Consider the following 55,632-nt stretch of genomic DNA (forward strand, 5'->3'; position numbering starts at 1 on the left):
CGATCCGCGGTTGATGCCGTCGACCGCCTGTTTGAAGAAGATGTCATACTCACGCTCTTCGGAACCGCTGAGCCGTGCGAGCCAGACCGTGAACAGTGCCAGGACGAGCAGCAGGATCAGCACGACGGCCCCCACCAGCACATGGTTCGAACGTGTTTCCATCAGCTTGTCGCCTTTGCAGCGCGATCCGCGCTATCGACTGCCGCGCGACCGCGCGGTCCATTGAAATATTCCTGGATCCACTTGTGATCGGTGGCCAGCAATTCGTCGATCGTGCCGATCGCGATCACCTTCTTGTCGGCCAATACCGCCACCCGATCACAGATCGCATAGAGCGTATCGAGGTCGTGGGTAATCAGGAAGACCGTCAGGCCCAGCGTCTTTTGCAGCGACCGGGTCAGTTCATCGAACGCCGCCGCGCCGATAGGATCGAGCCCGGCGGTCGGCTCGTCGAGGAACAGCAATTCCGGGTCCATCGCCAGCGCGCGGGCAAGCCCGGCGCGCTTCTTCATGCCGCCGGACAGCTCGGCCGGATATTTGGGTCCGGCTTCGGGGCCAAGACCCGTCATCACCACCTTGTACGCCGCAATCTCGTCGATCAGCGCCGGGCTAAGCTCGGGATAGAATTCGCGAAGTGGAACCTGAATGTTTTCCGCAACGGTCAGCGTCGAGAATAGCGCACCGCCCTGAAAGAGCACGCCCCACCGCTTGCGGACGTCGATCGATTCGGTTTCATCCTCATCGACTTCGCTGCCGAATACAGAGATTTCGCCTTCATCGGGGGTCTGAAGCCCGATGATCGATCGCATCAGCACCGATTTGCCGGTGCCCGATCCGCCCACCACGCCCAGGATTTCGCCGCGACGCACGTCGAGGTCGAGCCCCTCATGAATGACCTGCTCGCCGAAGCTGTTTTTGAGTCCGCGGACGCGGATGATCGATTCCTCGCGGCTCATATCCAGCCGATCCGTTCGAAGAACACCGCGAAGAACGCGTCGAGGACGATGACGAGGAAGATCGCCTGCACCACTGCCGACGTCGTGCGCAGGCCGACCTGTTCGGCGTCCGATTCGACCTGCATCCCCTGATAACAGCCCGACATCGCGATGATCGCACCGAACACCGGCGCCTTGATCAGCCCGACATAAAGGTCGGTGATGGGCACGACTTCCTGAATGCGCTGAATGAAGGTGACGGGCGGAATGCCAAGCGCCGCCCAGCAATATAGGCCACCGCCGATGATCGAAATCATCGATGCGTAGAAACCCAGCAGCGGCATCAGCAACACCGCGGCGAAGAAGCGCGGCAGCACCAGCGCCTCCATCGGCGACACGCCGATGGTGCGCATCGCGTCGATTTCCTCGGTCAGCTTCATCGTGCCAAGCTGGGCAGCAAAGGCGCTGCCCGAACGTCCGGCGACCATGATCGCGGTCATCAACAGTCCCAGTTCGCGCAGCGTCAGCCGCCCGATCAGGTTGATCGTGAAGACTTCCGCACCGAACTGGCGCAGCTGCACTGCACCCTGCTGGGCGATGACGATGCCGATCAGGAAACTCATCAGCCCGATGATGCCGAGCGCGGACACGCCGACCACCTCGAACCGGTGGACGGTGGCATTGAAGCGGAACCGGCTGGGGTGCCGGATGACGTTGCCGAGCGCGATGGTGGTCGCGCCCATGAATCCGATCAGGCCAAGCGTCGATCGGCCCGCGATCGACACCGCCTCGCCGACTTCGCCCAGCACGCGGGTGAAGGACGATCCGTGCTTGATCGGCTTCGCGATCGGCTCGTCGGCGCCCTTGACCTTGGCCATCAGCCGCTGCCCGTCGTCGCTCAGCCCGTCGATCGGCGTATCGTTGCGCGTGGCCAGCCGGTGGACGACCCAAGCACCCACGGTATCGATCCGATTGACGCCCGCCATGTCGATGCGATCGATTTGCCCGGCGTCGCGGTCGAGCCGGTCAGGCAGGTCGCCCATCCGTGCCAGCGACAGGTCGCCGTTCAGGCGTAACGTCCTGCCGCCATCCTTTTCGTCGATCTGAAAGTCGGCTGCGGCGCTCATCGGGCGCATCCTTGGTCGATTTTGGCTGAAACGGCAAGGTTTTCAGCGCATAGGCAAAAGCCATGCAAGCACGACCGCATCGCATCGCCATTTACGACATGGACAAGACGATTACGCGCGCGCCGACCTGGACGCCGTTTCTGGTCCACGCCGCGCGAAACCGTGCGCCGTGGCGGCTGGCGCTGATGCCGATCGCGGGGCTGTATGGCCTCGGCTATGCCACCAAATTGATCGACCGGGCGCGGCTCAAACAGCTGACCCAACAGCTGATGGTCGGGCGCTTTACCTCGCGCGCCGACATGCGCGCGCTGGCCGACAGCTTTGCCGAGCGGACCTGTGCGACCGGATTGTTCGAGGATGCCCGCGCACGAATCGCGCAGGACCACGCCCAAGGGTTTCGGCTGGTGCTCGCGACCGCATCGTTCGGCTATTACGTCGAATCGATCGCCGAGCAGCTGGGGTTCGACGGGGTGATCGCCACCCGTTCGCGGTTCCATGACGACGACCGCATCACCGCCCTGATCGACGGCGAGAATTGCTATGGGCCGGGCAAATTGCGGATGGTCGAGGCGTGGTTCGCCGATCAGGGGATTGATCGCGCCGATGCGGAGGTACGCTTCTATTCGGATCATGTGTCCGATGCGCCGGCGATGGAATGGGCCGACGAGGCATTCGCGACCAACCCCCATCCGCCGCTGCGAAAGCTGGCAAAGGCCAAGGGATGGACCGTGCTCGACTGGGGCAAGTGAGGGTCGACTTGCCCACATTTCCAATCCGTCACCCCGGACTTGTTCCGGGGTCCACTAAGCCGCTTACGCAACGTTTGGTGATTAAGCGTGGTCATTCGCCGCCCGGTGGAGCCCGGAACAAGTCCGGGGTGACGGCTATCTTCTCGGAAAACGCTCAAAGCATCACGTCGACGGTGTGGATGAACAGGCCGACCAGCCCGCCGACCAACGTCCCGTTGATGCGGATATATTGCAGGTCGCGGCCCACCGCATTTTCCAGCCGCCCGGTGATGGTGCGCGCGTCCCAGCCGCGGATCGTGTCCGAGACCAGCTTCACGATCGAATCGCCATAGTCCGCGGCTGCGCCCACCGCCGCGCGGCGCGCGAAGCGGTTGATCGTGGCAGCCAGCGCCTCGTCCTTTTCGAGCGTGGTGCCCAGCTGGCGCAGAGCCTCTCCGAACTTACCCGCCATCGCCGCCTCCGGGTCGCGCGCCATGCGCAGCATCGAGGCGCGGCCCTGTTCCCATAGTCCGCCGATCCAGCGCTGAAAGGCGGGGTTATCGAGCAGCTCCTCCTTGACCCGGTCGGCCTTGGCCTGCGTTTCGACATCGAATTGCAGGTCGAAAGCGAGTTTCTGAAGCGCGTCCTCGGCCTTCAGGCGCAGCGGGTGGCCGGGATCGGAAGCCATGTCGGCGACCAATTTGGTCAGCCCGTCGATGATCCCGTTCGCCAGTCGCTCGTCGAGGCCAGTCCAGCGCATCAGCGTGTTGGCGCGGCGTTCCACCATATCGCGGATCAGGTGTTCGTTGGCGTCGAGCGTCCGCGCCATCCAGCGGATCGCAGCGTCGAGCAACGGCAGATGCCGGTTCTCCGCCAGCGCGGCCGCGATCGACTGACCCAATATCGGCCCGATATTGGTGGCGCGCAGCCGACTGGCGATGGCGCCCTTCACCATCCCGCCCAACCGCTCCTGATCGAGCGATTCGAGCAGGTCCGCGGCCATGCGCGATGCGCCGTGGCGTAACCTTCCGCCGCCTTCGGGGGGATGCGCGAGCCAGCGCCCGGCGGCGCTTGCGACGTCGAGCCGACGCATCCGCCGCGCGACGACTGCAGGTACCAGGAAATAATCACGCAGGAAGCGCGCGAGCGAATCGGCGATGCGATCCTTGTTGCGCGGCACGATCGCGGTATGCGGGATGGGGAGGCCGAGCGGATGGCGGAACAAGGCGGTGACCGCGAACCAGTCGGCGATGCCGCCGATCATCGCGGCTTCCGCGAACGACTGGACGAAGCCCCAGACCGGATCGCGGTCGATCAATGCGCGCGAGACGAAGAACACCACCGCCATCGCGACGAGCAATAACGTCGCGATGGCGCGCATCCGGCGCAATTCGGGCGGTGGCAACTCTCCGGGGGGAGCGATGCGGGCGAACAGGTTCATCGCCGTAACAATCCCCGAAACCGGGGAAGGTTCACTTCCAGGCGTGGGCACCACTCGTTCGCATGTGCCCTTGGCGCCAGCATATCATCGATAGCCGGACACGATTCCCGAACGAAGAAAAGCACTTCGTTCGTCAACCGCCGTTATCGTGCCGAACAGCCCAAGCCGCCAACGAAGGTGTCCCAGATCCATTCCGCAGCCGAACAGGTCTGTGCCTGAGGCGTGGGTAATGATGCCGTTGCAAAGACTGTTACCGCCACAGCCGCCATGATGATTTTCAAGATACCCTCCCACAATATTGGTCGGCAGCATGTTAAACCCGGTGCTGTCGACAAGAAATTTGCAGAAAGTGAAGATCAGCGCAACCGCCGCCACCGCGGATTGCCCGTGTGAGCTTTTCCACCCGAACAAATTGTCCGGCTTTAGCGATCCCATAGATTTGGGACTGAACGAGGCAAGCGACCGATCGGACGTCACCACTCACTCGGCAGGTTTCGGATGATCGCCCTGACCATAGCCCAGTGCGCCACCCGGTTTGTGGTCGATCGCGGGGCCGATCACTTCGGACCCGTCATCGCCGGGTTTGTAGGTCAGCAATCGACGTGCCAGCCGCGGTCCGACCCAGCGCTCCACCCCGACCGCCAGGCTGAAGGTGGCGGGCACGATCAACAGCGTCAGCAAGGTTGAAAGCAGCAGTCCGCCGATCACCACGACCCCCATCGGCGATCGCCATGAGGAATCGCCGCCAAGCGAGATCGCGGTGGGCACCATGCCCGCGGTCATCGCGATGGTGGTCATCACGATCGGCTGGGCGCGCTTGTGCCCTGCGTCCATGATCGCGGTGAACTTATCGACGCCCTTGTCCATTTCCTCCAGCGCGAAGTCGATCAGCAGGATCGAATTCTTGGCGACGATGCCGAGCAGCATCAGCAGCCCGATATAAACGGGCAGAGAGATTTCCTTGCCAGTGATGAGCAGCGCGAGCAGCCCGCCAAGCGGTGCGAGCAGCAACGAGCCCATGTTGACGAACGGTGGCATGATGCGTTTGTAGAGGAGAACCAGCACGGCAAACACGAGCATGATCCCTGAAATGACCGCGACGACGAAGTTCGTGATCATCTCGGCCTGCCATTTGGCGGGACCGACATCCAGTTCCGTAACGCCGATCGGCAGGTCGGCCATCGTCGGCAATGCCTTGATCTGCTTCATCGCTTCGCCCGAGACATAGGGCTTGCCCGTCTTGGGATCGACACCCAGATCGGCACCGATCACCAATCGGCGCATCTGGTTGATGCGATCGATCTGGGTCGGTCCAGCGCCGAAATCGATTTCCGCGACGACCGACAGCGGCACCGCCCCCCCCGACTGAGTGGGAACGGGCAGGTTCTGGATCGTCGAAAGCTGGGTGCGCGAATCCTCCGATAGCGCGACGCGGATGGGCACCTGGCGGTCCGACAGCGAGAACCGCGCGCTGTTCTGATCGATATCACCCAAGGTTGCGATGCGGATCGCACTGGAAAGTGCTTGCGTCGTCACACCCAGATTGGCGGCGAGATCGAGCCTTGGGCGGATGACGATTTCCGGACGCTGCAGATCACCGGAAATGCGCGGCGCGACGATCGTCCCCAGTCCCTGCATTTCCGTCATGATCTTTTGTGCGGTTTCGTTCAGCAGCGCAGGGTCGTCACCGCCCAGCGTGATGCTGAGGTCGCGGCCCGAGGATCCCCAGCCGAACTGCGAGCGGAACGACACGCGAGCATCCGGAATAGCGGCCAATTGTTGCGCCAGGCCGCGTTCGAAATCGACGCTGGTGAATTCGCGTTCGTCGGCCAGCATCGCCGTAACCCGCCCATTGCCGACGAAACTGCGTGCATAGGTATCGGTCACGCCAGGTTGCTGGGCGAGAATACCGTTGACCTGCTGGACCACGCGATCGGTCTGTTCCAGCGTCGAGCCCGGGACCATCTCGATATTGGCGGTGACATTGTCGCGGTCCTGCGCAGGCTGGAACGCCTGGGGCAGCATCATGAACACGATCCCGGTCGCGACCAGCGCAGTGGCCCCCGCGACGATCGCCGACCAGCGGTGACGCAGCGTCCAGCGCAGGATTTTCATATACTGGTCCATGATCCAGCCTTCGCCGTGGCTGGCATGGCCTTTTGCTTTCAGGAAATAGGCCGCCAACAATGGTGTGATCAGTCGCGCCACGGCAAGCGAGATCAGCACGGCAGCAACCACCGTCAGACCGAAATTCTTGAAATATTGACCCGAAATGCCGGGCATCAGGCCAACGGGCAGAAACACCGCGACGATCGCCATCGTCGTTGCCAACACCGCCAAACCGATTTCGTCGGCAGCGTCGATCGATGCCTGATAGGCGGATTTGCCCATCCGCATATGACGAACGATGTTCTCGATTTCGACGATCGCGTCATCGACCAGCACGCCCGCCACCAGGCTGAGTGCAAGCAGCGTCATCTGGTTGAGCGTAAAGCCCATCATGTCCATGAACCAGAAGGCGGGGATGGCCGACAGCGGGATCGCAAGGGCGGAAATGATCGTCGCGCGCCAGTCGCGCAGAAACAGAAACACCACTAGGATTGCCAGCGCCGCGCCTTCCAGCAGTGCCGCGATCGCGCTGTTATATTGTTCCTCGGCATATTGGACGTTGTTGAACAGCAGTTCGAATTGAACGTCCGGGTTGCGCGTCGCCAAGGCCTCCAACTTCTCCTGCGCGCCGTAGAAAACCTCGACGTCGGAGGCACCCTTTGCGCGCTTGATGTCGAATGCCAGTACCTGACGGCCGTTATATTCGGCCGACGAGCGCTGTTCGGCATACAGGTCGCGGACCCGTCCGAGGTCGGCCAACCGAACGGTGCGTCCGCCGCCGATCGAAATCTGCGACTGGCTGAGCGCATAGGCGTCTTCGGCATTGCCCAGCACGCGGACCGATTGTTCGGAACCCGCGATTTCCGCGCGTCCGCCGGCGGCGTTGACGTTCGTCTGGCGGAGCTGCTGGTTCACCTGGCTTGCGGTGATGCCGTAGGATTGCAGACGTGCGGGGTCGAGGATGACGCGGATTTCGCGACTGACCCCGCCGATGCGCTCGACCGTCGACATGCCCGATACCGCGAGCAGTTCCTTGGCCACGGTGTTGTCGACATACCAGCTCAGCTCTTCCATCGTCATGTCGGTGGCGATGGCAGTGAAACTGGCGAGATCGCTGTCGGTGGTGTTCGCGCGATAGACCTGCGGCTCAAGGATGCCGTCGGGCAACTGGCTGCGAATCTGGTTGACGGCTTCGCGCACGTCGGTGACGGCGCGGTCGATCGGCGTGCCGATGTCGAGCTGTACGACAGTGGTCGAGCTGCCTTCGGTGACGGTCGAGCTAAGCTGATCGATTCCCTGGAGCGAGCGCAGCGACGCTTCGACCCGTTGGGTGACCTGGGTTTCGAGTTCGGTCGGCGCGGCACCGGGCTGGCTGATGACGACGATCGCGATCGGAAATTCGATATCCGGCTCGTTATTCACTTCCATCTGCATGAAGCTGACGATCCCGGCGATCGTCAGCGCCAGGAACAGCACGAGCGGCGCGACAGGATTGCGGATCGCCCAGGCCGACATGTTGCGGAAGTTCATGGTTGCCGTCCTTACTGTTTCGGCTGATCGGCAGGTTGCGCCGCTGCCGCCTGCCCCTGTGCCGCTTCGCGACGCGGGATCACCTTTTGGCCCGGCGTCAGGAACGCACCTGCCGAGCGTACGACGCGTTCGGTGCCGTCCAGCCCTTGTACGATCTGTACGCCCGCATCGGTGACCTGGCCGATCGTGACCGCACGGCGGACCGTTTCGTTCTGCGCGTTCAGGATATAGACGAAGCTGCCCTCATTGTCGCTGAGCACGGCCGAATCCGGCAGCACCGGCGCGGAACTGGCACCCGAGATGATGCGTGCGCTGGCAAACCCGCCGGGGCGAAGTGCCGGCGAATAGCTGAGCGCGATGCGGGCGATGCCCTGGCGCGTCGCCGGGTCGATGACCGGGGAGACCTGCCACACCTGGCCGGTGAATGCCTCGGTGCTGCCGACGGGGGTGACTTCGGCCTGTACCCCGGCGCTAACGCGGGCAAGGTCGCCTTCCGAGAGCTGCGCGCGCATTTCCAGCTGGCCGCCCTGGGCGATGCGGAACAGCACGCCGCTGCCCGACGACACGATCTGGCCGGGCTCGACGGTGCGCGTCAGCACCAGTCCGGCAGCGGGCGCGCGGATGTCGAGCCGGTTGTTGCGCGCACGGGTTTCGGCAAGCTGTGCCTCGGCGGCGCGAACGCGGGCGACCGCGCCGTCGCGCGTCGCGGTGCGGCGCTCGATATCGGCAGTCGAGACGAAACCGCGCGACACCAATTGCTTGGCGCGATCGAGTTCGGACTGAGCGAGATCGGCATCGGCGCGCGCGACGCGGACCTGCGCCGCCAGCGTTTCGGCGGTTTGCGACTGGACCGATCGATCGACGACGGCAAGCACCTGTCCGGCACCGACCCAGCTACCGGGTTCGACCAGGACACGCGTGACAAGGCCACCTTCGCCCGCCACGCCGACGGGCATTTCGCGGCGTGCGGCAAGCGATCCGGTGCCGGTGATGACGCTGCCCGTAACCTGACGACCGGGAACCACCACCGTGACGGTGGGCATCGCGCCCGATTTGCCCGCCGGAGCGGCACCTGCATCCGGTGCTGCGGCTTCGTCACCACCCATGAAGAAGAACGCCGCGAGCAGGATCGCGACGATCGCGACGATGCCGCCGACGATCCACGCTTTTCGATTCGAGCGACGCTCGGTTCCGTCTTCCAGCATCACCGTCGTTCGGCCGTCGGCCATGCTCCGCCCCTCGATATCCATCTGTCCCAACCCTTCGCTCGGCACCTTGCACCGACCGTTTCTATCCTGTGTGTTATAGGAATAGATCACCGCCGACAAGCGGTCCTTTTATCGATCGCGCAAATGCCGTTTTTCAGGGGGTTAGGCAAGTGTTTCGATAGCGTTCCAAATACCGGCTTGCCATGGCCGAAGCGACGCGCGACCCTTGGCACGCGATCCTGTGATCAGGCGCGACGATTTTGAGGGAGAGGACGATGCCCGACGGTATAATTGGCTGGCTTTTGATCGGACTGGTGGCAGGCGCGCTGGGCAAGTTCATCATGCCCGGCAAGGATCCCGGCGGATGTTTCGTGACGATCCTGATCGGGATCGCGGGCGCATTGCTCGCCGGATTCGTCGCGCAATCGGCGGGGGTCGGACTCGACGGCTTTTGGCGCAGCTATGGCGCGGCGACGCTGGGGGCGATCGTGCTGTTGGCGTTGTACCGTCTGATCATCGCGCGGCGGGTTAGATAGGTTTTGATCGCCACGGCGATGAGGCAGCATCGGCATTCTCCCGCCTCGTCTGTTTGGCGCGCTCCCGCACGCGGGCGGCACCAGCCCTCTCCCCCACCCACCACCCAATCAGCATCATGTCTTGGGTGGTGGGTGGGGGAGAGGGCCTGTGCCGCCGCCCATCGCCGAGAGGCGGTCGTACAAGACTCGATCGAATTTACGTTCAGCGAACGTTGTCTGCGTCTTGGTTATTCGCACCCTTGCGGCGCGCATCTGCGGCCGTGGAAAACGATAGAACAGGAATTCCCATGCGTTCGATCCTATTGGCGGCAACCGCCGCGATGCTTATCCCGCTTTCCGCGGCTGCCCAGCAGCAGGCGGTGCCCGCAGCGCCGGTGCTGCTCGACGCGACCTTGCTCGACGTCATGGCGGAGGGACGCTCGACCCGCGTGCCCGATCTGGCGACGATTCGCGCAGGCGTGGTGACGCAAGGGACGACCGCGCAGGCGGCATTGTCGGAAAATGCGGCCCGCATGGACCGCGTCATCGCCGCGCTGAAGCGCGCGGGCGTCGCCGATCGCGACCTTCAGACCGCGACGATCCAGCTCAATCCGCAATATCGTTATGGAGAGAATGTGCCGCCGACGATCACCGGCTATCAGGCGACCAACACCGTGTCGGTGCGTTTTCGCGATGTCGCGAAGTCGGGCGCGATCCTGGACGCGCTGGTGCGCGAGGGCGCGAACCAGATCGACGGGCCGAACTTGGGCGTGGAGGCGATGGACGCGGCGATGGACGAAGCGCGCACCGACGCGATCCGCCGCGCGCGGGCTCGTGCAGAACTTTATGCCAAGGCGGCGGGGTTGCGGGTCGAGCGTATTCTCGTGATCGCCGAAGGCGCGACCGCGCTGCCACCGCAGCCGATGCCCCAGATGATGATGCGCGCCGAAATGGCGAAAGACAGCCAGGTGTTGCCGGGCGAGCAAGAGATCAACGCAACCGTGACGGTGCGGTTTTTGCTTCGTTAAGGCGAGGCAGTTTCAGGGTGTCATTGCGAGCGTAGCGAAGCAATACAGAGCGACCCGCGCCGACCTGAATTGCTTCGCGGCGCTCGCAATGACGAAATTTGCCGAAGTCCCTGCGATCGGCAGCAGCGGGACACGAAAAAGGGCCGCTCCCTTCACAGGGGCGGCCCTTTCTTTGCGTCCAGTCGGGCGGCGCGTTTAGCGCACCGAACCGCGACGGATCAGGTTGACGATGGCGAGCAGGATGACTGCACCGACCAGCGAGGTCAGGAACGTCGTCACGGTGATCGCGTCGTTGATGCCGCCGCCGAAGATCAGGCCAGCGATGAACGCGCCGACAATGCCGACGACGATGTTGAGCAGGATGCCCTGCTGCGCATCAGTCCGCATGATCAGGCTGGCGAGCCAGCCGCATACGCCACCGACGACGAGCCAAACGATAATTCCGATCATATTCAGTCCCTCCGTTATCCCCCGGTTACGTCGGGGTACTGAGGCAAAGACTCGTGAAAGGAAGTAAGGTTCCGGGAGCGTTCTGATTCCGGTCGTGCGTTAACCGCTTAATATTTCTGCTGTCGTTCGTAGAGCGACTTGTAATGCTGGATGCGGGTGACGCGCAGGCCGGGCATGCCCGACCGGTCGATCGCGCGCTGCCAGCCGGCGAATTCCTCGACCGTCAGGCCGTATCGCTCGCATACTTCGTCCACGCTGAGCAGTCCGCCGTTGACCGCGGCCACCACCTCGGCCTTGCGGCGTACGACCCACCGCGTCGTCTCGGGCGGGGGCAATGTGTCCAGGGTCAGCGGCTCTCCGAGCGGACCGATGACCTTGGCGGGACGGATTTTCTGGTTTTCGATCATTACAACCCTCGGGTCGGGCGGGGGCGCCCGGCTACTGACTCGAACGACGAATAACGCGATGGTTTGAACATCGCCTGAAATGGCGGGGTAAACGCGGCGTTCATGCGTCTTTCCCGGTCGTTACCGCGCGCGACGCGGCGGTATTGAACGCGCCGTCGCGCGGGGCGAGCAACGCGCGTGCGATGGCGGTCTGCGTCATCCCGGCCTGGACTCGCGCGGTCGGCGACGCCGCCTGGCACGCGGCGATCCCGACCAGCAACACCGCCAGATCGGGTTCGATCGGGGTGACGCAGGCGTTGCGATCAAAGGTGAAACTCAAATCCAAGCGGGATACTCGACTCTTATGTTTGGCCTTGTCTGGAAAAGCCGGTTGTAGGGACGAGTGCTAAAGGGCTGGTAAATGTCGCTTCATTTCGTCGCATGGTTGCCAATTTCGCCGCGCCTTTGCGTCTTTTGGCCGCGCGCACTATCTAGCCCGTCATGATTCCCGCCGATTTCCAGTTGAGCGCGCCGACGGGCGCAAAGCGTATCGTCGTCGCCATGTCGGGCGGAGTCGATTCGTCGGTCGTCGCAGCACTTGCCGCCAGATCGGGGGCGGAGACGATCGGGGTGACGCTGCAACTCTACGACCATGGCGAGGCGGTGGGGCGCGCGGGGAGCTGCTGCGCGGGACGCGATATTCGCGATGCGCGCGCGGTGTGCGACCGGCTGGGCATCGCGCATTATGTCTTCGATCACGAATCAAGCTTTCGCGAGCAGGTGATCGACGATTTCGCCGACGAGTATCTGGCCGGTCGCACGCCGATCCCGTGCGTTAAATGCAATATGGGTCCAAAATTTACCGACCTGTTCAAACTCGCGCGCGACTTGGGTGCCGATTGCCTGGCGACCGGCCATTATGTGCAGCGCGTCGAGGGTGTGGAGGGCGCGGAGCTTCACCGCGCGATCGATCCGGCACGCGACCAGAGCTATTTCCTGTTCGCGACCACGCAGGATCAGCTCGATTATCTGCGGTTCCCGCTGGGGGGCATGGAAAAGAAGCTGGTGCGTGAACTGGCGGCCGAACTGGGACTGGGAGTCGCGGGCAAGCCCGACAGCCAGGACATCTGCTTCGTCCCCGACGGCGATTACGCGCGGCTAGTGACCAAGCTGCGCCCCGATGCGGTGCATGTCGGCGACATCGTCGATACCGCGGGTCGCAAGCTGGGCGAACATGGCGGGATCATCCATTTCACCGTCGGCCAACGCCGCGGGCTGGAGATTGGCGGCAGCCCCGAGCCGCTCTATGTCGTGCGGCTGGATGCCGAGCGACAGCAGGTCGTGGTGGGTCCACGCCGCGCGCTGGCGGTGGCCGCCGCGCAGCTGACCGACATCAATTGGCTGGGCGGCGATTTTGACGGACCTTTGACGGCCAAGGTGCGATCGATGGCCAAACCAGTGCCCGCGCGGATGGAGAGCGGTCGGCTGGTATTCGATGCCCCCGAGTATGGCGTCGCGCCGGGACAGGCGGCGGTGCTCTATGCGGGCGAGCGGGTGCTGGGCGGCGGCTGGATCGCGGAGACGGAAAGCGCGGTGCTGGAAGCGGCCGCGTAGACTACGCCGTCACCCCGGCCGAAGTGCCGGGGTCCACCAGGCGGCTTCGTTGAGCGTTCAAACTGAACGATAAGCGTTCGGCACAGTGGACCCCGGCACTCCGGCCGGGGTGACGGGTGGTTTGGTGATCTCCTAAAGGGTGAACCGTCCCTCGATCACGGTCACGCAGCGTCCGCGCAGCACCACCCGGTCGCCCAGCAGTTCGCAATCGATGTGCCCGCCGCGCTTGCTCGCCTGAAACGCGGTGAAGCGGGCACGACCAAGGCGTTCGGCCCAGAACGGGGTAAGGACGCTGTGCGCCGAGCCGGTAACCGGGTCTTCGTCGATCCCGGCGGCGGGTGCAAAGACGCGGCTGACGATGTCGGTGTCGTCACCCGCTGCGGTGACGATGTTGAGCGTGTTGCCGAGTGCTGCCAGTGCGCGGAAATCGGGGGTCAGGGTGCGGACGGCATCGGCGCTGTCGAGCATGGTAAGGTCGTAGCCGTTCGGATGGTGGAATGTTTCGCCGCCTTCGACCCCCAGCGCTGCCCTCAACCCCGGCAATGCACTTGGTGGCGGCGAATAGGCGGGGAGCGCCATCGCATAACCCGCCCCGTCGCGTTCGACCGACAGCAGCCCGGCCTTGCGGGTGCGGAACGTCACGCCGTCGCGTGGCGGCTCGCGCGTCAGGACGAAATGGCCGCTCGCCAGTGTCGCATGGCCGCACAAGGCGACTTCGGTAGCGGGGGTGAACCAGCGCAGCTCGTAGTCCGCCGCGCCGCTATTGTCGGCAACCAGAAATGCGGTTTCGCTGAGGTTGTTCTCCTCGGCGATGGTCTGAAGCACTGCATCGTCGAGCCAGGCGTCGAGCGGCATCACCGCTGCCGGATTGCCGGCGAATGGTCGGTCGGCGAAGGCGTCGATCTGGGCAAAGGGTATGTGGGTCATGGGGATGCCTTCGTAGTTCGGGCACCACCTAACCGTTTGTTTCGAGCGTAGTCGAGAAACGTGATCTCGGCGTTGCGGTCGCGTTTCTCGACTTCGCTCGAAACAAGCGGTGGTTGGGAGGGTATTCCGATGTCAGCCACAATCACGACGTTCGCGCCCGCAGCTTGGCCAGTTCGTCCGCCTCGACCAGCGGGTTGTCGGGCTCGTCGATCCGTCCTTCGGGATCAATATGGATGAACACCTCGCAATCGGGAAAGGCATCGGCGAAGCTCGCTTCGATGCGCTCGACCACTTCGTGCGCCTCGGCGACGGTCAGGTGCGCGTCCATCCACATGTGGAACTGGACGAAATCCTTGTTGCCGCTGGTGCGGGTGCGCAGGTCATGGAGGTGGCGGATCTCGGGATGGCGGGCCGCGACTTCGACGAAGCGCAGGCGCTTTTCCTCGGGCCATTCCTTGTCCATCAACTGATTGATTGCTTCTTCGGCGGCGCGCCACGCGCCGAACAACAGCCACAGGCCGATGGCGATGCCGAACAGAGGATCGGCAACGCTAAGCCCCAGATACTGGTCGAGAATCAGCGCGGCGATCACCGCGGAATTGAGCAGCAGGTCGCTTTGATAATGCACCCGGTCGGCCCCGATCGCGACCGACCGGGTCTGGGCGATGATGTGCTTTTGATAGGAGGTCAGCGCCAGCGTCACGATGATCGCGAAGACCGACACGCCGATGCCGATCGCGCCTTCGCTCGGCTGCGCGCCGTCGGAGAAGCGCGACACCGCCTGACCGAAGATGAAAAAGGCCGACACCGCGATCAGCGCGACCTGAAACAACGCCGCCAGTGCCTCCGCCTTGCCGTGGCCGAAGCGGTGGTCGTGGTCGGCGGGCTGCGCCGCCAGATGCACTGCGAACAAGGTGACCAGAGAGGCGACCAGATCGAGCAGGCTGTCGGCCAGGCTGGCGAGTACCGCAACCGATCCGGTAGTCCATGCCGCCCAGGATTTGACGAGGCCGAGCGTGACCGCACAGGCGACGCTGGCGATCGCGGCGCGTTTGGCGAGCGGGATCATCGCCGAACGCTCATGGGTAGAGCAAAATCTCGTCCCAGCCATCGCCCGCGCGCACGAACAGGCGGCGCTCATGGAGGCGGTGGGCGCGGTCCTGCCAGAATTCGATTTTCGCCGGGATCACGCGGTAGCCGCCCCAATGCGGCGGGCGGGGAACGTCGCCGCCGTCGAATCGCGTCTTCATCGCCTCGAATCGCGCTTCGAACGTCTCTCGCGCATCGAGCGGGCGCGACTGGTCCGATGCCCATGCGCCGAGCTGCGAATCGCGGCTGCGGCTGGCGAAATAGGCGTCGGATTCGGCATTGCTGACGGGCTCGACCCGGCCTTCGATGCGAATCTGGCGGCGGATCGATTTCCAGTGGAACAGCAGCGCCGCGACCGGATTTGCCGCCAGCGCGTCCGCCTTTCGGCTTTCGCGGTTGGTGTAGAAAACGAAGCCACGCTCGTCATGCCCTTTGAGCAGCACCATGCGCACCGCGGGCTGCCCATCGGCATCGACGGTTGCCAGCGCCACGGCATTGGGATCGTTTGGCTCGCCCGCCTGAGCCTGGGCATACCAATCGTCGAACAGGGGCAGGATCGTTTCGCGCATGGGAAGGGCGATACGCCGCGCACCTTTTGCTGTCGAGCCGATCAAGCGTGTTGCGCCGCCGCATCCTTTGTGGTTGCGTCAGCGCGATGTCCGGCCCCGTGCTTCCCGCCCCGTCCGCCGACCTGTTCGACGCGTGCGTGATCGCCGATCGCTGGATCGACGATTATTGCAGCCAGACGATTGCGTCCGACATGCTGTGCGGTGCCAGCGGCGATGCACGTGAGGCATGGCGCGTGGCGTTCGAGGAAGCGGCCAGCGTCTCGGGTGAGGCGATCGGGCTGGTGACCGAACGCGCACAGCGACAGGCCGAGGATATCGGCACCGGCTTTCGTATCCCCGGCGAAAGCGACGAGCGCCCCTGGCCACTGTCGCCGATCCCGCTGCTGATCGACGGGCACGAATGGGCAGGGATCGAACGCGGAATCGCCCAGCGTGCCGAGCTGATGGAATGCGTGATCGCCGACATTTACGGCCCCGGCCGATTGGTTGCGGGCGGTCAGATTCCGGCAGCGTTGGTCGCGGGCAGCCCGTTCTTCATGCGCCCGATGGTGGGGATGGAGCCGCCGGGGGGCAAGCATCTGCATTTCTTCGCCGCCGATCTGTGTCGCGGCCCGGAAGGGGGCTGGCGCGTGCTGGCCGATCATCTGCGCGCGCCGACGGGGGCGGGCTATGCGCTGGAAAACCGGTTGGCGATGGCGCGGACATTGGGCGGATTGCAGGCGCGGTTGAATATCGAGCGGCATGCGCCGTTTTTCGCGCGGATGCGCGATGGCCTCGCGGCGGCGTGCAGGCGTGCCGAACCGCGCATCGGACTGCTGACACCGGGACGGTTCAACCCCAGCTATGCCGAACAGGCGCATCTGGCGCGCTATCTAGGGTTCCTGCTTGTCGAGGGCGCGGACCTCGCGGTGCGCGACGATCAGGTCTATGTCCGCACGATCGCGGGCATGAAGCGCATCGACGGGTTGTGGCGTCGGCTCGATCCCCGCCTGCTCGATCCGCTGGCGTTCGATTCGCATTCCCAGATCGGGGTCGCGGGGCTGGTCGATGCGATGGCGGCGGGTAATGTGGTGGTGTCGAACGCGCCGGGCGTGGGCGTGATGGAATCGCCCGCCTTCGCCGCGTTCCTGCCGTCGCTGGCGCTCAGGCTGACGGGCGAAGCCTTACGCATTCCCAATATCGCGACCTGGTGGTGCGGCCAGCCGCGCGAATGCGACGAAGTACGCAGCGAGCTGACCAACATGTTGATCGCGCCCGCATTCGGGCAATCGGTGCTGGGACTTGCGGGCGGCCCCACGCTGGGATCGGAACTGGATGCGGACGCGCGCGCGCGGCTGCTCGCCGATCTCGACCGCCGGCCACAGGATTATGTCGGGCAGGAAGTGGTGCGGCTGTCGACCATGCCGGTGGCAACCGGAAACGGTATCGAGGCACGGCCCTTTACGCTCCGCGTGTTCGCGGCGCGCGATGCGAACGGCAAATGGGTGGTGCTGCCCGGCGGTTTCGCGCGCATCGGCGAGCATCCCGATCCGCGCGCGGCGGTGATGGGCGAAGGCACTTTCTCTGCCGATGTATGCATTCACGGGGCCGATCCGGTCGACGCGGTATCGCTGTTGCCGCCGGTCGATTCGGTGCAGTTGCGGCGCAATCCGGGAACGCTGCCCAGCCGCGCGGCGGACAATCTGTTCTGGCTGGGGCGCTATCTGGAGCGCGGGCAGGCGCTGTTGGGGGCGATCCGCGTTCTGCTGGGCCACTCGATCAGCGCGGATACCGGCGCGGCGCTGCCGGAGGCGACATTGCGCGGGTTGGTCGATCTGATCGCCGCCAAGGGTGCGGCCCCCGCGCCTGCAACGATGCGGCGTGCCGAACTGACCGGGTTCGCCCGTCATGCGCTGGAGCATGAATCGGGCTGGCAAAGCGTCCGGTCGATCAACCGCAGCGCGCAGGACATCGGCGCAGGATCGCGCGACCGGTTGTCGGCGGATGTGATTCGGCTGCTGGACGCACCGTTTCCGGTCAAGGGCAGCTTGCTCGAACGCGCAGGCACGCTCCAGCGACGCTATGCCGCGCTCGCCGGGCTGTCGGCCGAACATATGGCGCGCACCGATGCGTGGCGCTTCCAGGACATGGGGCGACGGATCGAACGCGGCCTGTCAATCGTCCGCGCGGTCAGCGCCTTTGCGGGAACCGATGCTACCGCGGACGACCTGTCCACTTTGCTCGATCTGGGCGACAGCCAGATCAGCTATCGTCAGCGTTACCTGACCGGCATCGCGCGTGTGCCCGTCATCGATCTGGTGCTGCTCGATCCTGGTAATCCGCGCAGCCTGGCCTATCAGGTCGAACGGATCGTTACGCATCTGACGGCGCTTCCGGTCCTGTCCGATGATGGACTGGCCGAGCCGCAACAGGCGCAGGCGACGCAACTCGCGGCGCTTGTGACGACGGCGACAGCGGCAAACGTGGACCCGATGCTGCTGATCGATTTCGAGCGTCGATTAGGACAATTGTCCGAAAGCATCGCGCGACGGTATTTCCTGCAAGGCGCCGAACCCTTGCGCGCAGGTGGGCTGACGCTGGCATGATGCATTATCAGGTCCGGCATGTGACGCGGTTCGATTATGCCAATCGCGTGGCGTTCGCGCGGTGCAATCTGCGGCTGAAGCCGATCGACTGGCCGGGACAGGTGTTGCTCGATTACGACCTGATCGTCGAGCCCGACAGTCACACCGCGCCAGCGCGCGCCGAGGCAGGATTGGCGCATGTCGTGCGGCTGGTGGTGGACAAACCGGTGAGGCAATTGACCATCGAAAGCATCGCGCGCGTCGATGTCGATCGTCCGGTGCCGATGCCGTCGGCGGACGATCCGACGCTCGCCGACATCGCCGCCTGGGCACGGGCGAGCCGCGACATCTCTCCCTCTGGCCCGGCCAGCTATCTGTTTCCGTCGCCGCGCATTCCGCTCGACCCCGCGATCGCCGACTATTGCGCCGCCGATCTGGACCCCGGGCGTGGCGCTCTGGAAGCGGGAATCGCGCTGGCGCGGCGCATCCAGTCGGATTTCGACTTCGATACGACCGCGACTTTGGTCGATACCCCGCCGATCGAAGCGTTTTCGAAACGCGGCGGCGTGTGCCAGGATTTCGCGCAGATCATGATTTCGGGGCTGCGCGCGGCAGGGCTGCCGGCGGCCTATGCATCGGGCTATATCCGTACGCTGCCGCCCGAAGGCCAGCCGCGGCTGGTGGGGGCGGATGCGACCCATGCCTGGGTGCTGCTGTGGTGCGGGCCGAATCTGGGATGGGTCGGGCTCGATCCCACCAACGGCATCTGGATGGCGGGCGACCATATCGTCATGGCGGTCGGCCGCGATTATGGCGACATCGCGCCGATCGATGGGGTGGTGCTGGGATCGGGCGTGCAGGCGATGAAGGTGTCGGTGGACGTGGAGCCGCTGGATGCGACCACGGTTTCCGAGCCTCCCCACGCAGTTCGTTTCGAGCGAAGTCGAGCAACGTAAGCGAGGTGCTCGTGAGCGTTTCTCGACTTCGCTCGAAACGAACGGGATAAGGTAGTGTTCTGGCCCTTGCGCGTTGCGGCTGTTACGCCGATCTAACACACTAGCAAATCGCCAAATCGAACAGGGAATTCATGGCCGATCCGTATTCAACCTTGGGTGTCGCACGCGGGGCGAGCGAAGCCGAAATCAAGAAAGCGTATCGCAATCTCGCGAAACAGCTTCATCCGGATCGCAACAAGGACAATCCCAAGGCGTCGGAAAAATTCAGCCAGGTCACCAATGCCTATGACCTGCTGACCGACAAGGACAAACGCGCGCGCTTCGACCGCGGCGAGATCGACGGCGACGGCAACCCCACCAATCCGTTTGCCGGAATGGGCGGCGGCGGGCAAGGTGGCCAGTACCGGTCGGGCGGATCGCAGTTCGATTTCAATAGCGATGGCGCCGATGTCGGCAGCATGTTCGAGGAATTGTTCGGCGGTGCCCAGCGGCGCGGCGGGGGCGGCTTTTCGGGCGGGTTTGGTGGCTTTGGGCGGCGTCCGAGCCCCAAGGGCGCGAATGTCGGATACAAGTTGCAAGTCCCGTTCACCGACGCCGCCGCGCTCGCCCCCCAGCGGATTACGCTGGCCGATGCCAAGACGATTGATCTGAAACTCCCCGCCGGGGTCGAGACCGGCACGCAAATGCGCCTGTCCGGCAAGGGCCAAGAGGGTCCAGGCGGCAATGGCGACGCGATCGTGACGATCGAGGTCCAGCCGCACCGCTTTTTCACGCGCGACGGCGATGATGTGCGTCTGGATTTGCCGGTTTCGCTCAAGGAAGCGGTTTTGGGCGCGCAGGTACGCGTGCCGACCGTCGAAAAGCCGGTGATGTTGACGGTTCCCAAGGGCAGTTCGTCTGGCAAGACGTTCCGGCTGAAGGGCAAGGGATTTCACAAGAAGGGCGGCGGACGCGGCGACCAGTTGGTGACGTTGGTCGTCGATCTGCCCGCGGGCGATGCGGCGCTGGAAGCGTTCGTCGAGGGTTGGACGCCGATCGGCGACGGGAACCCGCGCGCCAAGTTGGGCGTCTAAAGTCCGACGATTAAGCTCATAAGGAGCAATTTTATCGCAATCGAACCCCACCCGTTCGTTTCGAGCGAAGTCGAGAAACGTCTGCCAGCGCGCGGATCGCGTTTCTCGACTTCGCTCGAAACGAACGGTTCTAGGGGGTTGCGCGCTCGGTGACCGACGAAATCTCCTCCCAGTCGCCCGAAGCTCGGGCAAGGTCGCCGTTTCGCAAGCGGCTGGAGCAGATGGGCGTCAGCGAACGCGTGCTGGAGGTCACAAAACGCGTGCTGGTCGGCACCTATACCGACGGATTTACGCACGCGGGCAACCTCGCCTATTTATCGCTGCTGACGCTGTTTCCCTTCTTCATCGTCGCCGCTGCGCTTGCGCGTATTTTCGGACGAACCGGGGACAGTCTTCAGGCGCTCAACGCCTTCCTGCAGACCGTGCCGCCTGAGGTGGCGATGCTGTTGCAAAAGCCGGTGGTCGACGTGCTCGCCGCGCGATCGGGCAATCTGCTGTGGATCGGCGCGCTGGTCGGGCTGTGGACGACGGCGAGTTTTATCGAAACGGTACGCGACATCCTGCGCCGAGCATACGGCGTGCCGTTCAGTCGTCCATTCTGGGAGTATCGGCTGACCTCGGTCGGGATCATCATCGGTTCCGTCATCATGGTGCTGATCGCGTTCAGCTTTCAGATCGTGTTGACCGGGGTCGAGCAGTTCATCGTCCGGCTGCTGCCATTCGCGACCGATGCGGCGCAGATCGTTCAGGTATTGCGGATCGCACCCGCGCTGGCGCTGTTCGGGGCGCTCTATCTATTGTTCTACACGCTGACGCCGGGGCGCTATCGCAAGAGCAACTGCCCGAAATGGCCGGGCGCGGCCTTTACCGCCGGATGGTGGATGCTGACGACCGCGCTGTTGCCGCTCGTGCTCTCGTCGCTCGGAAGCTACGATTTGACCTATGGCAGCCTTGCAGGCGTGATGATCGCCTTGATTTTCTTCTATATCGTGGGATTGGGCGTGGTGATGGGTGCCGAACTCAACGCGGCGCTGGCAGAAAAGCCGAATGGCGCGCTAGAAGCGCCATCCGACCAACAAGGGAATGAAGCGGCGTGACCGGATTGATGGCAGGAAAACGCGGGCTGATCATGGGCCTCGCCAATGATCGTTCGCTGGCATGGGGCATCGCCAAGAAGCTGGCCGAACATGGCGCGGAAATGGCGTTCAGCTATCAGGGCGAGGCGCTGGAAAAGCGCGTGCGGCCGCTGGTGGAGCAACTGGGCTGTGATTTCCTGATCGAATGCGACGTGTCCGACATGGCCGATCTCGACCGTGCGTTCGACGAGTTGAAGGCGCGGTGGGAGACGATCGATTTCGTGGTCCACGCGATCGGCTTTTCGGACAAGAACGAATTGCGCGGGCGGTATTACGACACCAGCCTCGACAATTTCCTGATGACGATGAACATCTCGGTCTATTCGTTCACCGCGGTGTGCAAGCGCGCGCAGGCGATGATGCCGAACGGGGGATCGCTGCTGACGCTGACCTATTACGGGTCGGAAAAGGTCGTGCCGCATTATAACGTCATGGGCGTGGCCAAGTCTGCGCTGGACACGTCGGTCCAGTATCTCGCCGTCGATCTCGGACGCGACAATATCCGCGTAAACGCGATCTCGGCGGGGCCGATCAAGACGCTGGCGGCAAGCGGGATCGGCGATTTTCGCTATATCCTCAAATGGAACGAGCTGAACGCGCCGCTGAAGCGCAACGTGACGATCGAGGATGTCGGCGGCTCCGGCCTCTATTTCCTGTCCGATTTGTCGAGCGGCGTGACCGGCGAAATCCACCATGTCGATGCCGGTTATCACGTCGTCGGCATGAAGGCCGAGGACGCGCCCGACATCGCGCTGAGCTGATCGGGAGACGCGCGTGACGATCGAGGTGAGAGTCGCGCAGCCCGAGGACGTTCCCGCGATCGACGCCCTGCTGCGCGCGAGCTTTCCCGCGCCGGACGAGGCGTTGCTGGTCCAGCGGTTGTGCATGGACGGCGACATGGTGCTGGCGATGGTGGCCGAGGAAGCGGACGCGCTTGCAGGGGTCGCCGTGTTCAGCCGGATGACGGTCGAGGTGGCGGGTAAGCCGATCGCCGCGGTCGCGCTGGCGCCGGTTGCGACCGCGCCCACGCACCGACGGCAGGGCGTAGCGGAGGCGCTGGTCGCGGCGGGGCATGACCGGCTTCGCGATGCCCAAGTCATGCTGTCTTTCGTGCTCGGCGATCCGGCTTATTACGGGCGCTTCGGCTATGCCGCCGATTGGGCCACGGGCTTCGACAGCCCCTATGCCGGGGAATATTTTATGGCCGTACCCTTACAGGACGGCGCGATGCCGTGCGGCGTTCGGGGGCGGTGCGATCACGCGGCCGCGTTCGCGATGCTGGGGGAAGACGCATGAGCATCGACCGGTCAATCCTTCTTGTCGCCCGACACCATTGATGCCGGCTATATTCAAAGAGGCGGGATATCGATTCCACTTCTATTCCGACGAAGGCAATCCGCGGGAACCCGTGCATGTGCATGTCTTCAAAGACGGTGTGGATGCGAAGCTGTGGCTGTATCCCGACGTACAGTTTGCGTATAACCACGGGTTCGACGCACGCACTCAGCGATGGATCGTCAAAACAGTGATGCTGCGCCGCTCCGAGATCGAGGATGCCTGGAATGAACATTTCTCCACGCGCCGTTGAGGTGAATTTCGACACCGACCAGATGTGGGTCCGGCTAGACGATGGGCGCGTTCTGGGCGTGCCGCTTGCTTGGTTTCCGAGGTTGCGAAATGGCTCGGTGGCCGACCTTCGAGCTGTCGAGATCAGTCCGACGGGCTTGCACTGGGACGCGCTGGACGAGGACATTTCGATCGCTGGCTTGCTTGCGGGTCGCGGCGACCAAACGCGAGGCTCGCGCAGCGCCGCATGAGCTGGAACAGCTTCGGGCGGGTGTTCCGCTTCACCACCTGGGGCGAAAGCCATGGTCCGGCGCTGGGCGTTGTCATCGACGGGTGCCCGCCGGGGATTGCGTTGTCGGAAGGCGATATCCAGCCGTTTCTCGACAAGCGACGTCCCGGCACCTCGCGCTTCACCACCCAGCGGCGCGAGCCCGATCAGGTGCGCATCCTGTCGGGCGTGTTCGAGGGGAGGACGACGGGCACGCCGATTTCGCTGATGATCGAGAATGTGGATCAGCGGTCGAAGGATTATTCCGAGGTCGCCAAGGCGTATCGTCCGGGCCATGCCGATTATGCCTATGACGCCAAATACGGGTTTCGCGATCATCGCGGTGGCGGGCGGTCGTCTGCGCGCGAGACGGCGGCGCGGGTCGCGGCGGGGGCGGTCGCGAGATTGGTGATTCCCGAAGTGACGATCACCGGCTGGGTCGAGGCGATCGGCGGCGATGCGATCGATCCGGCGCGGTTCGATGCGAACGAGATTGCCAACAACCCGTTCTTCGGTCCCGACCCCCAGGCGGCGATCCGCTGGGAAGCATTGGTCGATGGTGCGCGCAAGGCGGGGTCTTCGCTGGGTGCAGTCGTGGCGTGCGAGGCAAGCGGGGTTCCCGCAGGCTGGGGCGCACCACTCTATGCCAAGCTCGACAGCGAGTTGGCGGCGGCCGCAATGTCGATCAACGCGGTGAAGGGGGTAGAGATCGGCGATGGCTTCGGCGCGGCGATGCTGTCGGGCGAGCAGAATGCCGATGCGATGCGACCCGGTGTGGAAGGCCCGGACTTCCTCGCCAATCACGCAGGCGGGATCGCGGGCGGCATTTCCACCGGGCAGCCGGTGCGGCTGCGCGTGGCTTTCAAACCGACAAGCTCGATCTTGACCCCGGTGAAAACGATCACGCCCGAAGGCGAAGCGACCGAGATCGCAACCAAGGGGCGCCACGACCCCTGCGTCGGCATAAGGGGCGTTCCAGTGGTCGAGGCGATGATGGCGCTGGTGCTAGCGGATCAGAAGCTGTTGCACCGGGCGCAATGTGGCTGAAATAAGGCTCGCCTCGCCGGTTGGTGAGTGATTCGAGGGGTGAGCCGAACTTTAAAAATGGCTCAAAAGCGCCATTTCCGATGTTGTAAGGGGCGAAACAACACGGAGAATTTGAAATCATGCGTACCAAAGCACTTGCTTCTGCCTTGATCCTGTTCGGTTCGACCGCCGCTCTGGCGCAGGTTGCCGATACCCAGGACGCGCCGGTCGAAAACAACATGCAGGCCGAAGAAGCTTGGGACAACAGCACCACGCCAGCACCGACCACCGATCCGGTGCCTGCGGAACCGGTGCCTGCGGATGAAACGACACCGCCCGCGCCGACCGAAGAGCCGATGGGTGAGCCGAGCGAGGACGACCTCACGACCCCGCCGACCGATCCGACGCCGCCACAGGGTTGAGCCCAGAGGGTGAATGAAGAGGGCCGGGGAGCGATCCCCGGCCCGTTTTTGGGCTTATTCCATTTCGCCCGTTCGTTTCGAGCGAAGTCGAGACATGTATTGCGAGCGGTTCGCTAGCGTTTCTCGACTTCGCTCGAAACGAACGGGTGTGGTGACAACCCTCAGTCCGCGAACAGCAGGACGGGGGTTTCGACGAGTTTCTTGAGCGCTTGCACATAGCTGGCCGCGTCCCAGCCATCGACGACGCGGTGGTCGCAGCTGATCGAAAAGTTCATCAGCTTGGCCCGCACGATGTCGTCGCCCTGAAACATCGGGCGCTCGACAATCTTGTTGGGGCCGAGGATCGCGACTTCGGGGCGGTTGATGACCGGTGTGGTCGCGATGCCGCCAAGTGGGCCGAGCGAGGTGATCGTGATCGTCGATCCAGACAGCTCTTCCGACTTGGCCTTGCCGGTGCGCGCCGCGTCGGCGAGGCGACCGATCTCGCTCGCCAATTGCCAGACATTCATGTCCTGCGCGTCGCGGATGACGGGGACCATCAGGCCCGCATCGGTCTGGGTCGCCATGCCGAGGTGCACGCGACCCGACCGTGTGACTACGCCCACTTCGTCGTCGTAACGCGCGTTGAGCATCGGGAAGTCCGGCAAGCTGCGGCAGATCGCGACGATCAGGAAGGGCAGCATCGTCAGTTTCGGGCGATAGCCGCGATTGGCGTTCAGGTCCGCGCGCATCGCCTCCAGCGCGGTGACGTCCATTTCATCGACATAGGTGAAGTGCGGGATGTTGCGCTTCGACGCAGCCATGTTCTCGGCGATGCGGCGGCGCATGCCGATGACCTTGACGGTCTCGTCCGCGCGGGCGCGGCTGACGTGCGGCGCATGATAGCCCTCGCCGCTGCCATAGCGAAGGAACGCGTCAAGATCGGCGTGGCGGATGCGGTCGCCATCGGTTCTGACCGATGCGAGATCGATGCCGAGTTCCTTGGCGCGTAGGCGGACGGCGGGGGAGGCAAGCGCTTTGTGATCCTCCTTGCGCGCTTCCCTATCCCCGTTCGGACTGAGCTTGTCGAAGTCCTGTCCTTCTTCTTTCTTGCTCGGCCCGGAAGAGAAGGACAGCGCTTCGACAGGCTCAGCGCGAACGGTTTGTGGGGTGGGCGTAGGGACAGGAGCCTCACCGTCTTTCGCACCGGGCGTTTCCGCTTCGATCTGCTCGACGGCTTCGTCCGATGCGGGCGTTTCTGCGACCTCGCCTTCGGTTTCGATCACCACCAGTGTCGATCCGATCGCAACCTGATCGCCGACTTCGCCTGCCAGTTCGACGACCGTGCCTGACACTGGCGATTCCATCTCGACCGTCGCCTTGTCGGTCATCATGTCGGCGATCTGCTGATCTTCCTCGACCCGGTCACCGACCTTGATATGCCACGCCACGATTTCGGCTTCGGAAATGCCTTCGCCAATGTCCGGCAGGCGAAACTTGAACTGCGCCATGCTTAGTCCTTCATGATCTTTTTGAGCGCCATGCCGATCCGCACGGGGCCGGGGAAGTAAGCCCATTCCAGGCTGTGCGGGTAGGGCGTGTCGAAGCCAGTGACGCGTTCGACCGGGGCCTCCAGGTGATAGAAGCAGCGTTCCTGTACCAGCGCCGACAGCTCCGCGCCGAAGCCTTGCGTGCGGGTCGCTTCGTGGACGATCAGGCAGCGGCCGGTTTTCTTCACCGATTCCTCGATCGTCTCGATGTCGAGCGGAACGAGCGTGCGGAGATCAATGATCTCTGCATCGATGCCCGCTTCGCGCACCGCCTCTGCCGCGACATGGACCATCGTGCCGTAAGCGAGCACGGTGAGTGCTTCGCCGGGCCGCACGATCGCCGCCTTGCCAAGCGGGATGCGGTAATAGCCAGTGGGGACTTCGCCTGCCGGGTGTTTCGACCAATTGCTGGCGGGTTTGTCCCAATGGCCGTTGAACGGGCCGTTATAGATGCGCTTGGGTTCGAAGAAGATGACCGGGTCATTGTCCTCGATCGCGGCGATCAGCAGGCCCTTTGCGTCATAGGGGTTCGACGGAATCACGGTTTTCAGGCCGGAGACGTGCGCGAAGATCGCCTCCGGTGATTGGCTGTGCGTCTGGCCACCGAAGATGCCGCCGCCAAAGGGCGAGCGCACGGTGATCGGCGCGGTGAACTCGCCTGCCGAGCGATAGCGGAGGCGGGCGGCTTCCGACACGAGCTGGTCGAGCGCGGGGTAGATGTAATCAGCGAACTGGATTTCGGGGACGGGGCGCAGGCCGTACGCGCCCATGCCGACCGCGACGCCGATGATGCCGCATTCGGTGATCGGGGTGTCGAACACGCGGGTCTTGCCGAATTTCTTCTGCAAGCCCGCGGTCGCGCGGAACACGCCGCCGAAATAGCCGACATCCTCGCCCATCACGATGACGTTGGGGTCGCGGTCCATCAGCACGTCCATCGCCGAATTGATCGCCTGGATCATGTTCATGCGGACGCTGTCGCCTTCGCGGTCGGGCGTCGGCGCGATGCGGGCTTCGGGAGTTTCGAGATCGCTCATATCGCTCACTTCCGATCCCATGGACGGCCGCTTGTCTGTTCCTCGTCCAGCATCTGCTGACGCTGCTCCTTCAGATGCCAGGGCATTTCCTCGTACACGCCGTCGAACAGCGTATCGAGCGGCTGGTGGAGGCCGTGGCCGAGGATGCCGTTCTTCTCGGCTTCCTTCTGCGCGGCCTTTACCGTCTCGGCGAGTTCGAGATCCTGCGCGGCATGGCGTTCCTCGTCCCATTCGCCGAGCTTGATGAGGTGATCCTTCAACCGCTTGATCGGATCGCCCAGCGGCCATTCGGTCGCCTCATCCGCGCTGCGATACTGGCCGGGATCGTCGGAGGTGGAATGGCCTTCGGTCCGGTAGGTGAAATGTTCGATCAGCGTCGGCCCCTGATTGGTGCGTGCGCGCTCCGCCGCCCATTCGGTCGCGGCATAGACTGCGAGTGCGTCGTTGCCGTCGATGCGCAGCCCCGCAATGCCGTAGCCGACCGCGCGTGCCGCAAACGTCGTCGCCTCCGCGCCCGCAAAGCCCGAAAAGCTGGAGATCGCCCACTGATTGTTGACGACATTGAGGATGACGGGTGCGCGATAGACCGTGGCGAAGGTCAGGGCGGAGTGGAAATCGCCCTCCGCGGTCGAACCCTCTCCGCACCAGGTCGCGGCGATGCGGGTATCGCCCTTTGCCGCCGATGCCATCGCCCAGCCCACGGCCTGCGGATATTGCGTCGCGAGATTGCCCGAGATCGAGAAGAACGCGCCTTCCTTTGTCGAATACATGATCGGCAACTGCTTGCCTTGCAGGCGGTCGGCGCTGTTCGAATAGATCTGGTTCATCATGTCGACCAGCGACCAGTCGCGCGCGATCAGGATGCCCTGCTGGCGATAGCTGGGAAAGGTCATGTCGTCGCGTTGCAGCGCCATGGTGGCCGCAACCGCGACCGACTCTTCGCCGGTCGCCTTCATGTAGAAACTGGTCTTGCCTTGGCGCTGGGCGCGGAACATGCGCTCGTCGAACGCACGCAGCAGCGCCATGTAGCGGAGCATCTGGCGCAACTTGTCGGGGGAAAGGCGCGGGTTCCACGGGCCGACCGCATTGCCTTCGTCGTCCAGCACGCGGACCAGCGTGAACGCCAGGTCGTGGAACTTGTCGGCGGCCTCGGCCGTGTCGGGCCGACGCTGCTCGCCCGCAGGCGGCACGTCGAAATCGCTGAAATCGACTGCGTCGCCGGGCCGGAATTTGGGCTCGGGTACGTGCAGCGATAGCGGCGGCAAATTGGCGCGCGATGGCTCGCCGGTCATGGTCTCTCCCGAGCAATAATGGGTCATGTCGCGTCCAGCAGAACGCGCGAACCCGGTTCGGCTTCCCTGTTATATAATTTCAATGCCGATGGCGAGAGGGGGGAGGCGCTAAGCCGCGAAAGCCCTGAAATGCGCGGGTTTCGGCGGTTCCGCGCGCGATATTTGGCTGATGGACGTCATCGGACCATCCCAAAAGATCGGGGGATCACCAATAGGGCGCGAACGGAAATTGCACGCGAGGCCTGTCCAGCGAACGAAAGTCTCCAAACTGCGACGGTTCAGCGCGATTCGCGACTCAATTTGATTGCAGCTTTTCGAGCATGGCGGTGGCCGCGGCGGTTTCGGCTTCCTGTTTGGACGCGCCCTCAGCCTCGACCTCGGCAAGCTTGCCCACGGTGACGCGTATCCTGAATCGCGGCGCGTGATGGGGTCCGAAGCGCTCGACGATGGTGTATTCGGGCGGGCGGCGGTTATGCGCGGCGGCCCATTCCTGAAGCGCGGATTTGGGGTGTTTGGGCGCGCGGGTCTGGGTTTCGATGCGGTCGGCCCAGGCGCGGCGGACGAAATCGCGCGCGGCGTCGAGCCCATGATCGAGATAGAGCGCGCCGATCAGGGCCTCCATCACATCGCCCAGCACATTGTCGCTATCGCCCGCGCCGTCGTCGCGCGCCTGCTTGCCCAGCTTCATGCGCGCGGCCACACCGACCTCTCGCGCGACGTCGGCACACGCCGCCCCGGTCACCAGCGCGTTGATCCGGCGAGACAATTTGCCCTCGGGTTCATCCGGGAATCGCTCGAACAACCAGTCGGCCATGACGAGGCCAAGCACGCGGTCGCCCAGAAACTCCAGCCGCTCGTAATTCTCGACCGCCTGGCTGCCATGCGTCAGGGCGCGGACATAGGGGGCAAGGTTGCTGGGCCTGCGCCCCAGCGTTGCGGTCAGCCAGTCGATCAGGTCGGCGTCGCTCAAAAGCCTTCCCCGATGCGCTCCCACCGCGCGGCGGTGAACCAGGTCCAGGGCATCAACCACTGGGCATTGCCGTCGGTCGACCAGAAATTGACGACCGCCTTGCCCTGGATATTTTCTAGCGGCACGAATTCGATGCCGCCCGCCAGATGCTGGAATCGGCTGTCCTTCGAATCGTCGCGATTGTCGCCCATCATGAAGGCGTGGCCTTCTGGCACGGTGAAGGTTTCGGTGTCGTCGGGCAGGAAGCTGCCCTGGTCGAGTACCATATAGCTTTTGCCGTTCGGCAGCGTTTCGCGGAACTGCGGCACGCGGCAGATCGGCGTGCCGTCGGTGTCCGTCGACACGAATTCGCCGCGGCAGCCATTGGTTTCGTTGAAATTGGGGGTCAGCGGCAGGACGAAATCGGCGACGCGCTGTTTCGGCACGGGCTGGCCGTTGAGGATGATCTGACCGTTGCTCATCTGGATCGTGTCGCCGGGGACGCCGATCACGCGCTTGATCCAGTCGTCGGCGTCCTGCGGCGGCGCCTTGAACACCGCGACATCGCCGCGCTCGGGGGTGGAGGCGAAGACGCGACCGGGGATCAGCGGCAGGCTAAACGGCAGCGAATGCTTGGAATAGCCGTAATTCCATTTGGTGATGAAAAGATAGTCGCCGACGAGCAGGCGCGGCAGCATCGATCCCGACGGAATGACGAAGGGCGAGATCAGGAAACTGCGGATGATGAAGACGAAAATCGCGAGCTTCAGCAGAAAGATCGCGGTGTCGCGCAGTTCCGATTTGGGCTTAGCCGCGGGCGCGCCGCCCTTGCCGATCGGTTGCGGGGTATCGTCTGCGGGGAGGCCCGCGTTGTCGGTGTGGTCGGCCATGTGTGTTGCTGTGCTGGCACGCGAGGGTTGCGTCAAGGTTTTGATCCTCCCCGTTGGCGGGGAGGTGGCAGCGCGATAGCGCTGACGGAGGGGGAGCGCCACGAAGCGCAACGCTTGCGGCCCGCCCCCTCCACCATCGCTTTGCGATGGTCCCCCTCCCCGTGCCGGGGAGGATTTGCGTGGTGGCGATTGGCCGGTTCGCGCGTTAGGGACGGCGCAAAGTTGAAGGAGCCTCCCATGACCCATCCCGACTGGAATGCGCTCGAAGCGCTCGACCGTCCGACGTTGAAGACCCTGTTCGATGCCGACAGCGACCGTGTGGCGCAGCTTTCGGTCGATGTGGCGGGCATTCATTTCGACTGGTCGAAGACGCATCTGTCGCCGCAGGTGCTGGGCTGGTTCGAATCCGCCGCCGCGACGGCCGAACTCGCGGAGAAGCGCGACGCGCTGTTCGCAGGGGAAGCCGTTAACGTCACCGAGGGCCGCGCCGCCGAACATACTGCAGAGCGCGGCGAGGGTGCCCCCGATAGCGTCGAGCGCGCGCGCGGGCTTCATGCGCGGATGCGCGCGCTGATCGACGCGATCGAGATCGAGGCGCTGGGGCCGGTGCGGCTCATTCTGCATGTCGGGATCGGCGGATCGGCGCTGGGGCCGGAGTTGCTGATGGATGCGCTGGGCCGCGATGCCGGGCGGTATGACGTGGCGATCGTGTCGAACGTCGACGGGCTGGCGCTGGAAGAGGCGACGCGCGGGTTCGATCCGGCGGCGACCCTGCTGGTCATCGCATCGAAGACCTTTACCACTAGCGAAACGATGTTGAACGCCGCCAGCACCATCCAGTGGATGAGCGAAGGCGGGGTCGAAGACCCTTACGGCCAAGTCATCGCGCTGACCGCGTCGCCCGACAAGGCGATCGAATGGGGCGTTGACGAAACCCGCGTGCTGCCGTTCAACGAAGCTGTCGGCGGACGTTATTCGCTCTGGTCTTCGATCGGATTTCCGGCGGCATTAGGCCTGGGCTGGGGGGCGTTTGAGGAAATGCTGGAGGGTGCCGCCGAAATGGATCGCCATTTCCGGCTGAGCGACTGGTCCAAGAACGCGCCGGTCATGGCGGCATTCGCGGACCTGTATTACACGCAGGCGCGCGGGTGCGAGACGCGCGCGACCTTCGCCTATGACGAGCGGCTGCGCTTGCTGCCCAGCTATCTCCAGCAACTCGAGATGGAATCGAACGGCAAGGGCGTGACCACCGACGGGGAGAGGGTCACGCGCCCGACCGCGCCGATCACCTGGGGCGGGGTCGGCACCGACGGGCAGCACGCGGTGTTCCAGTTGCTGCATCAGGGGACGCGACTGGTGCCGGTCGAATTCGTCGCGGTGATCGAGCAGGAGGACGTGTTCTCCGACGATCATCACCGGCAATTGCTGATCAATTGCTTCGCGCAGGGCGCGGCGCTGATGGCGGGCAAGGGACATGACGACCCGGCGCGCGCCTATCCGGGCGACCGGCCGTCATCGACCTTGCTGCTCGATACGCTCGACCCGCGCACACTGGGCGCGTTGTTGGCGTTCTACGAACACCGAACCTTCGTCAGCGCGGCGATGCTGGGGATCAATCCGTTCGATCAGTTCGGGGTCGAGCTGGGCAAGGAAATGGCCAAGGCGGCAGACGCTGCCAGTTCCGGGGGCGGGCTGGACTTTGATGCGTCCACCACCGACCTGCTGAAGCGTGCGGGGCTTTCCGCGTAACCACGTCGTTCCCGCGCAGGCGGGAACCCATCTCCTGTTCGTGCCGTGGGGCGTGTCCGGGAGATGGACCCCCGCCTTCGCGGGGGTGACGGACCGAAGTGAGAAGACCGATGGCAAAATACGATTATGATCTGTTCGTCATCGGTGGCGGTTCGGGCGGCGTGCGCGCAGCGCGGGTGTCGGCGGCGCATGGCGCGAAAGTGGCGCTGGCCGAGGAATATCGGGTCGGCGGCACCTGCGTCATCCGCGGTTGCGTCCCCAAAAAGCTGCTCGTCTACGGCGCGCACTTCGCGGAGGATTTGCGCGACGCCAAGGCGTTCGGCTGGGACGTGCCCGACGAATGCGCCTTCAGCTGGGAACGGCTGCGCGACAATGTGCTGGGCGAAGTCGATCGGCTGAACACCGCCTATACCAACACGCTCGACAGCCACGGGGTCGAAGTGATTCTCGACCGAGCGACCGTCACCGGACCGAACGAGGTCAAGCTGGCGAGCGGACGCACGATCACTGCCGAACGCATCCTGATCGCGGTCGGCGCGCGGCCGCATGTGCCAAGCTGTCCGGGGCACGAGCTGGGGATCACGTCGAACGAGGTCTTCCATCTCGACAAATTGCCCGAACGCGTGCTGATCGCGGGCGCGGGCTATATCGCCAACGAATTCGCCGGCATCTTCAACGAGTTCAAATCCAAGGTGACGCTGATCAACCGCAGCGACGTGATCCTGCGCGGTTATGACGAGAGCGTGCGCGACCGGCTGCTCCAGATTTCGATGATGAAGGGGATCGATTTCCGCTTCAACGCCGATTTTCAGGGGATCGAGAAGCTGAAGAGCGGCGCGCTCAGAGTGTCGATGTCGAACCACGAGCCGATGGAGGTCGATCTCGTGCTGTTCGCCACAGGCCGCGTGCCCAACACCGAAAAGCTGGGGCTGGACAAGGCGGGGATCGAACTCGACGACAAAGGCGCGATCCCGGTCGATGACGACAATCAGTCGGCATGCAAGTCGATCTATGCGGTCGGCGATGTCACCAACCGCGTGCAACTGACGCCGATCGCAATCCGCGAAGGCCAGGCGTTCGCCGACACCATTTATGGCGGCAAGCCGACGCGGGTCGATTATGGCTGTATCCCGGCAGCGGTGTTCAGCCATCCCCCGATTGCAGGCGTCGGCCTGACCGAGGGCCAGGCCAAGGAGCAGTTCGGATCTGTAAAGGTCTATCTCTCCGATTTCCGGGCGATGAAGAATGTGCTGGCGGGCCGCAACGAACGCGCGCTCTACAAAATGATCTGCGACAGCGAGACGGGCAAGATTCTGGGGCTGCACATGATCGGGCCGGACGTGCCGGAAATCCTGCAAGCGGCTGCAATCGCGGTGAAGGCCGGGCTGACCAAGGCCGATTTCGACGCGACCGTGGCGCTGCATCCGAGCATGGCGGAAGAGCTTGTGTTGATGCGGTGATTCGCCGCAGAATCACTCCATCCCGTCACCCCGGACTCGTTCCGGGGTCCACCAAGCGGCTTTCGCTCCGTTCGAGCTTCTTGTGATTGGTCCTGCCGCCCGGTGGACCCCGGCACTTCGGCCGGGGTGACGAAGGACTGGGGAAGCGAGCCCCCTCAATCCAGCAGCGCGTCGGCCTCCGTCTCCGACGTCACGCCCGCCCGGTTCGATACCGTCGTCGTGACCGCCAGGTTCATCGTCACATTGCCCACCGTCCGCATGATGTCGGGCAGCGTCTCCACTGCGACCAGCAGCGCAAGGGGCTCGATCGGCACGCCCATGGCAATGGCGATCGGCGCGATCGAGCTGATGAAGCTGATCGACCCCGGCAGGCTGACCGATCCCATCGTGGTGATGGCCGCGGCAGCGATTCCGGCCGCGATTTGGGCCGGAGTCAGTTCCATGCCGAAGACGTGCGCGACGTAGAGCGCGACCGCGATATTCATGGCCGGACCGGTCGCGCGGAAGATCGCGACGGCGAGCGGCAGGACCACGCCTGCGCTGGCGACCGGTACGTGCAGCATATGCGCGCCCTTTAGCGTGGCGGGTAGCGACGCGAGGCTAGACTGGGTGGAGATCGCGACGGCCTGTGCAGGAAGTGCCGCACGCACGAAATTTTGCGGTGAAACGCGCCCGCCGATGACGCCGAGCGGATAGGCGAGCAGCCAGATGACGCCGCCGACCGCGGACACGATCAGGATGTAATGGACGAGCGCACCGAATGCCGCCGTCCCCGCCTGCGCGCCGACCATGAAGGCCAGCGCACCGACGCCGATAGGGGCAAGCCACAGAACCCAGCCGATCAGCACCAGCATTGCATCGCCGATCGCTTGAAAGAAGCTGACGAGCTGCTTGCGTGGTTCGACCGGCAGGCGCGTGATCGCAAAGGCGAAGGCGGTGGTGAAGACGATCAACGGCAGAAACGCATCCTCGGCCGCCGCCGCGATCGGATTGGTCGGGATCATCGCCGATAAGAATTCGCTGAACGGCGGGATATCACCTGCGGGGGCGGCGGTCGCAAAGGTGCTACGGAGCGCCGCGGCGGGGTCTGCTGCCAACGGAAACAGGTCGAGGAAGCCGAGCGTCAGGAACGCGCCCAACGCCGCCGAAGTCCACAGGATGGTGATGAAGGTGACGAAGGCGCGTGCCGCCAGCTTGTTGGCACGGGCGGCTTCGGCGGCGGTGGCGATCCCGGTCACGAGCAGTGCGACCACCAGCGGTACGATCGTCATGCGCAACGCGTTGAGCCAGGCGGTGCCGATCGGCTGTGCGACGGCGGCGGCATCCTGCGCGCCTTCCGGCGATTGCGACGACCAGAAGATGCCGATCGCAAGGCCGCCGATCAGGCTGAGAAAGATACGAAGTGGTTGCGACATGCTCGCCCTTTTTGGTTTCGCGCGCTATCAGCCACGACGATAGGTCGCCGCAAGGTGAGGACAAAGCACGTAATGGCAAGAAAATATTTCGGCACCGACGGAATCCGGGGCGCGACCAACAGCCCGGTGATGAGCGCCGAAATGGCGATGAAGGTCGGTATGGCGGCAGGCGCGCATTTCCAGCGCGGGGACCACCGCCACCGCGTGGTGATCGGCAAAGATACGCGGCTTTCGGGCTATATGCTCGAGAACGCGCTGGTTGCAGGCTTTACCAGCGTCGGCATGGACGTGGTGTTGGTCGGGCCGATGCCGACGCCTGCCGTTGCGATGCTGACCCATTCGATGCGTGCCGACATGGGCGTGATGATTTCCGCCAGCCACAATCCCTATGCCGACAATGGCATCAAGTTGTTCGGGCCGGACGGCTACAAATTGTCCGATGCCGACGAGGAAGCGATCGAGGCGCTGATCGACGGCGATGTGCCGCTGGCGCCGTCCGAGCATATCGGACGGGCGAAGCGGATCGACGATGCCAAGGGCCGCTATATCCACTTCGCCAAATCGACCTTCCCACAGGACATGCGGCTCGACGGGATGAAGATCGTCGTCGATTGCGCGAACGGCGCGGCCTATCAGGTGGCACCGTCGGCGTTATGGGAGCTGGGCGCGGACGTCGTCGCGATCGGGGTCAATCCCAACGGCAAGAACATCAATCACAAGGTCGGATCGACCGCACCCGAAACTTTGTGCGAAACCGTTGTCGCGAGCGGAGCCGCGATCGGCATCGCGCTCGACGGCGATGCCGATCGGCTGATCGTGGTCGATGAAAACGGCAAGGTGGTGGACGGCGACCAGTTGATGGCGACGATCGCCAGCGGCTGGGCGCGTGATGGACGGCTGTCCGGCGGCGGGCTGGTCGCGACCGTGATGTCCAATCTGGGGCTGGAGCGACATCTGTCGGCGCAGGGGCTTGGCCTGATCCGGACCAAGGTCGGGGACCGGCATGTGTTGGAGAAGATGCGCGCGTCGGGCTATAACGTCGGCGGTGAACAGTCGGGGCATATCATCCTGTCGGATTATGCGACGACCGGCGACGGGCTGGTCGCCGGGTTGCAGGTGCTGGCCGAGTTGCAGCGCGCGGGCGCACCCGCCAGCGAGGTGCTGCACCGCTTCGATCCCTTGCCACAGTTGCTGAAGAATGTGCGGTTCGCAGGCGGCAAGCCGCTGGAGGCGGAGAGCGTCAAGGCGGTGATCGCCGAGGCCGAGGCCGAACTGGACGGCAAGGGGCGGCTGGTGATTCGCCCATCGGGCACCGAACCCGTGATCCGCGTCATGGCAGAAGGCGATGACAAGGGTCAGGTTGAGCGGATGGTGGACCGCATCTGCGACGCCGTGCGCGTCGCGGCGGGCTGACGCGATGCTGGACATGCGACCCGATTGCGAGCGCTGCGGCACGGATTTGCCCGCGGACGCGCCGGGCGCGTTCATCTGTTCGTTTGAATGCACCTATTGCGCGGCCTGCGCCGATGCGGTGGATGAGACTTGCCCCAATTGCGGCGGAGAATTGCTCGATCGACCGGTGCGCAGCCGCGAGATGCTGGTGAAGCATCCGGCGGGGACGCAGCGGCGGTTCGAACGCTGAAAATCCTCCCCTGAAGGGGAGGTGGCAGCGCATCGCGCTGACGGAGGGGTAGGTCGCGTGTGGCAAATACCCCTCCACCATGCTTCGCATGGTCCCCCTCCCCCTCCGGGGGAGGATTTGTTAGGGCGCATCCATGACCATTCCCCGCATCCTGATCATTGCCGGATCCGATTCGGGCGGGGGCGCAGGGATTCAGGCGGACATCAAGACCGTCACCATGCTCGGCGGCCATGCGATGACTGCGATCACCGCCATCACAGCGCAGAATACGCTGGGGGTCGATGCGGTGCATCCGGTGCCGACCGACATGGTGATTGCCCAGATCGACAGCGTGGTCCGCGACATCGGCGTCGATGCAGTCAAGATCGGGATGATCGGATCGGCGGAAACCGCACACGCCGTCGCCGACCGGCTCGCGACGTTCGGCGTGCCGATCGTGTTCGATCCCGTCATGGTCGCGACCAGCGGTTCGGTGCTGGCGGACGCGGACACGATCGCGGCATTCGAACGGTTGATGGCGCTGGCGTCGGTGGTGACGCCGAACACGCCTGAACTCGGTGCACTTGCTGGAATGACCGTAGAAACGGAACTCGATCAGGCGGCTGCTGCCGAATGCGTCATCACGCGAACAGGTTGTCCGGCTGTACTTGCTAAGGGCGGACATTTGGTCCTCGATGGCGAAATATCTGGCGTGGACCGAGAAGGGCGTCATTGCCGTCACAAGAACTCGGAGCGCGTTTTTGATTTTTTATACTGGCTCGATGCCGATGGTTGGCATGAGATGAGCTGGAACGATGCTCGGATAGAAACCAACCATACCCATGGAACGGGTTGCACCTTTGCCAGTGCCCTTGCGGTCGGTCTTGCAGAAGGACGACCGCTTGAAGATGGTATTTCCAGGGCGCGTCAGTTCGTTCGTGCCGCGCTGATTTCTGCGCCGGGGTTGGGCGGGGGGCATGGGCCGATGGGGCACGCGCTTGGCGTTTCGCCCTTCGATGCGCTCGAAGGCTGAAGGCGATGCCTGATTTCCGATTCGAAAGCGCACATGCCGGGCCGGTCGCGGGTGTCGATGAAGCCGGTCGCGGACCGCTTGCCGGGCCGGTGGTCGCCGCCGCCGTGATCCTTGATCCCGATTGTATTCCGGACGGCATCGACGATTCGAAAGCGCTGACCGCGATCCGGCGTGCGCGGTTGCATGATGCATTGCTGGGATGCGCTCGCATCGGCGTTGGCGTGGCGAGCGTCGAGGAGATTGATCGGCTCAACATCCTGTGGGCATCGATGCTGGCGATGCAGCGCGCGGTAGACGCCCTGCCCTGCGCGCCGGTGATGGTGCTGGTCGACGGCAATCGGTGTCCGGACTGGGCGCATCGGTCCCAGGCGGTGGTCGGGGGCGATGCGAAATGTCTGTCGATCGCAGCCGCCTCGATCGTAGCCAAACACGTGCGCGACGGGATGATGATCGAGGCGGATGTGCTGCACCCCGGCTATGGCTGGGCGTCGAACAAGGGTTACGGCAGCCGGGCGCATCAGGAGGCTTTGCGGACATTGGGGCCGACGCCGCTGCATCGACGGAGCTTTGCGCCGGTCGCGCAGGCCTGGTTAGAACTCTAATCTCTTCCAACCCGTTCGTTTCGAGCGAAGTCGAGAAACGCTATGGCATCGCCTCGGTCACGTTTCTCGACTTCGCTCGAACCGAACGGGTGGAGTGAGAGCGCACCCACCTTCCCTGTGGATAACTTGGGTCGGGAGTGAGTCTTTCCGGCCACACGCTAGGGGTTGGGGCTGTGGATAAGTTCCGGACTCAACATCTCGTTTGTCCAGAGGGAAAGCGCGTGCGTTAACCAATTCGCAACCCAGATCGTTAACCAATGTTCGCTTGACGGACGGGTGGGGTCGCCGGGATATCCTGCGCTCCAACAACCGGGGGGTATGAATGGCGGTCATCGAAAAGACGCGGATCGCGCGCGCGAAAAAGGCAGAGGTGCCTGCGCCCGCTCTTCCCCTCGACCAGATTCTGATGGGCGATTGCGTCGCGGCGATGAAGGCGCTGCCGACCGCGTCGATCGACATGATCTTTGCCGATCCGCCCTATAACCTCCAGCTCGGTGGCGACCTGCTTCGCCCCGACGGCAGTCAGGTCGATGCGGTCGACGATGATTGGGACAAATTCGACAGCTTCGCCGTCTATGACCGCTTCACCCGCGCCTGGCTGAAGGAAGCGCGCCGCATCCTGAAGCCGAACGGCTCGCTGTGGGTGATCGGCAGCTATCACAACATTTTCCGCGTCGGGACCGCGGTGCAGGATCTGGGCTTCTGGATCCTGAATGATGTGGTGTGGCGCAAGGCCAACCCGATGCCCAATTTCAAGGGCACCCGTTTTACCAACGCGCACGAAACGCTGATCTGGGCGTCGATGGGGGAGAAGGCGCGGTACACCTTCAACTATCGCACCATGAAAACGCTGAACGACGAGCTTCAGATGCGGTCGGACTGGGAATTCCCGATCTGTGGCGGGCAGGAGCGGTTGAAGAAGGACGGGGTCAAGGTTCACCCGACCCAGAAGCCAGAGGCGCTGCTGTACCGCGTGATGCTGGCGACGACCAAGAAGGGCGATGTGGTGCTCGATCCGTTCTTCGGTACGGGCACGACGGGCTCGGTTGCCAAACGTTTGGGGCGGCGGTTCATCGGGATCGAGCGCGAAATCGGCTATATCGAAGCGGCGAAGGAGCGGATTGCCGCGGCGCTGCCGCTCGACGAATCGGCGATCACGACGATGCAGGCCGGGCGCGCCGCGCCGCGGGTCGCGTTCGGTTCGCTGATCGAAAATGGGTATCTGACGCCCGGCGCGGTGCTGAGCGATGCCAAGCGGCGCTGGCGGGCAGAGGTGCGCGCGGACGGGTCGCTGCTGTGCGACGGGGTCGAGGGATCGATCCACAAACTGGGTGCGACGTTGCAGAATGCGCCGTCGTGCAATGGCTGGACCTTCTGGCATCACGAAACGGCGGACGGGTTGAAGCCGATCGATAGTCTGCGCCAGACCTATTTGTTGGCGACGCAGCCCTGATGCCCTCTCCACCGTTCGTTTCGAGCGAAGTCGAGAAACGTCCGCCAGCGCAACGATCACGTTTCTCGACTTCGCTCGAAACGAACGGCTAGGGGTTGGCGATGGTGCACTTGCCCAACATCTCGCCCGACGCCCGCCTCTATCTCCGGCCCGAGCGGTTCATCGATTCGCCGGTTGGGCGCGATGGCGCGTTTGCTCGGTTGGCGGGCGGGATGGTCTTTCATTCGGGTTATGAGCTGATCGTCGCCGAGGGCGGCGAGCGACGGGCGTCTGTGGCGGTCGATGTGGCCGATTTCGATGCGGTGATGGGCGCGGTGTCGGAAACGCAGGCGGCGCGGCTAGGCGAGCAGGTGGCCCGGTTGGCGGCACCGCGACCGGCGATGACGCTGGGGACGCGGGTGCTGCGGTTCGACCAGCCGCAGGTGATGGGGATTTTGAACGTCACGCCCGACAGTTTCTCGGACGGCGGCGCACATGGCGACGGTCCAGCGGGTGCGGCTGAGGCTGGCGCGCGCATGGCCGAGGCAGGCGCGGCGCTGATCGACGTTGGTGGCGAATCGACGCGACCGGGCGCAGCCACGATGTGGGAAGGCGACGAGATCAAGCGCGTGGTGCCGGTCGTCGAGCGGTTGGCGCGCGGCGGCAATCTCGTTTCGATCGACACACGCAAGGCGGCGGTGATGGAGGCTGCGCTCACCGCGGGCGCGGCCATCGTCAACGATGTCGCAGCGCTTGCCTATGACGACCGTGCGGCCGAGGTGGTGGCGCGCAGCGGTTGCCCGGTGGCGCTGATGCACTCGCCCGATCCGAAAGACGGCGGGCATGGCGAGATGCCGGGGGGCGATGCGTTGCTTGCGGTTTACGATTGGCTGGAGGCGCGGATCGAGGCGGTGGTGGCGAGCGGCGTGGATCGCGCGAAGATCATCGTCGATCCGGGCATCGGCTTCGGCAAGACGGTGGCCCAGAATCTGGAATTGATGAACGGACTGACGATCTTCCACGCGCTGGGGTGCCCGGTGCTGCTTGGCGCCAGCCGCAAGCGGTTGATCGGGGCGCTGTCCAACGAAGCGCCTGCGAGCGAACGGCTGGGCGGGAGTTTGGCGCTGGCGATGAAGGCGGTTGAGAGCGGGTGCCAGATCATTCGGGTGCATGACGTGGCGGAGACGGTTCAGGCGGTGCGGGTGTGGCGCGGGTTGCGCGATGCGGCGCTGACCCAGCGGCTGGGTTAGGATCGTCGATCGACATCCAGCAAAACCAAGGCAAGCCGAACCACGCCGTCACCCCGGCCGTAGTGCCGGGGTCCACCAGGCGGCAATCAAATTGCTCCAAGTTTGAACGTGCGCAAGCGGCTTAGTGGACCCCGGCACTACGGCCGGGGTGACGGGGGCTAGTGGCGTCCCAAACTGGATATCGATCGGCCCTCGTTCGTTTTACGGAAGCGTTACAGCGTGTAGCCACCATCCGCGACGAGGACGCTTCCCGTGATCAGCGCCGCCGCGTCCGACAGCAGGAACGCAACCTGTTCGGCAATCTCTTCGGGCTTGGCATAGCGACCCAGCGGGGTGGCCATGGACGCAAGTTCGGCAAAGGCGGCGTCGCGGCCGACTGCCTGCGCGCGGTCCGCGAACATCGGAACCGCGTCCCACACGGGCGTTTCGACGCCAGCGGGGGCAATCGCGTTGACGCGAATACGACGGGCGGCGGCTTCCTTCGCCGCGACCTTGGTCAGGTGGATGAGCGCGGCTTTCGAAGCGCCATAAGCGGCGACGCCGGGTTCCGGCTTGATGCCCGATGCCGACGCGATGGTGACGATCGCGCCGCCGTCGTGGATGGCGCGTAGGCTCGCCCGCAGCGTCAGGAACGCGCCGTCAAGATTGATGCCCAAGATGCGCCGCCATTCGGCATAGCCATGGGTGGCAATCGGCGATGCACCCGCGACCCCGGCATTGACGACCGCGAGGTCGAGGCCCGTGAGATCGATACGGTCCCACAGCGCTTCGTCCGACACGTCGCCAGCGACGCGGTCGGTGGAGCAGTCGAGCGATAGCGTGTCGAGGGCGGCTGCGTCGCGGTCGATCAGGATCAGTCGTGCTGCGTCGTGCGTGGCGAGGTGTTCGGCGACTGCTCTGCCGATCCCGGATGCGGCACCGGTGACGAGTGCGGTTTTGCCGGAAAATGCCTGGGTCATGGCAAGAGGCTAGCGGGTTTTGAAACGACAACCCAGCCCGTCTGTGCTGAGCTTGTCGAAGCACTGTCCTTCTTGGCACGAAGAAAGGCCAGCATTTCGACAAGCTCAATGCGAACGGGGAGGGGTGTGTGGTTCTCCCGTTAAGCGACGTGCTGGTCGATTCCGAGTTCGCCGAGCTTGCGGTACAATGTCGAACGGCCGATCCCCAAGCGACGCGCCACTTCGGTCATGCGGCCGCGATAGTGGCCGATCGCCAGGCGGATGACGTCAGCCTCGATTTCCTCGAGCGCGCGCAGATTGCCGTCCGAGCGAAACAGCGTGATCCCGCTGGTCGCTGCCAGCGCGGTGCGGCTGCCGGTGGTGGGACGTCCTTCCGAATGGGCGGCGATCTGGGGGAAATCTGCACGAGTCAGCGCGTCGCCGTCGCACAGCACCGATGCGCGGAACAATACATTGTGAAGCTGGCGGACATTGCCCGGCCAGTCGTAGCTGGCGAACAGGCCGATGGCTTCGTCGGTAATCCCCAGCGGACGCAGGCCCGGCTGTTTGGCGATCCGCGACAACAAGTGCCGCGACAGCGCAGGCAGATCGCCGATCCGGTCGCGCAAGGGCGGGATCGTGACCTGGACGACGTTGAGACGGTAGTACAGGTCTTCGCGGAAGCGGTCGGTTTCCACTTCCTCGATCAGCGTCTTGTTGGTCGCCGCGATGACGCGAACGTCGATTTCCAGGCTACGCCGCGCGCCGATAGGATGGATTTCGCCGGTCTCCAGCAGGCGAAGCAGCTTGATCTGCGCCTCGATGGGCATTTCGCCGACTTCGTCGAGGAAGATGGTGCCGCCGTCGGCTTCCTGGAAACGGCCGATCTTGCGTTCGAACGCCCCCGTGAACGCGCCCTTTTCATGCCCGAACAATTCGGATTCGACGAGGTTCGAGGGGATCGCGCCGCAATTGACCGAGATGATCGGTTTCTTGGAGCGCGGGGAGGCGGCGTGGATCGCCTCTGCGATCACTTCCTTGCCGACCCCGCTTTCGCCCTCGATCAGCACGGGCACGCGCGAGCGCGCGGCCTTTGCCGCGATGGCGAGCGCGGCCCGGAATTGCGGCGATGCACCGACGATCTCGTCGAAGCCCAGCGGATGCGAGAGTTTCTCGGTAAGCGGGCGAAGTTCGCCGCTGGCACCGCTGCCTACCGCAGCCTCCAGCGCGCCGAGCAGGCGTTCGGGCGCGATTGGTTTAGCGAGGAAATCGCTGGCCCCCGAACGCATTGCCGAGACGGCTGCGCCGACCGATCCGTTGGCGGTCAGCATCAGGATGGGCAGCATCGGGCGGTTTTCGCGCAATTCGGCAATCAGTGCGGGCGCATCCGAATCGGGTGCCCAGCTGTCGAGCAGGATCGCGTCGAGTGCCATGCCGTCGGGCGTGCCGAGCGTGGCCAGTGCCTGTTCGGCGTCCTTGGCAAAGATCGTCCGCCAGGCGCGACGCGCGGCAATTGCGGCGACGAGGCGGCGCTGGGCCGGTTCCTCGTCGATCAGCATCAATAGGCGCTGGCCGTTACGCGTCATGCATCCACTTCCCGATTCCGTCCCATATCGAGGCAGTTTTAGACGTGAAGGCGTAAAGACGGGCTTAAACGCAGCGAAGCGCGAGCGGACTTGAGGGGAAGGGCGGGTCTGGGTAGAGAAGAGGTAAGGTTTTGCAAATTCAGGGGACGATCATGGCCGGTAACGGCAATATGAAGCAGGCCGAAGGCAGCTATTCGGGTTTCACCGCAATGATGAAATGGGGCACGATCGCCAGTTTCGCCGTTGCGGCATTCGTTGTCTGGCTGATCGCATAAGGTGCGGATCGCGGTCCTGAAGGAAGGCGCCGCGAACGAGCGGCGGGTTTCCGCCACACCGGAGACGGTCAAGAAATTCATCGCTTTGGGTGCCGAACTGGCGGTCGAAGCGGGTGCCGGCGCGCATGCTTCGATCAGCGATCAGGCCTATGCCGATGCGGGCGCGACCATTGGCGACCGCGCGAGCGTGCTGGCCGGGGCGGACATCGTGCTGGGCGTGCAGGGGCCGGACCCCGACAGCTTGGGTGGGGTGACACCGGGCGCATGGCTGGTCGCGGGGCTCAATCCGTTCGGCGAGCGGGCGCGGGTGGATCGCTATGCCGCGCTCGGGTTGGAAGCGCTGGCGATGGAATTCATGCCGCGCATTACCCGCGCGCAGTCGATGGATATCCTTTCGTCCCAGGCGAATCTGTCCGGGTACAAGGCGGTGCTGGACGCGGCGGGTGAGTATGGCCGCGCCTTTCCGATGATGATGACCGCCGCTGGGACCGTCTCGGCGGCGAAATTGTTCGTGATGGGCGTGGGCGTCGCCGGTTTACAGGCGATCGCCACCGGACGGCGGCTTGGCGCGCAGGTATCGGCGACCGATGTACGCGCGGCGACCAAGGAACAGATACTGTCGCTGGGCGCGAAACCGATCTTCGTCGAGAATGTGAAGGGGATCGAGGGCGAAGGGTCGGGCGGCTATGCCACTGAAATGTCCGACGAATATAAGGCGGCGCAGGCGGAGCTGGTATCGAGCCACATCGCCAAGCAGGACATCGTCATCACCACGGCGCTGATCCCCGGACGGCCCGCACCGCGCCTGATCTCCGACGCACAAGTGGCGAGCATGAAGCCGGGCAGCGTGATCGTCGACCTGGCGGTCGAACAGGGCGGCAATGTCGAAGGCGCAGTCGCGGGCGAAGTGGTCGAGCGGCACGGGGTCAAGATCGTCGGCCACCGCAACGTGCCCAGCCGATTGGCGGCGGATACGTCGGCGCTGTTTTCGCGCAACCTGTTCAATTTCCTGTCGGCCTTCTGGGACAAGGATGCGGGGCGTCCGGTGCTGGACGAAGAAATCGGGAATGCCGTGCGCGTAACGCAAGGCGGCAAGGTTGTGAGCGAGCGACTTCTGAACGCTTAAACGGGGGCAGCAATGGACTTCATCTCGATCCTGTCGATTTTCGTGCTGGCCTGTTTCGTCGGCTATTATGTTGTGTGGTCGGTGACGCCGGCGCTGCACACGCCGCTGATGGCGGTGACCAACGCGATCTCCTCGGTCATTATCGTCGGGGCACTGATCGCGGCAGCCGCAGCCGGGGTGCCGGGGGCCAAGTGGCTGGGGCTGCTGGGGGTGGTGCTGGCCAGCATCAATATCTTCGGCGGGTTCGCCGTCACCGCGCGGATGCTGGCGATGTACAAGAAGAAGGAGCGCGCCAAATGACGGTGCGTAGGCTCGCAGATTGGGGGCGGGCAAACCGGTGGACCTTGGCGCTGATCTTTGTCGTCTTCATGGGTTATCAGATCGGCAAGGATAGGGCGCTGCGCGATAATCGTGTGGACGCGGTAGCGGCGGGGGTGCGCTGAGCATGGAACATGAAGCGGTGAACCCATGGGTGGCGCTGGCGTATTTGATCGCGGGGGTGTGCTTTATCCTGGCGTTGCGCGGGCTGTCGTCGCCGGAGACCGCGCGTCGCGGCAATCGCTATGGCATGATCGGGATGGGGATCGCGGTGGCCACCACGCTGGTGACGCACGACATCGCGTCGCTGCCCGAGATATTGGTTGCGATTGCAATCGGCGGGGTCATCGGCTGGGTGATCGCGCGGCGGATCGCGATGACGGCGATGCCGCAGCTGGTCGCCGCGTTTCACTCGCTGGTCGGCATGGCGGCGGTACTGGTCGGGGTCGCCGCCTATCTGAATCCGGGCGCGTTCGACATTGTCGATCCCGCGACCGGCCTGATCAATGCAGTCAGCGCGATAGAACTGGGGCTGGGCGTCGCGATCGGGGCGATCACCTTTTCGGGATCGGTCATCGCCTTCCTGAAACTCAACGGCAATATGTCAGGCAAGCCGATCATGCTGCCCGGCCGCCATGTCATCAATCTGGGCGTGATGGCGGCGATATTGGGCGGGGTTGGCTATTTCACCGTCGAGCAGAGCCCGGCGTTGTTCTTCACCGTCACCGCGCTGGCGTTTCTCGTCGGATTCCTGCTGATCATTCCGATCGGCGGGGCGGACATGCCGGTCGTCGTGTCGATGCTCAACAGCTATTCGGGCTGGGCGGCGGCGGCGATGGGCTTTACGCTCGGCAATACCGCGATGATCGTCACTGGCGCGCTGGTCGGATCGTCGGGCGCGATCCTGTCCTACATCATGTGCCGGGCGATGAACCGCAGCTTCATAAGCGTGATCGCGGGCGGCTTCGGCGGCGACAGCGGCGGCGCAAGCGGTGGCGGAGAGGCGATCGATCGGCCGTGGAAACGCGGATCGGCAGAGGACGCCGCGTTCCTGATGAGCCAGGCCGAACAGGTCATCATCGTCCCCGGTTACGGCATGGCGGTGGCGCAGGCGCAGCATGTGCTTCGCGAAATGGCGGAGAAGCTGGAGGCGCACGGCGTTCGCGTCAAATATGCGATCCACCCGGTCGCGGGGCGGATGCCGGGGCATATGAACGTGCTGCTCGCCGAGGCGAACGTGCCCTATGAGAATGTGTTCGAGCTGGAAGACATCAATTCCGAATTCGCGCAGACCGACATCGCCTTCGTCATCGGTGCCAACGACGTGACCAACCCGGCGGCGAAAACCGACAAGACCTCGCCCATCTACGGCATGCCGATCCTCGACGTCGAAAAGGCCAAGACGGTGTTGTTCATCAAACGATCGATGGGCGGGGTTGGTTATGCGGGGGTGGATAACGAGGTCTTTTACCGCGACAACACGATGATGCTGCTCGCCGACGCGAAGAAAATGGTCGAGGAGATCGTGAAATCCCTGGATTGATCCGGGGATCAATCTTTCGCGATCTCGTCAAGTCGCTCGACTGAGTTACGCGGTTTACGCGAGTCTGGTCCAAATCGGAGGTATTCGCGCTGGCATCGCGGCGATGAGCCGATAGGTTCGTGCGAACAGAGCATGAACCGAAAAGGGGCCGACCGTGGATCGCAGCGAATGGGGGACGGGTACGCAGGATAGGGTCGATGCGCTTCGCGTGATCGTGGCGAGCGACGACGCGGCGGCGCTCGCATCGGTGGCGAAGGCGGTGGGGATCGTCGGCGGGCGGATCGTCGCCGAGGTGCCGCTCGATCAGATCGGTGCGCGGTTGGGCGACCAGATCGCGATCGACCTGGTGGCGCTGGAATTCGCAGGGGCCAGCCCGCGTGTGGTCGATCGCGCGATCGATCAGCTGCTGACCTCTGAACTCGGTGCCGACATCGAGGACGAAGGCGGCGGGGTGCCGGTGATCGCGGCGATCGACGTGGCCCAGATCGACGCGGTGTCGGCTCGGCTGCATGGGCGCAACGTCCAGTTGCTCTGTGCACCCAGCTTGGCCGAACGCACCGCGGCGATCGTCCATGTCCGCGAAATGCGGGGCGGGGCTGCGCTGTCCGACCTGACGCGCGAAAGTGAATATGAGCGGCTCAAACGGCTCGACGAGGATGTTGCGCGGATCGCCGACGCGCTGGCGCGGCTGACTGGGCGCGATCCGGCGGGCGGGCGCGATCAAAACGGGCAACCACCCGGCGCGACGCTGCACGAGGCGCCCTTGCGCTACGGCGCGCCGCCCGCGGTTCCCGCGACCAACGACCTGGCGTTAGCAGGCAAGGTGCGCACCGCGATCAAGGCGCGGCGGATGCGCGACCAGTTCTTCGAGCCAGGCCTATTCGCCGATCCCGCCTGGGACATGCTGCTCGACCTGTTTGCCGCCCGATTGGAACATGCCCGCGTATCGGTATCGAGCCTGTGCATCGCCGCCGCCGTGCCCCCGACCACCGCGCTACGCTGGATCTCGACGCTGAGCGAAGCCGGGCTGATCGAGCGCGAAGCCGATCCCTTGGACAAGCGGCGTGCGTTCATCGGCCTCTCCGAAGGGGCGAGTGCGGGGATGCGAGGCTATGTCGCGGCAGTCGAGCGCGCAGGGCTGGCGATGGGGTGAGGAGCATGTGACAGCGCGCAAAGAGAAGGGCTGGTGCATTAGGGCGGGATTGCGAATGGTGCAGGTTGAGCCATAATTGCCGCGTAGGAAGCGGGAGATTGGGACGAATGGCTCGAAACTCGAGCATTTATCTTTGCCTGTTGGCGATGATCGGGCTGGCGGTGGCGACGCTAGGTAGCCCGGCCCGCGCGGCGCATCGCGACCCCGGACCTGCCGCTTATCTCGACCACGCGCTGCACTTGCTTCGAACCAAGCACATCAATCGCGCCGCGGCCGATTGGCCGACGATCGAAGCCACAGCGCGCGCACGGATTCGCGATGCGAAGACGTCCACCGACACCTATCCGGCGATCCGCGAGGTGTTGGAGAGGCTGGGCGAGAAACATAGCGTTCTGGTGGAAGCTCGCCCCAAGCGGCATGCAGGTTTCGCGTCGGGCAACAGCGCGCAACCTGTGCCCGCAATGCAAATGCCGTTGCCCAGGGGAATCATCGCTCGCGCTCGCGTGGGCGTGGTTTGGCTGCCGTCGCTGAACACGCTGGGCGACGGCGGGCTGGCGGCGGGCCGGCGTTATGCGAGTGAATTGCGATCCGTGCTCGCGCGGCTGGACGGCGAGGCGGCCTGCGGCTGGCTCGTCGATCTGCGACAGAATGGCGGGGGCAATATGTGGCCCATGCTGAACGGGCTGGATCCGCTGTTGGGCAAGGCACCGTTCGGCCATTTCGTCGTCAGTGCCAGCGGAACCCAGCGCTGGGTACGGACGGCGGAGGGGATCGCGGCCTCGTCGGACGTTCCCCCCGCTGGGGAGCCCGGATTCTTTCTTAAGCATGCGGATGCACCGGTGGCCGTCCTCATCGGTCCGCAAACGGCGAGTTCGGGCGAAATGGTGGCGATCGCGCTGTTGGGACGGTCGGATGTAAGGACTTTCGGCGCGCCGACGGCAGGGTTGAGCACTGCGAATGAGACATATCCGCTGGGTGATGGTGCAATGCTGGCGATCACGACGATGACTGTCCGCGATCGGCTGGGCAGGGACTATCGTGGCCCGATCGGGCCGGATCAACGGACCGAGGGTGATGCCACCGAGATTGCTGCGATCGAGTGGCTCGAGGCATCGTGCCATTCGAAATATTGACCGGCTGCGAGCGGGCCGCCCGTCCGTGACGCCTCGTGAATTTGGCGATAGGACTGCGTTGCTTTGTCTGATGACGGCGCGCCCAGGCCTAAGCGGCGGACGCGCCTAAGAATGTAGCGCCAAGTCGCCTGTTGACCCCCGTCCCAAACCCGTTAAAGCCCAGCGTTCCGGGCATCCGGGCGATTAGCTCAGTTGGTAGAGCATCTCGTTTACACCGAGAGGGTCGGCGGTTCGAGCCCGTCATCGCCCACCATTCCCTTCTTGTTTCCTTTGCTAAAGGCGCCGCACCAAGCGCACGGCCTCCGCGATCCAGGCGGGGTCGGTGACGACTTGCTGCCGCTGGCCGCTGCCCAGCGGGAGCAGATGGAGTTTGCCTGGGGTTTCACCGCTAGGGGCTTCGCGACCGATCAGGCGACCGAACAAATAGCGACCGGCGGGACGGGGGACGAGGATGTCGCGGTTCAGGGCGTTGACGAAATGTTCGGGGTCGAGCCGTTCGCACCAGATGTCGTCGCCGCTGCGATAGTCGCCGATCCCGGCATGGACGGTGACCGCGATCAGACGCGGGGTTGGTTTTGGCGGGGTGACGCGCGATTTGTGGCGCGGGGCGCTGGCACCGTCGGCGTCCAGCATGGCAGCGACGGGAATGTCGGGGCGGTCGGGCATCGCGACGAGGTCCGATGCATCGACACCGAGCGCGTCGGCGATGCGGTTGAGCCAGCCGACCGAGACGGTGCGCGTGCCGGTTTCCAGCCGCCCGATCGTCTGTGCGGTGGTGGGTGGATTGCAGCGCTGGGCGACCTGGTCGAGGGTCAGGCCCTGGGCGCGGCGGACTTCGCGGATGGCGGTGATCATCGGATACTCCATTAACCGATCTGGTTTTTCTTCTTTCCTACAATGTGCCGTTGGTGGCAAGCCTCGTTTCGAAGGTGGAGGGAGAACGGCGCATGCGTGAACTGGTGGAGCGACGGTTGGACGGGCGGACGGCGGTGGCGGGGCGCGGGCGCAGCGTGACCGTCAATCTAGGAGAATCGGCGCTGAGTTGGTTGGGCGCGCGCAAGCATATCGATGCGCGGCAGATCGAGGCCGGGGAACGGCTGCGGACCGACTACGAACGCGCGTCTATCGCGCCCAGCGTGACGATGCGGTGGGACGTGTCGCCGCGGGGTGGCCGGGGCGATGTCCTCGATCCGACCATGGCGCAGATCGAAGCGAAGCGGCGGTTCGATGCGGCGATGGCGGGCGTGGGGCCGGGGTTGAGCGACGTGCTGTGGCGCGTGGTGTGCGCCGACGAGCGGCTGGCAGACGCCGAACGGGCGCTGGGTTGGCCTGCGCGCGCGGGCAAGCTGGTGCTGGGGTTGGCGCTCGACCGGTTGGCCGAGCATTATGGGCTCAGGCGTTAGGCGTGGTCTTTGGCCTGCGCAGGAAGCGACCGTAAAGCGCGCCGATACCGATTAGCGCGAGCCCCAGACCGAGAAAGGACAGGACGCGGAGGAAACCGTCGAGGCGAGCGGCATCCAGAAGGAATACTTTGAACGTGACGGCGGTAAGGAGCGCGATGCCGAGCGTGCGCAGGTCGCGCTTGTCGGTGGCAATACCGCGCCAGAGCCAGAACAGGCCGATGCCAAGCGGAACCGCGGAATAGCCCCAGTTTTCCATGACGACGATGCCGCCCGTCAGACTATCACCCTGGGCAAGCTGACGGACAAGTGCGAGCCCGGCCACCAGCGTCATCGCAGCGGCGGATGCGCGCAGCGACCGGTGCGGAGGCATGGTCCACAGCCAGAACGCGGCAAGGGTCGCGTGCGCGACCGCAAGGTTCAGCACCGGCAGCGGGCCGACCGATTGTGCGACGAAGGCGGCGTTGAAGACGATGAGGTCGAACCACAGGATGCGGAACAGCGCGAGGCCGGTGAGCAGCGCGGCAAGCATGGGCTGACGATCGGTGCGGCGCAGCCACCACGCGGCTGCAAGCAAGGCTTGAGTGATGACTGCGCGTTCGAGAAAGCCGTTGGCGGCGAACGCTTGTGGGGTGGCGATCGCGAAGACCTGCTTGGCAAGGATGTGGAGCGCGACCAGTGCGAGGCCGGTGGCGATGAGCGCGACTTGCGGGCGGTGCGCGGCGAAACTCTTCGCTTTCCATTTGAGCAGCCCGACGGCGGCAAGCGCAGGCACAGCAAAACTTAGCATTGCGGTCAGCGGACCGGGGAGTGCTGCGTAGATAAGCGCGTTGCCGGTCACGGCCTCCAATGCGGCGTTTACCCAGGCGAGCAGCGGTTGTGCGGCAGCGAGGATCGCCGCGGCGAAGGCGAGCGTCGGGAAGCGTGCGAGATCGCGGTCCGGCGTGCGATCGGCCCACCAGGCGAGCGCGGCCATCGCGACGACGATCGGTAGCGCGATCCAGGCAAAGGGAACGAGGCGATCGAGGGCGAGGACGAACAGGATTGCGGCGAATGCGCTCCCCAGGATCAGGCCGGGATCGCGGCTGTCGATCAGCGCGCGGCGTCTCCACGCGAGGCTGGCGCAGGCGGCGGCGAGTGCAAGGCCGCTCACCATCCAGAGCGTGTCGGCCAGGCGCGGGGCGATGGTGCCGAGCGCGATGATCCACGGGCCGGCTGTCCCTGCGACCGCGACCAGCGACCAGTTGCGATCGCGCATCGTCAGCGCGTGGCCGGTGCCACCGAACAGCAAGGTCGCGGCGACCGTCATCCAGGGGGCAGCACCAGGCTGGGGCTGGAACAGCGTCGTCGCGAGCAGGATCAGGACGAGCAGCGCGGCACCGACGGCGGCGATGACGAGGCGCGGGTCGCGCCACGCGAGGATGAGGGCGGCGGCGGAAAGGGTGATGTAGAAGCCCCAGGCAAGGCCTGAGAAATCGAGCGCGGGGGCAAGCAGCAGGAGCTGGACGAGACCGCCAGCAAGCGGGAGCAGGCGGACCCAGCCTACGCGCATTTCGGTCGCAGGGAGCGCCAACGTCGCGCCGATCGACAGCAGCACGACGAACAGCCCGACCGCGGGAAGGTCACCGGGGCCGAGCAGGAACAGGAGCAGGTTGATCCAGGCGAAGCCGCTCGCGGTGGCGGCGAGCGCGAGCCAGGCCCAGCCGCGATGGATGGCGAGCCCGAACAGCGCCGCGACGAACAGACCGAGATAGACAAGCAGCGGACCGATGCCCGCCACGTCGAACCCGGCGATCAGGGGTGCGGCGAACCCGCCGACCAGCGCCATCACCGCGGTCGGCGGGCCGTGGCGCAGCGCGAGGACGAGGCCCGCTGCGGTGACGCCGATCATCAGGACGAAAGCGGGAAGCGGCGTAATCAGATCGTAGAGCGCGGCGGCCATGTAGAGCGTGCCATATGCGGAGGCGATGCCCGCGCCCGCCAACACCTGGCCGATGCGCGGATCGTCGGCGGTGGCGGGGATGCGGCGCGCAGCTTCGCTGGCGGTGATCAGCGCGACGGCGAACAGTGCAGCGAGCACGACTCGAACGCCGGGGCCGAGGAGGCCGGATTCTATGGACCAACGGACGAGAAAAAAACCGGCGAGGACGAGGGCGGCGCCGCCGATCCAGATGGGGAGGCGACCCGCGATCATCGATTCCAGGTCGAGCGGGGGACGAGCGGGAGGCGTCGGAATTTCGGCATCGGTTGGTGGTGCGACGGGCGCGGCTTGGGTGGCGCGGCTCGCGGGGAAACGCCAGGGGGCGATCCGGGATTTTGTCGCGGTCGACGGCAGATCTTCGACTGGCTGCCACCTGCCCAGCAGATCGACCATCGCCTCGAGATCGTTAGCGCGGCGTTCGACCGCAGACAGGCGGCGGTGGAGATGTACGGCTACCCCGGCGAGGATTAGCACGGCCAGCAACAACAGGCCGGTCACGCGAGGGTTCCGTTACGCATCGCATGGGCTTTTCGCACATGGCGCGGGGCTTGTCTCGTGGCGATTGGGCGTAAAACTGGAGCCTGTGCGAAGCACTTGCGTTGCCACGCCGCCGTTTGTTGGCTGGCGCTACCCCTCGCCAGCGCGATCCGCAGCGACTATCTGAACCATGATGCGGATCGAATTTATAAAATGTCATGGGTCGGGGAATGATTTTCCGTTGGTCGATGGGCGGGGTTGGGCGTGGGCTGACGCCCGATGGGCAGCGCTGGCGCGGGCGATGGCCGATCGTGAGGGGCCGGTAGGGGGCGACGGGTTGCTGGCGCTGGTCGAGGGGGACGAAGGCCATGCCTTTGGGATGCGGATGTTCAATTCGGACGGGTCGGAGGCGGAGACGTGTCTGAACGGGTTGCGGTGTACCGCACGACTGGGGTTCGAATTGCTGGGGCTGGACCGTGCGCGGGTGAATTTGAAGACGAGTAGCGCGGACGTTGCACGGGCAGATCCGGTGGCGCCGGGGGTCGAGACGATCCTGACGCGGGTGGGTCCGGTTTCGACCGCGACGCGCGATGTGGGGTTGCGGATCGCGGCCGCGGAGGTGGTCGATGCTCCGATTGCCGAGTTGCCGAGTGCGCGCAGCTTCACCGCGGTGGCGATGCCCAATCCGCATCTGGTGACGTTCGTCGAGCGTGTGGACGAAGGCGAACTGGTGGCGCTGGGCGAATGGTGCGAGGCCGCGCCCATGGTGCTGCCTGCGCGCGGCAATGTGAGTTTCGTTGCCCAAGAGGATGCAGAGACGATCTTTGTCCGCACGTTCGAGCGCGGGGTCGGTCTGACGGACAGTTGCGGGAGCGCGATGGCCGCATCGACGCTCTCCGCCGTGTTGACCGGGCGAGTGGCCGAGGCGCGATGGGTGACGGTGCGCAATCGCGGCGGGCTGGTCCGTGCAATGGTCGAACGCGGCGATGGCGGTCCGGTGGTGTCGATCGCGGGCAATGCCACGTTCGAGGCGGATCGAGTCGTCGAATGTGATCCCGCAACGGGCACGCTGGGCGCGGTGGAGACGGTGCGCGAGCGACGCGACGAGATTGCGGCCTGGGCAGGCGTGCTGGCCGCGCGCTGATCGGTGGTTGCGCGGGGCCGGTGACCGGGTTAGAGGCGCGGCCATTCGCATGGACCCGGTGAAATTCCGGGTGGCTATTCCGGCCGCCGATCCGCCGGACAACAACGCACATCCTTCATTCCGTTCGGACCGCTTTGCCAGAGCGATGTGATGTGCCCTTGTTGTGGACCCAAAATGCCCACCCAGTTTTCATCTCTTCGCCGTCAGTGGTTTACCGACGGCGCATCGGCGCGGCGCGAGTTGCTGGCCGGAATCGTCGTCGCCCTGGCGCTGATCCCCGAGGCGATCGGATTTTCGATCATCGCAGGCGTCGATCCGCGCGTCGGGCTGTACGCGTCGGTCGTGATCGCGATCGTCATCGCCTTTACCGGCGGGCGCACCGGCATGATTTCGGCAGCGACCGCCGCGGTCGCAGTGCTGGTGATCCCGCTAGTCCGCGACCACGGGGTCGAATATCTGTTCGCGGCGACGATCCTGATGGGCCTGATCCAGATGGTCGCGGGGCTGCTGAGACTGCACCTGTTAATGCAGTTCGTGTCGCGGTCGGTGATTACCGGTTTCGTCAATGCGCTGGCGATCCTGATCTTCATGGCGCAGATCCCGCAACTGACGGGCGTGGGTTGGGAAACCTATGCGATGATCGCGGGTGGGCTGGCTATCATCTACCTGTTGCCGCGGCTGACCAAGGCGGTGCCGTCGCCGCTGGTCGCGATCGCGGTGCTATCGGCGATCAGCATCGGGTTCGGCCTGCCGGTCAACACGGTGGGCGACATGGGCGCGCTGCCCGAGGGGCTGCCCGCGTTCGCGCTGCCCGATGTGCCGCTGACGTGGGAAACGCTGCGGATCATCCTGCCCTATTCATTGACGATGGCGGCGGTCGGGTTGCTGGAAAGCCTGCTGACCGCACAGATCGTCGACGACATGACCGATACCGACAGCGACAAGCAGCGCGAGTGCGGCGGCCAGGGCGGAGCGAACATCGTCGCGGCGTTGTTCGGCGGGATGGGCGGATGCGCGATGATCGGCCAGTCGGTGATCAACGTGACGTCGGGCGGGCGCGGGCGGTTATCGACCTTTACCGCAGGCGCGTTCCTGCTCTTTCTGCTCGCGGTGCTGGGACCGTTCGTGGGGCAGGTGCCGATGCCGGCATTGGTCGCGGTGATGATCATGGTGTCGATCGGCACATTCAGCTGGAACTCGATCATCAACTTGCGCCGCCATCCGCCGGTATCGTCGATCGTCATGCTGACGACGGTGGCGGTGGTGGTTGCGACCCATGATTTGTCACTGGGCGTGCTGGCGGGGGTGCTGCTGTCGGGCGTGTTCTTTGCGGGCAAGGTGCAGCGCATGTTCGCGGTCGAGCGGACAGAGGCAGTGGACGGGCGCATGGCGACATACCGGGTCACGGGCCAGATGTTCTTCGCATCGGTCGACCGGTTCACCCGCGCATTCCAGAGTGAGCGCGAGGGGACCGAAATCGTGATCGACGTGTCGGCGGCGCATTTCTGGGACATTTCGGGCGTGGGCGCGCTGGACAAGGTGGTGGCGCGGCTGCGGCGCGAAGGATGCGTGGTCGAGGTGATCGGATATAACCGCGCCAGCGCGGACATCGTCGACAAGTTCGCGCTGCAC

At 64.5% G+C, this 55,632-nt stretch carries 55 protein-coding genes, 1 tRNA gene and 1 other annotated feature (2 of these 57 only partly in view); of the genes, 33 read left to right on the forward strand and 23 right to left on the reverse strand.

Annotation, left to right across the window (positions count from 1 at the left end; translation table 11 throughout):
* The 3 genes in view from ENHY17A_RS02235 to ENHY17A_RS02245 are tightly spaced (each overlapping or abutting the next) and all read right to left on the reverse strand, a layout consistent with a single transcriptional unit that may run on beyond the window.
* Positions 1 to 162, reverse strand: partial view of an MlaD family protein gene (locus ENHY17A_RS02235; RefSeq protein WP_159709679.1) — the beginning only. It extends 804 nt beyond the left edge of the window; only the first 162 of its 966 coding nucleotides appear in the window; it begins with the start codon at positions 160 to 162; the stop codon falls past the left edge of the window.
* Complete coding sequence (locus tag ENHY17A_RS02240) at positions 162 to 956, reverse strand: ABC transporter ATP-binding protein (protein ID WP_159709681.1); 795 nt, start codon at positions 954 to 956, stop codon at positions 162 to 164. The genes ENHY17A_RS02235 and ENHY17A_RS02240 overlap by 1 nt, the downstream gene beginning before the upstream one ends.
* Positions 953 to 2,062 (reverse strand): ABC transporter permease, encoded by a 1,110-nt coding sequence (locus tag ENHY17A_RS02245; RefSeq protein WP_159709683.1) that lies wholly within the window; start codon positions 2,060 to 2,062, stop codon positions 953 to 955. Before ENHY17A_RS02245 ends, ENHY17A_RS02240 begins: the two co-directional genes overlap by 4 nt.
* 62 nt (positions 2,063 to 2,124) lie before the next feature.
* Between ENHY17A_RS02245 and ENHY17A_RS02250 the strand changes: the two genes are divergently transcribed.
* Positions 2,125 to 2,811, forward strand: a complete 687-nt coding sequence (locus ENHY17A_RS02250) for an HAD family hydrolase (RefSeq protein WP_236547699.1) — start codon at positions 2,125 to 2,127, stop codon at positions 2,809 to 2,811.
* A gap of 154 nt (positions 2,812 to 2,965) precedes the next feature.
* Here ENHY17A_RS02250 and ENHY17A_RS02255 read toward each other — a convergent pair whose 3' ends face one another.
* The 4 genes from ENHY17A_RS02255 to ENHY17A_RS02270 form a co-directional block, all read right to left on the reverse strand.
* On the reverse strand, positions 2,966 to 4,231 hold the full coding sequence (locus ENHY17A_RS02255) for a DUF445 domain-containing protein (RefSeq protein WP_236547700.1): 1,266 nt from the start codon (positions 4,229 to 4,231) through the stop codon (positions 2,966 to 2,968).
* Between the two features lie 84 nt (positions 4,232 to 4,315).
* Complete coding sequence (locus tag ENHY17A_RS02260) at positions 4,316 to 4,666, reverse strand: hypothetical protein (RefSeq protein WP_236547701.1); 351 nt, start codon at positions 4,664 to 4,666, stop codon at positions 4,316 to 4,318.
* Between the two features lie 45 nt (positions 4,667 to 4,711).
* Positions 4,712 to 7,870 carry an efflux RND transporter permease subunit gene (locus ENHY17A_RS02265; RefSeq protein WP_159709687.1) on the reverse strand — a complete coding sequence of 1,053 codons (3,159 nt, stop codon included), beginning with the start codon at positions 7,868 to 7,870 and terminating at the stop codon, positions 4,712 to 4,714.
* 11 nt (positions 7,871 to 7,881) lie between these two features.
* The gene (locus tag ENHY17A_RS02270) at positions 7,882 to 9,099 is read right to left on the reverse strand and encodes an efflux RND transporter periplasmic adaptor subunit (RefSeq protein ID WP_236547702.1); all 1,218 of its coding nucleotides are present in this window, start codon (positions 9,097 to 9,099) and stop codon (positions 7,882 to 7,884) included.
* 254 nt (positions 9,100 to 9,353) lie between these two features.
* On the opposite strand from ENHY17A_RS02270, the gene ENHY17A_RS02275 reads away from it, so the two are divergent.
* Both ENHY17A_RS02275 and ENHY17A_RS02280 read left to right on the forward strand, forming a co-directional pair.
* Positions 9,354 to 9,614 (forward strand): GlsB/YeaQ/YmgE family stress response membrane protein, encoded by a 261-nt coding sequence (locus tag ENHY17A_RS02275; RefSeq protein WP_159709691.1) that lies wholly within the window; start codon positions 9,354 to 9,356, stop codon positions 9,612 to 9,614.
* Between the two features lie 287 nt (positions 9,615 to 9,901).
* Positions 9,902 to 10,621, forward strand: coding sequence for an SIMPL domain-containing protein (locus ENHY17A_RS02280; RefSeq protein ID WP_159709693.1), 720 nt, complete (start codon positions 9,902 to 9,904; stop codon positions 10,619 to 10,621).
* Between the two features lie 195 nt (positions 10,622 to 10,816).
* Here the strand turns inward: ENHY17A_RS02280 and ENHY17A_RS02285 are convergent, their stop codons facing one another.
* The 3 genes from ENHY17A_RS02285 to ENHY17A_RS02295 all read right to left on the reverse strand — a co-directional run bounded on the left by ENHY17A_RS02285 (position 10,817) and on the right by ENHY17A_RS02295 (position 11,797).
* Complete coding sequence (locus ENHY17A_RS02285) at positions 10,817 to 11,068, reverse strand: GlsB/YeaQ/YmgE family stress response membrane protein (RefSeq protein WP_159714037.1); 252 nt, start codon at positions 11,066 to 11,068, stop codon at positions 10,817 to 10,819.
* A gap of 110 nt (positions 11,069 to 11,178) precedes the next feature.
* Complete coding sequence (sciP, locus tag ENHY17A_RS02290) at positions 11,179 to 11,478, reverse strand: CtrA inhibitor SciP (protein WP_010160517.1); 300 nt, start codon at positions 11,476 to 11,478, stop codon at positions 11,179 to 11,181.
* A 100-nt stretch (positions 11,479 to 11,578) separates the two neighbouring features.
* A complete protein-coding gene (locus tag ENHY17A_RS02295; RefSeq protein WP_236547703.1) occupies positions 11,579 to 11,797 on the reverse strand; it encodes a hypothetical protein in 219 nt (72 codons plus the stop codon).
* Positions 11,798 to 11,958: 161 nt separating this feature from the next.
* Between ENHY17A_RS02295 and mnmA the strand changes: the two genes are divergently transcribed.
* Positions 11,959 to 13,071, forward strand: a complete 1,113-nt coding sequence (gene mnmA / locus ENHY17A_RS02300; protein WP_159709695.1) for a tRNA 2-thiouridine(34) synthase MnmA — start codon at positions 11,959 to 11,961, stop codon at positions 13,069 to 13,071.
* Positions 13,072 to 13,203: 132 nt separating this feature from the next.
* On the opposite strand, the gene ENHY17A_RS02305 is transcribed toward mnmA, so the two are convergent.
* The 3 genes from ENHY17A_RS02305 to pdxH all read right to left on the reverse strand — a co-directional run bounded on the left by ENHY17A_RS02305 (position 13,204) and on the right by pdxH (position 15,656).
* Positions 13,204 to 13,998: a PhzF family phenazine biosynthesis protein gene (locus ENHY17A_RS02305; protein ID WP_159709697.1), complete on the reverse strand. Its 795-nt coding sequence runs from the start codon at positions 13,996 to 13,998 to the stop codon at positions 13,204 to 13,206.
* 142 nt (positions 13,999 to 14,140) lie between these two features.
* Positions 14,141 to 15,067 carry a cation diffusion facilitator family transporter gene (locus ENHY17A_RS02310; protein ID WP_159709699.1) on the reverse strand — a complete coding sequence of 309 codons (927 nt, stop codon included), beginning with the start codon at positions 15,065 to 15,067 and terminating at the stop codon, positions 14,141 to 14,143.
* Between the two features lie 10 nt (positions 15,068 to 15,077).
* The gene (pdxH, locus tag ENHY17A_RS02315) at positions 15,078 to 15,656 is read right to left on the reverse strand and encodes a pyridoxamine 5'-phosphate oxidase (RefSeq protein WP_159709701.1); all 579 of its coding nucleotides are present in this window, start codon (positions 15,654 to 15,656) and stop codon (positions 15,078 to 15,080) included.
* 86 nt (positions 15,657 to 15,742) lie between these two features.
* Here pdxH and ENHY17A_RS02320 point away from each other — a divergent pair, with 86 nt between their 5' ends.
* From ENHY17A_RS02320 to ENHY17A_RS02365, 10 genes are all read left to right on the forward strand, one after another.
* Entirely contained in the window at positions 15,743 to 18,241 is a 2,499-nt protein-coding gene (locus tag ENHY17A_RS02320; protein ID WP_159709703.1) for a circularly permuted type 2 ATP-grasp protein, read from the forward strand.
* Complete coding sequence (locus ENHY17A_RS02325) at positions 18,241 to 19,176, forward strand: transglutaminase family protein (protein ID WP_159714041.1); 936 nt, start codon at positions 18,241 to 18,243, stop codon at positions 19,174 to 19,176. The genes ENHY17A_RS02320 and ENHY17A_RS02325 overlap by 1 nt, the downstream gene beginning before the upstream one ends.
* Before the next feature lie 131 nt (positions 19,177 to 19,307).
* The gene (locus ENHY17A_RS02330; RefSeq protein ID WP_159709705.1) at positions 19,308 to 20,249 is read left to right on the forward strand and encodes a DnaJ C-terminal domain-containing protein; all 942 of its coding nucleotides are present in this window, start codon (positions 19,308 to 19,310) and stop codon (positions 20,247 to 20,249) included.
* Between the two features lie 221 nt (positions 20,250 to 20,470).
* A complete protein-coding gene (locus ENHY17A_RS02335; RefSeq protein ID WP_159714043.1) occupies positions 20,471 to 21,346 on the forward strand; it encodes a YihY/virulence factor BrkB family protein in 876 nt (291 codons plus the stop codon).
* Entirely contained in the window at positions 21,343 to 22,146 is an 804-nt protein-coding gene (fabI, locus tag ENHY17A_RS02340) for an enoyl-ACP reductase FabI (protein WP_159709707.1), read from the forward strand. The genes ENHY17A_RS02335 and fabI overlap by 4 nt, the downstream gene beginning before the upstream one ends.
* A 13-nt stretch (positions 22,147 to 22,159) precedes the next feature.
* Complete coding sequence (locus ENHY17A_RS02345) at positions 22,160 to 22,681, forward strand: GNAT family N-acetyltransferase (RefSeq protein ID WP_236547704.1); 522 nt, start codon at positions 22,160 to 22,162, stop codon at positions 22,679 to 22,681.
* A 40-nt stretch (positions 22,682 to 22,721) separates the two neighbouring features.
* Positions 22,722 to 22,973, forward strand: coding sequence for a DUF4160 domain-containing protein (locus tag ENHY17A_RS02350; protein WP_159709709.1), 252 nt, complete (start codon positions 22,722 to 22,724; stop codon positions 22,971 to 22,973).
* Positions 22,948 to 23,202, forward strand: a complete 255-nt coding sequence (locus ENHY17A_RS02355) for a DUF2442 domain-containing protein (RefSeq protein ID WP_159709711.1) — start codon at positions 22,948 to 22,950, stop codon at positions 23,200 to 23,202. The genes ENHY17A_RS02350 and ENHY17A_RS02355 overlap by 26 nt, the downstream gene beginning before the upstream one ends.
* Positions 23,199 to 24,266, forward strand: a complete 1,068-nt coding sequence (gene aroC, locus ENHY17A_RS02360) for a chorismate synthase (protein WP_159709713.1) — start codon at positions 23,199 to 23,201, stop codon at positions 24,264 to 24,266. Before ENHY17A_RS02355 ends, aroC begins: the two co-directional genes overlap by 4 nt.
* A gap of 119 nt (positions 24,267 to 24,385) precedes the next feature.
* Positions 24,386 to 24,667: a hypothetical protein gene (locus ENHY17A_RS02365; protein WP_159709715.1), complete on the forward strand. Its 282-nt coding sequence runs from the start codon at positions 24,386 to 24,388 to the stop codon at positions 24,665 to 24,667.
* A gap of 161 nt (positions 24,668 to 24,828) precedes the next feature.
* On the opposite strand, the gene ENHY17A_RS02370 is transcribed toward ENHY17A_RS02365, so the two are convergent.
* The 5 genes from ENHY17A_RS02370 to lepB form a co-directional block, all read right to left on the reverse strand.
* Complete coding sequence (locus tag ENHY17A_RS02370) at positions 24,829 to 26,157, reverse strand: dihydrolipoamide acetyltransferase family protein (RefSeq protein WP_159709717.1); 1,329 nt, start codon at positions 26,155 to 26,157, stop codon at positions 24,829 to 24,831.
* 2 nt (positions 26,158 to 26,159) lie between these two features.
* Complete coding sequence (locus tag ENHY17A_RS02375; RefSeq protein WP_159714047.1) at positions 26,160 to 27,164, reverse strand: alpha-ketoacid dehydrogenase subunit beta; 1,005 nt, start codon at positions 27,162 to 27,164, stop codon at positions 26,160 to 26,162.
* 74 nt (positions 27,165 to 27,238) lie between these two features.
* Positions 27,239 to 28,525, reverse strand: coding sequence for a 3-methyl-2-oxobutanoate dehydrogenase (2-methylpropanoyl-transferring) subunit alpha (locus ENHY17A_RS02380; protein ID WP_159709719.1), 1,287 nt, complete (start codon positions 28,523 to 28,525; stop codon positions 27,239 to 27,241).
* 295 nt (positions 28,526 to 28,820) lie between these two features.
* Positions 28,821 to 29,495, reverse strand: coding sequence for a ribonuclease III (rnc, locus tag ENHY17A_RS02385; protein ID WP_159709721.1), 675 nt, complete (start codon positions 29,493 to 29,495; stop codon positions 28,821 to 28,823).
* Positions 29,492 to 30,364, reverse strand: coding sequence for a signal peptidase I (gene lepB / locus ENHY17A_RS02390; protein WP_159709723.1), 873 nt, complete (start codon positions 30,362 to 30,364; stop codon positions 29,492 to 29,494). The genes rnc and lepB overlap by 4 nt, the downstream gene beginning before the upstream one ends.
* A gap of 237 nt (positions 30,365 to 30,601) precedes the next feature.
* Here lepB and pgi point away from each other — a divergent pair, with 237 nt between their 5' ends.
* Together pgi and gorA are read left to right on the forward strand one after the other, a co-directional pair.
* Positions 30,602 to 32,113 (forward strand): glucose-6-phosphate isomerase, encoded by a 1,512-nt coding sequence (gene pgi / locus ENHY17A_RS02395; protein ID WP_159709725.1) that lies wholly within the window; start codon positions 30,602 to 30,604, stop codon positions 32,111 to 32,113.
* A gap of 110 nt (positions 32,114 to 32,223) precedes the next feature.
* Entirely contained in the window at positions 32,224 to 33,573 is a 1,350-nt protein-coding gene (gorA, locus tag ENHY17A_RS02400) for a glutathione-disulfide reductase (RefSeq protein WP_159709727.1), read from the forward strand.
* A gap of 155 nt (positions 33,574 to 33,728) precedes the next feature.
* On the opposite strand, the gene ENHY17A_RS02405 is transcribed toward gorA, so the two are convergent.
* Positions 33,729 to 34,988, reverse strand: coding sequence for a dicarboxylate/amino acid:cation symporter (locus tag ENHY17A_RS02405; RefSeq protein ID WP_159709729.1), 1,260 nt, complete (start codon positions 34,986 to 34,988; stop codon positions 33,729 to 33,731).
* Between the two features lie 72 nt (positions 34,989 to 35,060).
* Between ENHY17A_RS02405 and glmM the strand changes: the two genes are divergently transcribed.
* From glmM to folP, 6 genes are all read left to right on the forward strand, one after another.
* Positions 35,061 to 36,401, forward strand: coding sequence for a phosphoglucosamine mutase (gene glmM / locus ENHY17A_RS02410; RefSeq protein WP_159709731.1), 1,341 nt, complete (start codon positions 35,061 to 35,063; stop codon positions 36,399 to 36,401).
* A gap of 4 nt (positions 36,402 to 36,405) precedes the next feature.
* Entirely contained in the window at positions 36,406 to 36,630 is a 225-nt protein-coding gene (locus ENHY17A_RS02415) for a DUF1272 domain-containing protein (RefSeq protein ID WP_159709733.1), read from the forward strand.
* A gap of 133 nt (positions 36,631 to 36,763) precedes the next feature.
* Complete coding sequence (thiD, locus tag ENHY17A_RS02420) at positions 36,764 to 37,642, forward strand: bifunctional hydroxymethylpyrimidine kinase/phosphomethylpyrimidine kinase (RefSeq protein WP_159709735.1); 879 nt, start codon at positions 36,764 to 36,766, stop codon at positions 37,640 to 37,642.
* A 5-nt stretch (positions 37,643 to 37,647) separates the two neighbouring features.
* The gene (locus tag ENHY17A_RS02425) at positions 37,648 to 38,244 is read left to right on the forward strand and encodes a ribonuclease HII (protein WP_159709737.1); all 597 of its coding nucleotides are present in this window, start codon (positions 37,648 to 37,650) and stop codon (positions 38,242 to 38,244) included.
* A gap of 322 nt (positions 38,245 to 38,566) precedes the next feature.
* Positions 38,567 to 39,697 (forward strand): site-specific DNA-methyltransferase, encoded by a 1,131-nt coding sequence (locus ENHY17A_RS02430; RefSeq protein ID WP_159709739.1) that lies wholly within the window; start codon positions 38,567 to 38,569, stop codon positions 39,695 to 39,697.
* A 101-nt stretch (positions 39,698 to 39,798) separates the two neighbouring features.
* Complete coding sequence (gene folP / locus ENHY17A_RS02435) at positions 39,799 to 40,926, forward strand: dihydropteroate synthase (protein ID WP_159709741.1); 1,128 nt, start codon at positions 39,799 to 39,801, stop codon at positions 40,924 to 40,926.
* A gap of 212 nt (positions 40,927 to 41,138) precedes the next feature.
* Here folP and ENHY17A_RS02440 read toward each other — a convergent pair whose 3' ends face one another.
* Together ENHY17A_RS02440 and ENHY17A_RS02445 are read right to left on the reverse strand one after the other, a co-directional pair.
* Positions 41,139 to 41,885 (reverse strand): SDR family NAD(P)-dependent oxidoreductase, encoded by a 747-nt coding sequence (locus ENHY17A_RS02440; RefSeq protein ID WP_159709743.1) that lies wholly within the window; start codon positions 41,883 to 41,885, stop codon positions 41,139 to 41,141.
* A 140-nt stretch (positions 41,886 to 42,025) separates the two neighbouring features.
* Complete coding sequence (locus tag ENHY17A_RS02445) at positions 42,026 to 43,450, reverse strand: sigma-54-dependent transcriptional regulator (RefSeq protein ID WP_159709745.1); 1,425 nt, start codon at positions 43,448 to 43,450, stop codon at positions 42,026 to 42,028.
* Positions 43,451 to 43,602: 152 nt separating this feature from the next.
* Between ENHY17A_RS02445 and ENHY17A_RS02450 the strand changes: the two genes are divergently transcribed.
* From ENHY17A_RS02450 to ENHY17A_RS02485, 8 genes are all read left to right on the forward strand, one after another.
* A complete protein-coding gene (locus ENHY17A_RS02450) occupies positions 43,603 to 43,725 on the forward strand; it encodes an aa3-type cytochrome c oxidase subunit IV (protein WP_201296329.1) in 123 nt (40 codons plus the stop codon).
* Position 43,726: 1 nt separating this feature from the next.
* Positions 43,727 to 44,851, forward strand: a complete 1,125-nt coding sequence (locus tag ENHY17A_RS02455; protein ID WP_159709747.1) for an NAD(P) transhydrogenase subunit alpha — start codon at positions 43,727 to 43,729, stop codon at positions 44,849 to 44,851.
* 12 nt (positions 44,852 to 44,863) lie between these two features.
* The gene (locus ENHY17A_RS02460; protein ID WP_159709749.1) at positions 44,864 to 45,151 is read left to right on the forward strand and encodes an NAD(P) transhydrogenase subunit alpha; all 288 of its coding nucleotides are present in this window, start codon (positions 44,864 to 44,866) and stop codon (positions 45,149 to 45,151) included.
* Positions 45,148 to 45,294, forward strand: coding sequence for a hypothetical protein (locus tag ENHY17A_RS02465; protein ID WP_159709751.1), 147 nt, complete (start codon positions 45,148 to 45,150; stop codon positions 45,292 to 45,294). Before ENHY17A_RS02460 ends, ENHY17A_RS02465 begins: the two co-directional genes overlap by 4 nt.
* 2 nt (positions 45,295 to 45,296) lie before the next feature.
* Complete coding sequence (locus ENHY17A_RS02470; RefSeq protein WP_159709753.1) at positions 45,297 to 46,712, forward strand: NAD(P)(+) transhydrogenase (Re/Si-specific) subunit beta; 1,416 nt, start codon at positions 45,297 to 45,299, stop codon at positions 46,710 to 46,712.
* Between the two features lie 154 nt (positions 46,713 to 46,866).
* Positions 46,867 to 47,865, forward strand: coding sequence for a hypothetical protein (locus ENHY17A_RS02475; protein WP_159709755.1), 999 nt, complete (start codon positions 46,867 to 46,869; stop codon positions 47,863 to 47,865).
* 107 nt (positions 47,866 to 47,972) lie between these two features.
* A complete protein-coding gene (locus tag ENHY17A_RS02480) occupies positions 47,973 to 48,998 on the forward strand; it encodes a S41 family peptidase (protein ID WP_159709757.1) in 1,026 nt (341 codons plus the stop codon).
* A gap of 177 nt (positions 48,999 to 49,175) precedes the next feature.
* A tRNA-Val gene (locus tag ENHY17A_RS02485) sits at positions 49,176 to 49,251 on the forward strand.
* Positions 49,252 to 49,271: 20 nt separating this feature from the next.
* Here ENHY17A_RS02485 and ENHY17A_RS02490 read toward each other — a convergent pair.
* A complete protein-coding gene (locus tag ENHY17A_RS02490; protein ID WP_159709759.1) occupies positions 49,272 to 49,853 on the reverse strand; it encodes a helix-turn-helix domain-containing protein in 582 nt (193 codons plus the stop codon).
* A gap of 92 nt (positions 49,854 to 49,945) precedes the next feature.
* Between ENHY17A_RS02490 and ENHY17A_RS02495 the strand changes: the two genes are divergently transcribed.
* Positions 49,946 to 50,401 carry a DUF6456 domain-containing protein gene (locus tag ENHY17A_RS02495; protein WP_159709761.1) on the forward strand — a complete coding sequence of 152 codons (456 nt, stop codon included), beginning with the start codon at positions 49,946 to 49,948 and terminating at the stop codon, positions 50,399 to 50,401.
* Here ENHY17A_RS02495 and ENHY17A_RS02500 read toward each other — a convergent pair.
* Positions 50,391 to 52,877: a DUF2339 domain-containing protein gene (locus tag ENHY17A_RS02500; RefSeq protein ID WP_159709763.1), complete on the reverse strand. Its 2,487-nt coding sequence runs from the start codon at positions 52,875 to 52,877 to the stop codon at positions 50,391 to 50,393. The genes ENHY17A_RS02495 and ENHY17A_RS02500 overlap by 11 nt on opposite strands.
* 172 nt (positions 52,878 to 53,049) lie before the next feature.
* Between ENHY17A_RS02500 and dapF the strand changes: the two genes are divergently transcribed.
* Together dapF and ENHY17A_RS02510 are read left to right on the forward strand one after the other, a co-directional pair.
* A complete protein-coding gene (gene dapF, locus ENHY17A_RS02505; protein ID WP_159709765.1) occupies positions 53,050 to 54,000 on the forward strand; it encodes a diaminopimelate epimerase in 951 nt (316 codons plus the stop codon).
* 48 nt (positions 54,001 to 54,048) lie between these two features.
* Positions 54,049 to 54,104: a sequence feature (sul1 is cis-regulatory element that is thought to sense ions involved in sulfur or methionine metabolism; They are found in Alphaproteobacteria), on the forward strand.
* A gap of 70 nt (positions 54,105 to 54,174) precedes the next feature.
* Positions 54,175 to 55,632, forward strand: the 5' portion of a protein-coding gene (locus tag ENHY17A_RS02510) for a SulP family inorganic anion transporter (protein WP_159709767.1). Its footprint extends 39 nt past the window's final position; the window shows 1,458 of its 1,497 coding nt (coding positions 1-1,458); the start codon lies at positions 54,175 to 54,177; its stop codon lies off the right edge, out of view.

Source organism: Sphingomonas sp. AX6, from assembly GCF_902506605.1.
Classification (GTDB): domain Bacteria; phylum Pseudomonadota; class Alphaproteobacteria; order Sphingomonadales; family Sphingomonadaceae; genus Sphingomonas.

Excerpts from the sequence above, each read along its gene's own strand:
- ENHY17A_RS02365 (WP_159709715.1), top strand. The coding sequence starts at position 24,386 with ATGCGTACCAAAGCACTTGCTTCTGCCTTGATCCTGTTCGGTTCGACC.
- ENHY17A_RS02470 (WP_159709753.1), top strand. The coding sequence starts at position 45,297 with ATGGAACATGAAGCGGTGAACCCATGGGTGGCGCTGGCGTATTTGATC.
- ENHY17A_RS02325 (WP_159714041.1), top strand. The coding sequence starts at position 18,241 with ATGCATTATCAGGTCCGGCATGTGACGCGGTTCGATTATGCCAATCGC.
- ENHY17A_RS02265 (WP_159709687.1), bottom strand. The coding sequence starts at position 7,870 with ATGAACTTCCGCAACATGTCGGCCTGGGCGATCCGCAATCCTGTCGCG.
- ENHY17A_RS02350 (WP_159709709.1), top strand. The coding sequence starts at position 22,722 with ATGCCGGCTATATTCAAAGAGGCGGGATATCGATTCCACTTCTATTCC.
- ENHY17A_RS02255 (WP_236547700.1), bottom strand. The coding sequence starts at position 4,231 with ATGAACCTGTTCGCCCGCATCGCTCCCCCCGGAGAGTTGCCACCGCCC.
- ENHY17A_RS02375 (WP_159714047.1), bottom strand. The coding sequence starts at position 27,164 with ATGAACATGATCCAGGCGATCAATTCGGCGATGGACGTGCTGATGGAC.
- ENHY17A_RS02425 (WP_159709737.1), top strand. The coding sequence starts at position 37,648 with ATGCCTGATTTCCGATTCGAAAGCGCACATGCCGGGCCGGTCGCGGGT.
- folP (WP_159709741.1), top strand. The coding sequence starts at position 39,799 with ATGGTGCACTTGCCCAACATCTCGCCCGACGCCCGCCTCTATCTCCGG.
- ENHY17A_RS02305 (WP_159709697.1), bottom strand. The coding sequence starts at position 13,998 with ATGACCCACATACCCTTTGCCCAGATCGACGCCTTCGCCGACCGACCA.
- ENHY17A_RS02380 (WP_159709719.1), bottom strand. The coding sequence starts at position 28,525 with ATGACCGGCGAGCCATCGCGCGCCAATTTGCCGCCGCTATCGCTGCAC.
- ENHY17A_RS02480 (WP_159709757.1), top strand. The coding sequence starts at position 47,973 with ATGGCTCGAAACTCGAGCATTTATCTTTGCCTGTTGGCGATGATCGGG.
- ENHY17A_RS02260 (WP_236547701.1), bottom strand. The coding sequence starts at position 4,666 with ATGGGATCGCTAAAGCCGGACAATTTGTTCGGGTGGAAAAGCTCACAC.
- aroC (WP_159709713.1), top strand. The coding sequence starts at position 23,199 with ATGAGCTGGAACAGCTTCGGGCGGGTGTTCCGCTTCACCACCTGGGGC.
- ENHY17A_RS02440 (WP_159709743.1), bottom strand. The coding sequence starts at position 41,885 with ATGACCCAGGCATTTTCCGGCAAAACCGCACTCGTCACCGGTGCCGCA.
- ENHY17A_RS02460 (WP_159709749.1), top strand. The coding sequence starts at position 44,864 with ATGGACTTCATCTCGATCCTGTCGATTTTCGTGCTGGCCTGTTTCGTC.
- ENHY17A_RS02355 (WP_159709711.1), top strand. The coding sequence starts at position 22,948 with ATGAACATTTCTCCACGCGCCGTTGAGGTGAATTTCGACACCGACCAG.
- ENHY17A_RS02310 (WP_159709699.1), bottom strand. The coding sequence starts at position 15,067 with ATGATCCCGCTCGCCAAACGCGCCGCGATCGCCAGCGTCGCCTGTGCG.
- ENHY17A_RS02445 (WP_159709745.1), bottom strand. The coding sequence starts at position 43,450 with ATGACGCGTAACGGCCAGCGCCTATTGATGCTGATCGACGAGGAACCG.
- ENHY17A_RS02465 (WP_159709751.1), top strand. The coding sequence starts at position 45,148 with ATGACGGTGCGTAGGCTCGCAGATTGGGGGCGGGCAAACCGGTGGACC.
- ENHY17A_RS02370 (WP_159709717.1), bottom strand. The coding sequence starts at position 26,157 with ATGGCGCAGTTCAAGTTTCGCCTGCCGGACATTGGCGAAGGCATTTCC.
- ENHY17A_RS02330 (WP_159709705.1), top strand. The coding sequence starts at position 19,308 with ATGGCCGATCCGTATTCAACCTTGGGTGTCGCACGCGGGGCGAGCGAA.
- ENHY17A_RS02240 (WP_159709681.1), bottom strand. The coding sequence starts at position 956 with ATGAGCCGCGAGGAATCGATCATCCGCGTCCGCGGACTCAAAAACAGC.
- ENHY17A_RS02335 (WP_159714043.1), top strand. The coding sequence starts at position 20,471 with ATGGGCGTCAGCGAACGCGTGCTGGAGGTCACAAAACGCGTGCTGGTC.
- ENHY17A_RS02495 (WP_159709761.1), top strand. The coding sequence starts at position 49,946 with ATGCGTGAACTGGTGGAGCGACGGTTGGACGGGCGGACGGCGGTGGCG.
- ENHY17A_RS02280 (WP_159709693.1), top strand. The coding sequence starts at position 9,902 with ATGCGTTCGATCCTATTGGCGGCAACCGCCGCGATGCTTATCCCGCTT.
- ENHY17A_RS02250 (WP_236547699.1), top strand. The coding sequence starts at position 2,125 with ATGCAAGCACGACCGCATCGCATCGCCATTTACGACATGGACAAGACG.
- ENHY17A_RS02320 (WP_159709703.1), top strand. The coding sequence starts at position 15,743 with ATGTCCGGCCCCGTGCTTCCCGCCCCGTCCGCCGACCTGTTCGACGCG.
- ENHY17A_RS02415 (WP_159709733.1), top strand. The coding sequence starts at position 36,406 with ATGCTGGACATGCGACCCGATTGCGAGCGCTGCGGCACGGATTTGCCC.
- lepB (WP_159709723.1), bottom strand. The coding sequence starts at position 30,364 with ATGGCCGACCACACCGACAACGCGGGCCTCCCCGCAGACGATACCCCG.
- ENHY17A_RS02245 (WP_159709683.1), bottom strand. The coding sequence starts at position 2,062 with ATGAGCGCCGCAGCCGACTTTCAGATCGACGAAAAGGATGGCGGCAGG.
- mnmA (WP_159709695.1), top strand. The coding sequence starts at position 11,959 with ATGATTCCCGCCGATTTCCAGTTGAGCGCGCCGACGGGCGCAAAGCGT.
- pgi (WP_159709725.1), top strand. The coding sequence starts at position 30,602 with ATGACCCATCCCGACTGGAATGCGCTCGAAGCGCTCGACCGTCCGACG.
- glmM (WP_159709731.1), top strand. The coding sequence starts at position 35,061 with ATGGCAAGAAAATATTTCGGCACCGACGGAATCCGGGGCGCGACCAAC.
- dapF (WP_159709765.1), top strand. The coding sequence starts at position 53,050 with ATGCGGATCGAATTTATAAAATGTCATGGGTCGGGGAATGATTTTCCG.
- ENHY17A_RS02270 (WP_236547702.1), bottom strand. The coding sequence starts at position 9,099 with ATGGCCGACGGCCGAACGACGGTGATGCTGGAAGACGGAACCGAGCGT.
- ENHY17A_RS02275 (WP_159709691.1), top strand. The coding sequence starts at position 9,354 with ATGCCCGACGGTATAATTGGCTGGCTTTTGATCGGACTGGTGGCAGGC.
- gorA (WP_159709727.1), top strand. The coding sequence starts at position 32,224 with ATGGCAAAATACGATTATGATCTGTTCGTCATCGGTGGCGGTTCGGGC.
- ENHY17A_RS02430 (WP_159709739.1), top strand. The coding sequence starts at position 38,567 with ATGGCGGTCATCGAAAAGACGCGGATCGCGCGCGCGAAAAAGGCAGAG.
- thiD (WP_159709735.1), top strand. The coding sequence starts at position 36,764 with ATGACCATTCCCCGCATCCTGATCATTGCCGGATCCGATTCGGGCGGG.
- ENHY17A_RS02450 (WP_201296329.1), top strand. The coding sequence starts at position 43,603 with ATGGCCGGTAACGGCAATATGAAGCAGGCCGAAGGCAGCTATTCGGGT.
- sciP (WP_010160517.1), bottom strand. The coding sequence starts at position 11,478 with ATGATCGAAAACCAGAAAATCCGTCCCGCCAAGGTCATCGGTCCGCTC.
- ENHY17A_RS02490 (WP_159709759.1), bottom strand. The coding sequence starts at position 49,853 with ATGATCACCGCCATCCGCGAAGTCCGCCGCGCCCAGGGCCTGACCCTC.
- pdxH (WP_159709701.1), bottom strand. The coding sequence starts at position 15,656 with ATGCGCGAAACGATCCTGCCCCTGTTCGACGATTGGTATGCCCAGGCT.
- ENHY17A_RS02405 (WP_159709729.1), bottom strand. The coding sequence starts at position 34,988 with ATGTCGCAACCACTTCGTATCTTTCTCAGCCTGATCGGCGGCCTTGCG.